The 56718-nt window shown below is 70.0% G+C and carries 50 protein-coding genes (1 of these 50 only partly in view); 31 read left to right on the forward strand and 19 right to left on the reverse strand.

Annotated elements, in window-relative coordinates; translation table 11 throughout:
• Both GPZ80_RS28030 and GPZ80_RS28035 read right to left on the reverse strand, forming a co-directional pair.
• Positions 1-266, reverse strand: a 266-nt coding sequence (locus GPZ80_RS28030) for a hypothetical protein (protein WP_187224107.1), incomplete at its 3' end; no start/stop codon positions are given.
• A gap of 86 nt (positions 267-352) precedes the next feature.
• Complete coding sequence (locus GPZ80_RS28035; protein ID WP_187224108.1) at positions 353-1750, reverse strand: alpha/beta hydrolase family protein; 1398 nt, start codon at positions 1748-1750, stop codon at positions 353-355.
• Positions 1751-1815: 65 nt separating this feature from the next.
• Here GPZ80_RS28035 and GPZ80_RS28040 point away from each other — a divergent pair, with 65 nt between their 5' ends.
• Positions 1816-2775 (forward strand): ArsR/SmtB family transcription factor, encoded by a 960-nt coding sequence (locus tag GPZ80_RS28040; RefSeq protein WP_187224109.1) that lies wholly within the window; start codon positions 1816-1818, stop codon positions 2773-2775.
• A 406-nt stretch (positions 2776-3181) separates the two neighbouring features.
• Here the strand turns inward: GPZ80_RS28040 and GPZ80_RS28045 are convergent, their stop codons facing one another.
• The 4 genes from GPZ80_RS28045 to GPZ80_RS28060 form a co-directional block, all read right to left on the reverse strand.
• A complete protein-coding gene (locus tag GPZ80_RS28045) occupies positions 3182-3883 on the reverse strand; it encodes a GntR family transcriptional regulator (protein WP_187224110.1) in 702 nt (233 codons plus the stop codon).
• A gap of 24 nt (positions 3884-3907) precedes the next feature.
• Positions 3908-4516 (reverse strand): hypothetical protein, encoded by a 609-nt coding sequence (locus GPZ80_RS28050; RefSeq protein ID WP_187224111.1) that lies wholly within the window; start codon positions 4514-4516, stop codon positions 3908-3910.
• Positions 4517-4571: 55 nt separating this feature from the next.
• Positions 4572-5837 carry a glycoside hydrolase family 16 protein gene (locus tag GPZ80_RS28055; RefSeq protein WP_187224112.1) on the reverse strand — a complete coding sequence of 422 codons (1266 nt, stop codon included), beginning with the start codon at positions 5835-5837 and terminating at the stop codon, positions 4572-4574.
• Between the two features lie 151 nt (positions 5838-5988).
• Positions 5989-7125: an ROK family transcriptional regulator gene (locus GPZ80_RS28060; protein ID WP_222719982.1), complete on the reverse strand. Its 1137-nt coding sequence runs from the start codon at positions 7123-7125 to the stop codon at positions 5989-5991.
• 132 nt (positions 7126-7257) lie between these two features.
• Here GPZ80_RS28060 and GPZ80_RS28065 point away from each other — a divergent pair, with 132 nt between their 5' ends.
• The 12 genes from GPZ80_RS28065 (at position 7258) to GPZ80_RS28120 (ending at position 19918) form a co-directional block, all read left to right on the forward strand.
• Complete coding sequence (locus GPZ80_RS28065; RefSeq protein ID WP_187224114.1) at positions 7258-8562, forward strand: ABC transporter substrate-binding protein; 1305 nt, start codon at positions 7258-7260, stop codon at positions 8560-8562.
• Positions 8555-9487, forward strand: a complete 933-nt coding sequence (locus GPZ80_RS28070; protein ID WP_222719983.1) for a carbohydrate ABC transporter permease — start codon at positions 8555-8557, stop codon at positions 9485-9487. Before GPZ80_RS28065 ends, GPZ80_RS28070 begins: the two co-directional genes overlap by 8 nt.
• The gene (locus tag GPZ80_RS28075) at positions 9487-10293 is read left to right on the forward strand and encodes a carbohydrate ABC transporter permease (RefSeq protein ID WP_222719984.1); all 807 of its coding nucleotides are present in this window, start codon (positions 9487-9489) and stop codon (positions 10291-10293) included. Before GPZ80_RS28070 ends, GPZ80_RS28075 begins: the two co-directional genes overlap by 1 nt.
• A gap of 12 nt (positions 10294-10305) precedes the next feature.
• Positions 10306-11595, forward strand: a complete 1290-nt coding sequence (locus GPZ80_RS28080; RefSeq protein WP_187224116.1) for a Gfo/Idh/MocA family protein — start codon at positions 10306-10308, stop codon at positions 11593-11595.
• Positions 11596-11739: 144 nt separating this feature from the next.
• Entirely contained in the window at positions 11740-12330 is a 591-nt protein-coding gene (locus GPZ80_RS28085) for an RNA polymerase sigma factor (protein WP_187224117.1), read from the forward strand.
• 38 nt (positions 12331-12368) lie between these two features.
• Positions 12369-12836 carry a peroxiredoxin family protein gene (locus GPZ80_RS28090; protein ID WP_187224118.1) on the forward strand — a complete coding sequence of 156 codons (468 nt, stop codon included), beginning with the start codon at positions 12369-12371 and terminating at the stop codon, positions 12834-12836.
• A 144-nt stretch (positions 12837-12980) separates the two neighbouring features.
• Positions 12981-15191 (forward strand): RICIN domain-containing protein, encoded by a 2211-nt coding sequence (locus GPZ80_RS28095; RefSeq protein ID WP_187224119.1) that lies wholly within the window; start codon positions 12981-12983, stop codon positions 15189-15191.
• Positions 15192-15873: 682 nt separating this feature from the next.
• Positions 15874-16218 (forward strand): ArsR/SmtB family transcription factor, encoded by a 345-nt coding sequence (locus GPZ80_RS28100; protein WP_187224120.1) that lies wholly within the window; start codon positions 15874-15876, stop codon positions 16216-16218.
• The gene (locus GPZ80_RS28105; protein ID WP_187224121.1) at positions 16215-16679 is read left to right on the forward strand and encodes an SRPBCC family protein; all 465 of its coding nucleotides are present in this window, start codon (positions 16215-16217) and stop codon (positions 16677-16679) included. Before GPZ80_RS28100 ends, GPZ80_RS28105 begins: the two co-directional genes overlap by 4 nt.
• Complete coding sequence (locus tag GPZ80_RS28110; RefSeq protein WP_187224122.1) at positions 16676-17290, forward strand: dihydrofolate reductase family protein; 615 nt, start codon at positions 16676-16678, stop codon at positions 17288-17290. The genes GPZ80_RS28105 and GPZ80_RS28110 overlap by 4 nt, the downstream gene beginning before the upstream one ends.
• 222 nt (positions 17291-17512) lie before the next feature.
• Complete coding sequence (locus GPZ80_RS28115) at positions 17513-18136, forward strand: hypothetical protein (protein WP_187224123.1); 624 nt, start codon at positions 17513-17515, stop codon at positions 18134-18136.
• Positions 18137-18478: 342 nt separating this feature from the next.
• Positions 18479-19918 (forward strand): serine/threonine-protein kinase, encoded by a 1440-nt coding sequence (locus GPZ80_RS28120; RefSeq protein ID WP_187224124.1) that lies wholly within the window; start codon positions 18479-18481, stop codon positions 19916-19918.
• Positions 19919-19956: 38 nt separating this feature from the next.
• On the opposite strand, the gene GPZ80_RS28125 is transcribed toward GPZ80_RS28120, so the two are convergent.
• Positions 19957-20094, reverse strand: coding sequence for a hypothetical protein (locus GPZ80_RS28125; RefSeq protein ID WP_187224125.1), 138 nt, complete (start codon positions 20092-20094; stop codon positions 19957-19959).
• A gap of 315 nt (positions 20095-20409) precedes the next feature.
• On the opposite strand from GPZ80_RS28125, the gene GPZ80_RS28130 reads away from it, so the two are divergent.
• Positions 20410-21222 carry a universal stress protein gene (locus tag GPZ80_RS28130; protein ID WP_187224126.1) on the forward strand — a complete coding sequence of 271 codons (813 nt, stop codon included), beginning with the start codon at positions 20410-20412 and terminating at the stop codon, positions 21220-21222.
• 69 nt (positions 21223-21291) lie between these two features.
• Positions 21292-22182: a PfkB family carbohydrate kinase gene (locus GPZ80_RS28135; protein ID WP_187224127.1), complete on the forward strand. Its 891-nt coding sequence runs from the start codon at positions 21292-21294 to the stop codon at positions 22180-22182.
• A gap of 45 nt (positions 22183-22227) precedes the next feature.
• Here the strand turns inward: GPZ80_RS28135 and GPZ80_RS28140 are convergent, their stop codons facing one another.
• A complete protein-coding gene (locus tag GPZ80_RS28140; RefSeq protein ID WP_187224128.1) occupies positions 22228-24954 on the reverse strand; it encodes an AAA family ATPase in 2727 nt (908 codons plus the stop codon).
• Positions 24955-25149: 195 nt separating this feature from the next.
• Between GPZ80_RS28140 and GPZ80_RS28145 the strand changes: the two genes are divergently transcribed.
• Entirely contained in the window at positions 25150-26748 is a 1599-nt protein-coding gene (locus GPZ80_RS28145; protein ID WP_187224129.1) for a S8 family peptidase, read from the forward strand.
• A 32-nt stretch (positions 26749-26780) separates the two neighbouring features.
• Positions 26781-28574: a trypsin-like serine protease gene (locus tag GPZ80_RS28150; RefSeq protein ID WP_187224130.1), complete on the forward strand. Its 1794-nt coding sequence runs from the start codon at positions 26781-26783 to the stop codon at positions 28572-28574.
• A gap of 494 nt (positions 28575-29068) precedes the next feature.
• Here the strand turns inward: GPZ80_RS28150 and GPZ80_RS28155 are convergent, their stop codons facing one another.
• On the reverse strand, positions 29069-30634 hold the full coding sequence (locus tag GPZ80_RS28155) for a S8 family serine peptidase (protein ID WP_187224131.1): 1566 nt from the start codon (positions 30632-30634) through the stop codon (positions 29069-29071).
• Positions 30635-30807: 173 nt separating this feature from the next.
• Here GPZ80_RS28155 and GPZ80_RS28160 point away from each other — a divergent pair, with 173 nt between their 5' ends.
• Positions 30808-33663 carry an ATP-binding protein gene (locus GPZ80_RS28160; RefSeq protein ID WP_187224132.1) on the forward strand — a complete coding sequence of 952 codons (2856 nt, stop codon included), beginning with the start codon at positions 30808-30810 and terminating at the stop codon, positions 33661-33663.
• 16 nt (positions 33664-33679) lie between these two features.
• On the opposite strand, the gene GPZ80_RS28165 is transcribed toward GPZ80_RS28160, so the two are convergent.
• Positions 33680-34006 (reverse strand): rhodanese-like domain-containing protein, encoded by a 327-nt coding sequence (locus GPZ80_RS28165; RefSeq protein WP_187224133.1) that lies wholly within the window; start codon positions 34004-34006, stop codon positions 33680-33682.
• Positions 34007-34087: 81 nt separating this feature from the next.
• On the opposite strand from GPZ80_RS28165, the gene GPZ80_RS28170 reads away from it, so the two are divergent.
• Positions 34088-34660, forward strand: coding sequence for a TetR/AcrR family transcriptional regulator (locus GPZ80_RS28170; RefSeq protein WP_187224175.1), 573 nt, complete (start codon positions 34088-34090; stop codon positions 34658-34660).
• 27 nt (positions 34661-34687) lie between these two features.
• On the opposite strand, the gene GPZ80_RS28175 is transcribed toward GPZ80_RS28170, so the two are convergent.
• Positions 34688-35131, reverse strand: a complete 444-nt coding sequence (locus tag GPZ80_RS28175; protein ID WP_187224134.1) for an iron chaperone — start codon at positions 35129-35131, stop codon at positions 34688-34690.
• A gap of 28 nt (positions 35132-35159) precedes the next feature.
• Positions 35160-35783 carry a VOC family protein gene (locus GPZ80_RS28180; RefSeq protein WP_187224135.1) on the reverse strand — a complete coding sequence of 208 codons (624 nt, stop codon included), beginning with the start codon at positions 35781-35783 and terminating at the stop codon, positions 35160-35162.
• A 64-nt stretch (positions 35784-35847) separates the two neighbouring features.
• Between GPZ80_RS28180 and GPZ80_RS28185 the strand changes: the two genes are divergently transcribed.
• From GPZ80_RS28185 to GPZ80_RS28195, 3 genes are read left to right on the forward strand one after another with little or no spacing between them, the layout of a single operon-like run.
• On the forward strand, positions 35848-36027 hold the full coding sequence (locus GPZ80_RS28185) for a DUF2867 domain-containing protein (RefSeq protein ID WP_281401502.1): 180 nt from the start codon (positions 35848-35850) through the stop codon (positions 36025-36027).
• A 53-nt stretch (positions 36028-36080) separates the two neighbouring features.
• Positions 36081-37199, forward strand: a complete 1119-nt coding sequence (locus GPZ80_RS28190) for a hypothetical protein (RefSeq protein ID WP_187224137.1) — start codon at positions 36081-36083, stop codon at positions 37197-37199.
• A complete protein-coding gene (locus tag GPZ80_RS28195) occupies positions 37196-37564 on the forward strand; it encodes a hypothetical protein (protein WP_187224138.1) in 369 nt (122 codons plus the stop codon). Before GPZ80_RS28190 ends, GPZ80_RS28195 begins: the two co-directional genes overlap by 4 nt.
• 153 nt (positions 37565-37717) lie before the next feature.
• Here the strand turns inward: GPZ80_RS28195 and GPZ80_RS28200 are convergent, their stop codons facing one another.
• Together GPZ80_RS28200 and GPZ80_RS28205 are read right to left on the reverse strand one after the other, a co-directional pair.
• Complete coding sequence (locus GPZ80_RS28200) at positions 37718-38413, reverse strand: dioxygenase family protein (protein WP_187224139.1); 696 nt, start codon at positions 38411-38413, stop codon at positions 37718-37720.
• Between the two features lie 93 nt (positions 38414-38506).
• Positions 38507-39400, reverse strand: a complete 894-nt coding sequence (locus tag GPZ80_RS28205; RefSeq protein ID WP_187224140.1) for a helix-turn-helix transcriptional regulator — start codon at positions 39398-39400, stop codon at positions 38507-38509.
• Between the two features lie 111 nt (positions 39401-39511).
• On the opposite strand from GPZ80_RS28205, the gene GPZ80_RS28210 reads away from it, so the two are divergent.
• The gene (locus tag GPZ80_RS28210; protein WP_187224141.1) at positions 39512-39877 is read left to right on the forward strand and encodes a VOC family protein; all 366 of its coding nucleotides are present in this window, start codon (positions 39512-39514) and stop codon (positions 39875-39877) included.
• A 1-nt stretch (position 39878) separates the two neighbouring features.
• Here the strand turns inward: GPZ80_RS28210 and GPZ80_RS28215 are convergent, their stop codons facing one another.
• The 3 genes from GPZ80_RS28215 to GPZ80_RS28225 form a co-directional block, all read right to left on the reverse strand.
• On the reverse strand, positions 39879-42713 hold the full coding sequence (locus tag GPZ80_RS28215; RefSeq protein ID WP_187224142.1) for a helix-turn-helix transcriptional regulator: 2835 nt from the start codon (positions 42711-42713) through the stop codon (positions 39879-39881).
• 151 nt (positions 42714-42864) lie between these two features.
• Positions 42865-43848 (reverse strand): M23 family metallopeptidase, encoded by a 984-nt coding sequence (locus GPZ80_RS33045; RefSeq protein WP_187224143.1) that lies wholly within the window; start codon positions 43846-43848, stop codon positions 42865-42867.
• A gap of 278 nt (positions 43849-44126) precedes the next feature.
• On the reverse strand, positions 44127-45839 hold the full coding sequence (locus GPZ80_RS28225) for a fatty acyl-AMP ligase (protein WP_187224144.1): 1713 nt from the start codon (positions 45837-45839) through the stop codon (positions 44127-44129).
• A 263-nt stretch (positions 45840-46102) separates the two neighbouring features.
• Here GPZ80_RS28225 and GPZ80_RS28230 point away from each other — a divergent pair, with 263 nt between their 5' ends.
• On the forward strand, positions 46103-46591 hold the full coding sequence (locus tag GPZ80_RS28230; protein WP_187224145.1) for a MarR family winged helix-turn-helix transcriptional regulator: 489 nt from the start codon (positions 46103-46105) through the stop codon (positions 46589-46591).
• Positions 46592-46725: 134 nt separating this feature from the next.
• Here the strand turns inward: GPZ80_RS28230 and GPZ80_RS28235 are convergent, their stop codons facing one another.
• Together GPZ80_RS28235 and GPZ80_RS28240 are read right to left on the reverse strand one after the other, a co-directional pair.
• Positions 46726-47175, reverse strand: coding sequence for an acyl-CoA thioesterase (locus GPZ80_RS28235; RefSeq protein ID WP_187224146.1), 450 nt, complete (start codon positions 47173-47175; stop codon positions 46726-46728).
• An 11-nt stretch (positions 47176-47186) separates the two neighbouring features.
• A complete protein-coding gene (locus GPZ80_RS28240) occupies positions 47187-47777 on the reverse strand; it encodes a DsbA family protein (protein ID WP_187224147.1) in 591 nt (196 codons plus the stop codon).
• 271 nt (positions 47778-48048) lie between these two features.
• Here GPZ80_RS28240 and GPZ80_RS28245 point away from each other — a divergent pair, with 271 nt between their 5' ends.
• The 7 genes in view from GPZ80_RS28245 to GPZ80_RS28275 are tightly spaced (at most 17 nt apart) and all read left to right on the forward strand, a layout consistent with a single transcriptional unit that may run on beyond the window.
• Complete coding sequence (locus GPZ80_RS28245; RefSeq protein WP_187224148.1) at positions 48049-49374, forward strand: lysine N(6)-hydroxylase/L-ornithine N(5)-oxygenase family protein; 1326 nt, start codon at positions 48049-48051, stop codon at positions 49372-49374.
• Positions 49375-49391: 17 nt separating this feature from the next.
• The gene (locus GPZ80_RS28250) at positions 49392-49754 is read left to right on the forward strand and encodes a cupin domain-containing protein (protein WP_187224149.1); all 363 of its coding nucleotides are present in this window, start codon (positions 49392-49394) and stop codon (positions 49752-49754) included.
• Between the two features lie 4 nt (positions 49755-49758).
• Positions 49759-51339: a class I tRNA ligase family protein gene (locus GPZ80_RS28255; protein ID WP_187224150.1), complete on the forward strand. Its 1581-nt coding sequence runs from the start codon at positions 49759-49761 to the stop codon at positions 51337-51339.
• On the forward strand, positions 51339-52319 hold the full coding sequence (locus tag GPZ80_RS28260) for a TauD/TfdA family dioxygenase (protein ID WP_187224151.1): 981 nt from the start codon (positions 51339-51341) through the stop codon (positions 52317-52319). Before GPZ80_RS28255 ends, GPZ80_RS28260 begins: the two co-directional genes overlap by 1 nt.
• Positions 52320-52335: 16 nt before the next feature.
• On the forward strand, positions 52336-54258 hold the full coding sequence (locus GPZ80_RS28265; protein ID WP_312880628.1) for an FAD/NAD(P)-binding protein: 1923 nt from the start codon (positions 52336-52338) through the stop codon (positions 54256-54258).
• Positions 54255-55550: an ATP-grasp domain-containing protein gene (locus tag GPZ80_RS28270; protein WP_187224152.1), complete on the forward strand. Its 1296-nt coding sequence runs from the start codon at positions 54255-54257 to the stop codon at positions 55548-55550. Before GPZ80_RS28265 ends, GPZ80_RS28270 begins: the two co-directional genes overlap by 4 nt.
• Positions 55547-56718, forward strand: the 5' portion of a protein-coding gene (locus GPZ80_RS28275; protein ID WP_312880629.1) for an MDR family MFS transporter. 34 nt of this gene lie beyond the right edge of the window; 1172 of the gene's 1206 nt are visible here — the first part of the coding sequence; the start codon lies at positions 55547-55549; its stop codon lies off the right edge, out of view. The genes GPZ80_RS28270 and GPZ80_RS28275 overlap by 4 nt, the downstream gene beginning before the upstream one ends.

Here is a 56718-nt window from a genome sequence, read left to right on the forward strand (position 1 = left end):
GTGATCACAGCCTCCATCAAACCCGGTGCTTGACACACGGCGCCGACCCCGGTCTGGGCCCGGGTGCGTTCGGTGTGCTCGTCGACGATCTCGATCCGCCAGACCATGATCTCGGTCACCGCGCGACTCCCGTGGAGGCCGCGGCCCGGCTCGCGAGACCAGAGCACCTTCTGGTGGTACTGCGTCAAGGTCTCGGCGTAGGTACCGGTGATCGCCTCACCGGTGGCGATCGTTTCGACCTCCAGCACGCCCTTGCCGTTCATCATGTCGGAACCCCAGGCGCACGGACTTGATTCCGTTCTCGGTTCAGCTCACCACGAAGTCGACCGGCACGGCCGACGCGCTACCCGCTTCACCAGGGGAACGGACGCGGCAGCTTCGCCGGGCGGAGGTCGACGAACGCGGCGGGCACGGTGGCGGTGCCTTCGGCGTAGTAGCTCCACATGGTGCGGTACTCGTCGCCGTAGCTGTTCGCGACGGTGGTCAGCCCGGCGGCGCTGGTGTCGCCCCACGCTCCGGTGTCGAGCCGGTGTTCCAGGGCGCGGAGCGCGGCGATTTCCTCGGCGGCGGTGAAGAAGCAGTGGTTGGCGCGCTCGACGTAGGCCTGGCGCAGGTTCGCGGACCGGCCGAACCGGGCCGCGCTGTCGGCGTACCACCGCTGCGCCTCGACGACGTCGGTGCCGTCGCCGGTGGAGTGCAGGGTCAGAGTCGGGACGGACACCAGCCCGGTGGTCGCCGACTCGGCGGACAGCTTCGCCACGGCGCGCGGGTCGGCTGCGATCCTCGGCGCGGCGTTCAGCGTCGCCAGGTCGGCGGCCAGGTCCAGCCCGGCGGCCGCGTACAGCTTCTCCACCAGCGCGTGCTGGCTGGACTTCGCGAGCTGGGCGCGGTAGTCGACGCCGGTGTTCCAGCTCGGGTTGCCGCCAAGTTCGTGCTCCAGCTGCGCCCGGCCGTGGCCGAACATCTGGTTGCCGAGCTGGTAGCGCATGAGCAGGTAGAGGTGAATCGCGGATTCGGAGCCGTCGGTCGGCCGCGGCGCGAGGGAGTCGACCCACGCCGGGATGTCGCCGAACGACGCGGCCAGCGCGAGCCGGGCCTGGCTCTCCGGGGTGTTCAGAGCGGCCCGGATCAGGGGGTTCGCCAGGTTCTGGTTGGCCACCGGGTCGGTGATGCCGGTGATCTTCACCGGTTCCCCGGCCCAGAGCAACGTCTTCAGTGCGAACGCCACGTCGAGTAGGCCGTTGTGGTGCGAGACCGACCCGGCGATCGGCGCGCACATCGGCAGCGCGCCGGAGATGCGGGAGGGGTGTCGCTCGGCGAGCACGGTGGTGACCTGCCCGCCGAGCGACTTGCCCCACGCGATGACACGGCGCGGGCGCGCCACTTCCGCCGTGAACCTGTCCAGGACCGCGAGCTGCTCGCGCACGATCGTGGAGCTGGTGTACGGCGTCATGGCGAACTGCGTGCCTGCCATCGCGTACCCCCGGTCGAGGAGCCACGCGCGTAATGCCGGGTGGTCGTTGTCGACCTCCGGCGCGGGTTTCGGGGCGCCGGGCGTGGCGAGGTAGCCGTGGCTCCAGAGCAGCACCGTGCCGTTCCACCTCGACGGCACCTCGATCACGAACGGCGTGGTCCCGACCGTGCCCTCGATCCTCCGGGAGGAGGCGGCGGAAGCGGGACCGGCCAGTCCGGCCACGGCGAGGAGCAGGGTGGCGAACAGCAGGAAGACTCGGCGCATGGCGGCGAGCATGGAGCGCTCCCCGGCACCTCCGCCATCCTTTCGGGCACCGGCGAAACCTGCGAAGATCTCACGCAATGCTCCGGCTGCGGTTCGACCTCGACGAACTGGCCCGCACCACCCTCTCGACGTCCGGTGTCGCGGCCACGATCGAGGCCGTCTGCAGCGGCGCGCTGCTGACCACCCGCCCGCTGCCCGCGTTCGACGGGTGGCGCCGCCGGTTCCGGACCAGGGTGGACGACCGGATGCGGCCGCTGCTCGACCTGGTGCCCCCTGTCTCCCCGGCCCCCGACTTCCTGACCGTCCGCACCGACGACCCGGCCGACGTGGTCGAGCACCTCGCCGCGCTGCCCGCCGCCGAGATCGCCGCCGACTTGATCGCGGCGGGCATCCGCCCGACTCTGTTCACCCGGCTGCTGGCCTCCGGCGACCGCGAGGCGCGGACCGCGGTCGGTGACGCGCTGCGGCGCTACCACCACGCGTTCGCCGATGAGCTGCCCTCGGTGCGCGCGGTGATCTCCGACGACCTGGCCTACCGCGCGTCGGTGCTGGCCGAGCGGGGCATCGGCGGCCTGCTGGAGTCGCTGCACCCGGCGATGCGGTGGCGCAGCCCGGTCCTGGAGATCGACGGCGGACCGGACCGCGAGGCGTCGCCCGCGGGCCGCCAGGTCCGGCTGGTCCCGTCGGTGTTCATGTGGCGGCGCCCGTACGTGCTGATCGAGCCGGACGGACCGTGCTTCATCACCTACCCGGCGCGCGGTGCGCTTCGCCTTGGCACGACCGAGCCGGAGTGCGGTGACCCGCTGGCCGACCTGCTGGGCCGTACCCGGGCGGCGGCGTTGCGCGCGATCAACGGGGGAGCCACGACCAGCGAACTGTCCGAGCGGCTCGCCATCAGCCTGGCCTCGGCGTCGGAACACGCGTCGGTGCTGCGCCGGGCCCGGCTGATCACCACGTCGCGGGAGGGCCGCGCGGTCCGGCACACGCTGACTCCACTGGGGCACAACACACTGGCAGGCGGCGCCGTCCAGATATGAGTCGTCAGGCGACGCGCTGGGGAATCAGTTCGGATTCGCCCGCGTGCGGCGCGAATGGTCCTTGCGGCGTTCTCACTGGGGACATACCTGAGCAAAGTGCGATTCTGATTTCACCGCTAGGCGCGAAGTCGTCCGCGCTTCCGCGCTGTATAAGGTCTACGTCGCCAACAGACCGGCGGAACCGATGCTGTTGATGAGGCCCGGGTGGCGGAGTTGCTCGCCGTCGCATACACCGCGCGGGGCCAGAGCAGCGCGCTACGCAGGGCGTCCTGAAAGCCTACGTGCTCGAATCTCACTGAACCTCGCTACCGAGCCATCGTGCGACGGGTGGATCTTGGGCTGTGTCGCATTCTCGAAAGCGCGTTGCCCACGTTGATGCGTGACGATCTGACCTGACTCGGTGCGGTCAGAGGGCCGGGATGGTGAGCATCGGAGTGGAGTGGTCGGACAAGCCGATGCTGGTTGTTGTCTCGAGGGCCTTGCCGGTCGAGTCGTGGACGACGTTGTCGGTGACGAGTAGCGGCTGTGTGGCCGGGATGTCGAGGGTCGTGCAGTCGACCTGGGCGGGCATCCGGGCCCGCACGGTGACCACGGCGACGACCGGGCTCAGGCCTGCGTGGCGCATCAGGGTGGTCAGGTCGGTGTGGGGTGTGTTCTCGAAGTCGGCGATGTCGTGGCCGGTGTGGTGCGCGATCCGGCCCGCGACTGTCTCCGGAATCCATTGCTCGTCGACCCGAACGACCCGCTGCCCGGTCCGGTGGTGACGGATTCGGTGCACGACAAGGCTTCCCGTCCGCAGACCGAGCCGGGTTGCCACGTCCGCGCCGACGGGGGTCCACCCGCTCAGCACCAGCTGGAGGTGCTCTCGACGCGGCGCCGGTTGTGGCTGTCGGGCCGGTGTCGCGCACACGAGGGTGCCCACGCCCTGTCTGACGACCGCCAAGCCGTCGGTCACGAGCACGGCGATGGCCGCGCGCGCCGTCCCGCGGGCGACGTCGAATCTTCGGGTGAGTTCCCGCAGCGGGGGCAGCGCGCTGCCGATCGGGTACTCGCCCCGGTCGATCGCCGCGATCAGCTGGTCGGCGACCAGGCGGTATTTGGTGTCCATGGTTGCGGCCCCGACTTCGTGTGGTCAACCCGCCGGGGGAGGGGTGTGTCGGGTGAGGGGGTACTTCTCGATGCCGGTGATCTTCCAGGTGCCGTCCACCTTGGCGAGGCTGATGGACCGCCGTTGCAGGTAGGGAGTGTTAAGGGCGAGTTGCTGTCCTGCCAGATATGCGGGTTCCGCCGCGGTGAACTCGATGGTGGACTCCATCTGGACCTTTGCCGAGGTTCGCTCGCGCAGCAGGGTGGACTCGTACCACGCGACGGCGACCTGGCGGGTGCGCAGTCCGTTGGACTGGAACATCCCGGTCACGCTGGACAGGTAGCCCTTGTCCTGTAGTTGCTTGATGAACCCGTTGTCGTAGAAGGAGAACTCGTCGCGGACGGCGGCGGCGACGGACGCGGAGTCGCGGTTGTCCACGACGCCGGAGTGCAGCACGACGGTCTTGCGGACGGCCGCCACGTCGGGGTCGTCGTCAGGGACGGTGGCGACCACCGCGCCCGCGGCGTCCACCAGCTTCCACAGGCTCTGTCCCTGAGGCGGTCCGCCCGCCGCGTGGGTGCCCGGTGCGGCGGGCGTGGGGGAGCAGCCGGAGAACAGCCAGCACAGGGCGACGACGGCGATGGCGAGACGCATGGTGATCCGATCCGCGTGGTGCGGGCGGGTGGGCCCGCCCGCACCACGCTGCTGGTCAGGACGCGGGTTCAGCGGTCCACTGGCTGGTCCAGTACGTGCTGGGCACGGTCCCGTGCTGGACGTCGCCGGTCAGCCCTTCGGTGTGCATGTACTTGCCGCGCCACCGGTCCTTGAACCGCAGGTAGCCACCGACGGCCTCCGCCGTCCACTGGCTGCTCCACGCGGTCGCGGCAAGGTTTCCGTGGTGCACCACGCCGTTGTCCGCCTCCACGTTGAGGTACTCGCCGGTCCACCGGTTGCGGAAACGCTGGTAGCCCTCGCCGTTCGTCTCCCGAGTCCACTGTGAACTCCAGGCGCTGCTGGGCACGGCTCCGTACTGCAGGTTCCCGGTCTTGTTCTCGATGTGCATGTACTGACCGGTCTGGTGGTTCTTCATCCGCTCGTAGGAGTTCGGATACCCGCCGTCCTTCTTGAACACCCGGATGTAGTCGACGCTCCAGGACTTGGGCCACACCTCGTTGTGCTGACCGGATCCAGCGTCGGTGTAGATGCCGAGGATCATGCCCATCGGCATGTTCGGCGCGTCGTTGATCGTCTTGTAGAGCTGGTTGTCGTAGTAGAAGTTCAGTCCCGTCGGGGTCCAGTCCATCCCGTAGACGTGGTATTCCTGCGTCGGCTGTCCGCTCGGAACCGGGCTCTCGTGCAGCACCCACGATGACAGGAAGTTCGGGTCGCCCCAGCCGTACGCGGCGATGCGCCAGGTGTCCGGCTTGCTGAAGAAGGTCTCGATGAAGTCGATCTCGGGGTTGCGCGACGCGCTGCTGGTGTCCTGGGTCCCGACCAGCCAGAACGCCTGGTGGCCGCCACCGCCCACGGCCGATTTCTTCGCGCGGATCTCGAAGTAGCCGTACATCGTGGAGTAGCCGTTGAAGTCGGGCTCGTGCCGGTTTACCGCGGTGGAGTTGAACCGGTGCCAGTAGTCCTTGTTGTAGCTCTGGATGCTCGACACCCGGACGGTCCCGTCGTGTTCGGGACTCCAGGCGGGCGTGTCCGGGTCGATTCGCTCGGTGAGCACGCCGTCGGCGACGGTGTACCTGGCCTTCGCCTTCTCCCGGTCAGCCGTCCAATGTGGAAGGTAGTAGGGAAGCCAGCGGTTGGTGTCGAGCGAGGTTCCCGAGAACTCCTCCTGGAAGTCGAGCGTGTAGCCCGACTTCGTCGTGGGATTGGGTGGGAAGTCCGCCGCCTGGGCGGTGGAACCGACCCCGGGGAGCGCGCAGCCGACAACCGCCACGATGACGGCCGCGCGGAGACGTAAACGCATGCTGCCTGCCTCTCTGCCGGCGAGATGCGCCAGCATCACGCCGTGTGGGAAGGACCCGACGGGACCGCCCTCACGAGAGTCGAGAAGGGCGTCCGGCGTCAGTTACGTAAGAAACCTTCGTTTGAAATGTGACCCACGGCATGCGGCGTTGTCAAGAGGCGGCCGAGTCGGCCTTGGCGACGAGCAGGTGTCGGACCTGGTCGCGCGCCGATTCCAGCGCGCCGATCGCGACCGCGTCCTCGCCGAGTGTCGACAGCGCCAGCGGCGGCACCTCGTAGAGGATGGCCGACAGGTGTTTGCGGATCGGGTCGACGATCACCGCGCCCGCCCTCGCCAGGCCGCCGCCGACCACGATCAGCCGCGGGTCCATGGCCAGCACCATCGCGCCGATTCCGCCCGCCAGCGTCTTGGCGAAGGTGTCCACCGCGGCCACCGGCAGCGGGTCGCCCTGTCGCGCCTTGGAGAAGATCCACTCACTCGCCGCCTCGCTGCCCGCGTCGCGGAGTCCCGCGTCGGCGGCCAGTCGGCCGGGCGCTTCCTCCCAGCCGAAGGCGGGGTGTTTGCCCACCTCGCCCGCCGAGCCCGAACGGCCGGTGAACGGCACGCCGTCGACCAGGAGTCCCACGCCGAGTCGGTGTCCGACGTGCACGTAGAGCGCGTCAGGCACGTTCTGGGCCGCACCGACGCGGTGTTCGGCGAGGACCGCGAGGTTGGTGTCCTTCAGCGCCGTGGTCGGGCAGCCGAGGCGGGAGCCGAGTTCCTCGGCGAGAGCGACCCCGGTCCATTCGGGAATGGCCACGCACAGCCGGACGACGCCGTGCTCGTCCACGATGCCGGGAGTGCCCACCGCCGCCGCCCACAGCGGACTGCTGCCTGCGGGAACGGTGCTGGTCAGCACGTCGATCGCCAGGTCGATCCTGGTCGCGCGGTCCGCGTCGGTGGGAACCGCCCGACGCGCCGACGCCACGAGTGAGCCGCCCAAAGTGGCGACGCGGACGGCGATGGTGTGCGCGCCGATGTCGATGCCGGCGACCAGTCCGGCGTCACCGTTGAAGCGATACCGCTGGGCGGGCCTGCCGCCCCGCTTGGCCGCGTCGTGTCCGTCGAGTCGCAGCAGTTCGGAGTCGACGAGGGAGGTGAGGATGGCCTGGACGGTGGGCCGTGACAGCTCGGTCGCGTTCGCCACCGCGGTCACGGTCATCGCGGGTCCGTTGTAGAGCAACTGAAGCACGCGTCGGGTGTTGAGGTGGCGCAGCGCGCTCTGGTCTCCACCGGGTAGTTCGCTCACCATTGTCGGGTCCCCCTTGACGCCTGCGCACCGGAGTCGCATCATATCAAACAAAACTTCCTTTCTTAACTCGTGCGGACCGCTCCGTCGGCCCACGTCGGGCACGCGCCGCGCATCGCTCAGGAGAGTCGTATGAAGCTCAAGGTGACCATCGCGACCGGAATCGGCGCGTGCCTTCTCGTGGCGGCCTGTGCCCCACCCGGCGCCTCGAACGCGCAAGGCCCCGCCCAGCAGGGCCCGGTCGGGACCGCGGCTCCCACGAGCGAGGTGACCCTGTCGCTGGTGTCCACTCCGGAATCCGGAGCGGCGATCAGGTCGATCATCACCCAGTTCGAGGGCAAGCACCCCACGGTGAAGATCAAGTACCAGGACACGAACTTCGACGACTACAACAAGAGCCTCAACTTGTCGTTGGCTTCGGCGCAGTCGCCCGACATCGTGCTGCTCAACTCGGTCGGCACCACGGTGAAGGACAACCTGGTGCGCAGCCTCGCGGCGTACGAGAAGGCCTACTCGTGGGACAAGGTGTACCCGAGCACCCAGCTCGCGCAGTGGCGCGTCGGCGGTGACGGCAAGACGCTGGGATTCGGCGATCTCTACGCCGCGCCCGCCGGGTTCTCGATCGTCGGGGTCTACTACAACAAGGCCAAGGCCGCCAAGGTCGGGATCGCCAGTCCCCCGAAGACCCTCGAGGAGTTCGACGCGGCCCTGGCCAAGGCCAAGGCGGCGGGGGAGCTGCCGGTGCAGTTGGGCAACGCCGAAGGGCACGCCTCGTTCGCGGTCCAGTTGATCGGCCAGTCCCACGACGGCGCCGAGAAGGCGGCCACCTGGGCGTTCGGTCACAAGGGGTCCACTTTCGACAGTCCGGGGAACAGGCAGGGCGCGGACAAGGTGCGGGAGTGGGCGGGCAAGGGCTACCTGCCCGCCGACGCCAACGGCGTCGACCTGCAGGGCGCGGTGGACAAGTTCACCAAGGGCGAGGGCGTCTTCTTCATCGATGGGAACTGGGACGCGGCCAAGATCGGCGAGCGGATGAACGGCGATGTCGGCTTCTTCGCCTTCCCCGGCGCGAAAGCGACCGCGATCGGCACCTCGGTGGCCTACGGCATCTCGGCCAAGTGCGCCAACCCCGACGCCGCCGCGCTGTTCCTGGACTATCTGCACTCCGAGGCCGCGTCCGCCGCCGAGTTCAAGGCGGGCTTCATGCCCGCCGACGTCGCCGCGGCCAAGCCCGAGCCGGGCACGGTCATGGCCGACATCGTGGCCGCCTGGACGAAGGTCAACGCGGACAACGGGTTGGTCGGCTTCAACAACAACGCGACGGCGACGATGGGCGACACCCTGACCGCGGCGACGCAGGAGCTGATCGCGGGCAAGACCGACGGCGCGGGTTTCATCGGTGCGATCCAGACCGACTGGGCCAAGACCCATGGCTGAGACGGCCTACGCGCCGCGCCGGATGGCGGTGTCCAGAGCGGGCACCGCCACCCGGCGGCGAAGGCGGCAGGCGCACCGGTTGGTGCCGCTGCTCTACGTCGCTCCCGGCTTCCTGTTCTACCTGACGTTCGTGATCGCGCCCTGGCTGCAGAGTGTGTGGATCTCCCTGTGGGAGTGGAACGGCGTCGGCGTCGCCACCTGGGTCGGCTTGGACAACTACGCCGAGATCCTCGCCGAACCCGCCCTGCGCGCGGCGCTGCTCAACGCCTTCGGGTTCATCGTCTTCTACACCGTCATCCCGATCGTGCTGGGACTGGTGCTCGCGGCCGTGGTGGCCGCGACCCCCTGGCGAGCCATGCCGGTGATCCGCACGGTGCTGTTCCTGCCCCAGATCCTGCCGCTGGTGGCCGTCGGCGTGGTGTGGAAATGGATCTACAGCGAGGACGGCCCGCTCAACCAGCTGCTGGGGGCGGTGGGCCTCGGTGACTTCGCCAGAGCCTGGCTCGGCGACTTCACGTGGGCCTTCCCCGCCGTGGGTCTGATCGGGTCGTGGGTGAGCACCGGGTTGTGCTTCCTGCTGCTCCTCTCCGGCATCGGCCGGATCGACCAGTCGCTCTACGAAGCGGCCAAAATGGACGGTTGCGGACCCGTGCGCGAGTTCTGGCACGTCACGGTTCCGAGTCTGCGCCGCGAGATCGGCGTCGCCGCGACGGTCACGATCATCGCCGCGCTCGCGGGCTTCGACATCGTCTACGTGATGACCGGTGGCGGCCCTGGCCATGCCACGACCGTGCCCGGTGTGCAGGTCTACGAACTCGTCTTCACCGCGGGCCGTGTCGGCACCGCGTGCGCGCTGGCCACCGTGCTCAGCGTGCTCACCTGCGCCGTGATGTACGGCATCAACCGCCTGACCAAGGAGCGATGATGACCCGCTTCCTCACCAGAGGCGCACTGGTCCTCGCGGCCGCGACGGTGTTGTTCCCGTTCCTGGCGATCCTTTCCGCCGCACTGCAGCCGCCGTCGACGCTGTCGCCGGGACTCGCCTGGCCGTCGTCGCCGCACTGGGAGAACTTCGCGACCGCGTGGACCACGGCCGGTTTCGGGTCGCTGCTCAGTTCGAGCGCGATCGTCGCCTTCGGCGTCGTGCCCATCGCGCTGGTGATGGCCACCCTCGCGGGCTACGGGCTGGCCATGTGCACCCTGCGGATCAAGGGACCGTTGTTCGCGCTGCTCATGCTCGGCCTGGCGCTGCCGTTCGAGGCGATCGTGATCCCGCTGTACTACGACATGCGCTCGTTCGACCTTCTCAACAGCCACTGGGCGCTGATCCTGCCGCTGATCGGCGCGTTCATGCCGTTCGGGGTGTTCTGGATGCGCGCGCACTTCGAGTCCCTGCCTCGGGAACTCGTCGAGGCCGCCGAGATGGACGGCGCCTCGCACTGGCGGACCCTCGTGTCGGTGCTGCTGCCCACGGCGCGACCCGCGCTCACCACGTTGGGGCTGCTGAACTTCATGTGGGCGTGGAATCACTTCCTGCTCGCCCTGATCCTGATCCAGGACCCGGCGAAGCGCACCGCGCCCGCGGGCCTCGGGAAGTTCGTGCAGCAGTTCGGCAAGAACATCCCGCTGCTGTCGGCGGGAACCATCATCGTGATCACCCCGATCGTGCTGCTCTACCTGTTCTTCCAACGCCACTTCATCAAAGGCATCCTCCAGGGTGCCGTGAAATAGGAGCCTTCACCTGTGACAGTCACGCTGGCCATTGTCGGCGCGGGCGCGCGCGGCGCCGCGTACGCCCGCATCGCCGTCGGCTTGGGGGCCGCGTCCGTCGTCGCCGTCGCCGACCCCGACGACGCACGCAGAACCGCGCTGGCCGCCGAGTTCGACATCCCAGATTCACACGTCTTCGCGGACTGGTCGGACCTCGCCGCGGTGCCCAAGCTCGCCGACGCCGCGATTGTCGCCACCCCGGACCGCCTGCACGCCGACCCCGCCTGCGCGTTGGCCGACCGCGGCTACGGCCTGCTGCTGGAGAAACCGATGGCGCCGACGCAGGCCGACGCGGAGCGGATCGTCCACGCGGTTCAGCGCAACGGCGTGCTTCTCGCTGTGTGCCATGTGTTGCGCTACACCGAATACTCGCGGCGCCTCAAGGAGTTGGTCGACGCGGGCCGGATCGGCGACATCGTCACCGTGGACCATCTGGAGCCGGTCGGGTGGTGGCACCACGCCCACTCCTACGTCCGCGGGCAGTGGGCCGTGGAGGAGACGTCCTCATCGATGCTGCTGGCGAAGTCCTCACATGACATCGACTGGCTCATCCACATCATCGGTCGTCGAGTCGAGCGCGTCTCCTCCTTCGGCGGACTGTTCCAGTTCCGCCCGGAGAACAAGCCCGCGGGCGCGGGTGACCGCTGTTCGGACTGCCCGGTCGAACGGTCATGCGCGTATTCCGCGGTGCGGATCTACGAACGGTTCCTTGGCGATCCGGTGTTCGAGCGGTGGCCACTGGGCGTCCTCACCGACGACGTGTCGGCCGACGGCGTGCGCAAGGCGCTGGAGGAAGGCCCGTACGGCGTGTGTGTCTACTCAGGACACAACGATGTCGTGGACCATCAGGTGGTGAACCTCGAGTTCACCGATGGCGTCACCGCCTCGTTCACCATGACCGCGTTCAGCGCCTTGGATTTCCGCAAGACCCGCGTCTTCGGCACCCAGGGCAGCATCGAGGGCGACGGCAGGCGGATCGTCGTCCACGACTTCCTCACCGACACCCAGGAGAGCATCACCTTCGACACCACCACCGGCAGCGCCTCGGCGGCCGACGGACACGGCGGCGCCGACACGGAACTGGTCAAGGCCTTCCTCGCAGCGCTGTCCACGGACGAGCACCGCCTCGTGACCAGCGGACCGGCCGAAAGCCTTGAATCACACAAGATCGTGTGGGCGGCCGAGCGTGCCCGGCACACTGGAACCGTCGTGACCATCCAGCCGCCCCACCCTTCGGCGGTAGGAAGCCAGTTGGCGTCTTGACCGCGGGGGAGCGGCGCGTCCCGGACGACGGCGCTCAGGTCTGCTGAAATGAGCCGGACTTCGAGGTTTGTCCGGCCGGGGTGAATCCTTTTGCGGTGTCAGGTCCTCTTATGGGCGATGGTTACGTCAAGAGGGACAGGTGCGATGGACTCGCTACGCGCTGGGGAGGTGGATGTGGTCGCTCGTGGTTGGGCAAGTGAGCAGCTCATCAAGGCCGCGCAGGCTGGTGACCTGGAGTCGATAACCGCTGTGGTGCACGGGGCCCATCCGCATGTGCGGCGCTTCGCCAGGCAGCTGTGCGCGTCGTCGCAGGACGCCGAGGACGCGGCGCAGGAGGCGTTGATCGTGCTCTATCGCAAGATCGGGTCCTTGCGTGCCTCGGCGGCGCTTGCCTCCTGGATGTTCCGGATTGTCCGGAATGAGTGCCTGCGCCGGGCCCAACGCCTGCTCGACCACCGCGACGAGGTCCCCGCGGATCCCGTCGCGTCGGCCGAGGACGAAGTGCTCAGGCGGCTGGAAGCCGAGCGCGTGGCGGAGGCCATCCGGGCGTTGCCCGACCTTCAGCGCCGCGTGCTGATCATGCGTGACGTCCTGGGTCACCCGGGACGGACGGTCGCCGAGACGCTAGGGGTGAGCACCGCGGCGATGAAGTCCAACCTGCATCGGGCCAGGACCACGCTCCGGCTCACCCTGCGTGGGCAGACGACGGTCGATGTCGACCCCACAAGCGCCTGACCCGAACGACAAATCCCAACCCGAAGGGAAGCTTCGCCATGCTCGAATCCGGATCGCCCGCACCGCGAATGGTTCTGGAAGACACCGAGGGACAGACCGTCCTCCTCTCCGACTACCAGGGCAGGCACGCGGTGCTGATCTACTTCATGCGATCGACCTCCTGTCCGGTCTGCAATCGGCATGTCCGAGATCTCGTCGACCGTGGCGACGACATGGCGGCCGACGACGTTCAGGTGCTTCTCGCGGTCCCGGACGATCGTGAGACCGCGGCCAGGTGGAAGGCGAAACACCAGGTCCCGTTCCCCGTTCTCACCGGCCGCGACGGCAGTCCACACGAGATGATCGGTCTGGGCAGGAAGGTGTTCGGGTCGATGCGGCAGTCCGGCAGCGTCCTCATCGACCGCCAGGGCGTCGTCCGCCACGCGCACGGCGCCACCATGCCCACGAGCAGCTACGACAAGGCGGGGATCGCCGCGGCCATCGCCTCCCTGCGCACCCCGGCCTGACCCCGCGGCGCTCCGCCGACACCCTTGGTCAGGCCTCGTGTGCGCGGAAGTGACTGCGGAATGATTGAAGCTGATTGAATCTGTTAACTTGTGTTCATCTCCCGTCAATCATGAGAGGTTCCTGCGCTTCCTTCGGGAGTACTCATGAAGACCCTGCTTCGTTCGCGGCCCGCGCGGCTCGCCGCCGCCGTCACTTCGATCTCGGCCGTGGTGGCCACCCTGGCCGTGGTCGGCACGGCGCCGCCGTCCGTGGCGGCCTCGCTCGCGACCTACACCGTCACCGTCGACTCCATTGGCACCTATCCGCATCCCACCGACACCGGGGCGGGCACCTACATCGACAAGGACGGGACGTTCTACTTCCAGCAGTCCGCGTCCCTCTATGGGGCGACCCAGCACCGAGAGTGGGAGTTCTTCACCGGCACCAACTTCGAGACGGCGACCCGTTCGCCAATCAGCGACGCCGTCAACCCGAACAACTGGGCAGACAAGAACAGCGACACCACCTGGCGCTGCAACAACAGCCCCACGGGCGTCGAGTCGACCTACGCGCCATCGACGGGCAGCTACTCGCAGCGCAACTTCTGCACGCTGATCGGCGTCTGGGTGGACCCGGACACCGGTGACTGGTACGGGTTGGTGCACAACGAGTTCACCCCGCAGCCCTTCGGCGACGGCCTGCACTACGACTCGATCGACTACGCCGTGTCCAAGGACCAGGGTCGGACCTGGGTCATCCGCGACCACGCGATCACCTCGCCGTACAGCACGAAGCGCAACGACACCGCCGCCTTCCCAAACCAGACCTACCACTACGGGACGGGCGACCAGCGTCTGTTCGTCGACGCCGCCTCCGGGTACTTCTACGTGTTCTACGGCTCGCGCATCGTCGACAAAGCGGGGACCTGGAGGGCGTTCTACGGCCACGTCGCGCGCTCGCCGATCTCGTCGAAGATGGCGAAGGGCTCCTGGCAGAAGTGGTACGGCGGCTCGTGGTCGCAGGCGGGCGTCGGCGGGCGCGAGAGCAACATGGTTCCGATCAGCACCAACGCCAACGGGTACACCCCGACCACCGCCGAGTACAACCCGGCCAACACCGGCACCGCGAGCCAGCAGATCGCGGCGGGAAAGATGCCGCCGACGTCGCCGCTGTTCGTCATGAACATCGCGTACAACGCACACCTCCGCCTCTACATCGGCACCCCGCAGGCGGTCGACCAGTCCGGCAACGCACCGCAGGAGATCTACGCGACCGACAACCTCGCGACCCAGAAGTGGTTCAAGCTGGGCGACACCGGCGGCTACCGCAATGCGTCGTGGTACCGCTGGTTCCTCGACACCGCTAGCAAGACCGGGTCCACCATCGTCGGCAAGACCTTCCGCAGCTACTGCTCCTTCGGCTGCGCGAACAACACCAGCGGTCAGTACATCAACGCCACCATCACCTCGTCGACCGCCACTGCGTCCCCTGTGGACACAAGCAGGTCGTACACCATCGGCGTGACCGGGGGTCGTGTCCTCGCGCAGGCCGGCGGCAGCACGGCGACGACGTCGGTCAGCTCGGCGACCGGCTCGAACGCGGAGAGGTGGGCCTTCCATCCCACCGGTGACGGCGCCTACCGCATCGTCAACGTCGGCTCCGGCAACGCCCTTGGCGTCACCTCCTCGGCCAACTCCGGCCGGGCCTGGGGCGCCAAGCCCACGGTGACTGCGGGCTCCACCGTCGGCCGGCAGTGGTGGGTGGTGCCCTCCGGCAGCACGTACCGCTTGGTCAACCGCTACAGCGGCCTCGTGATCGCATTGTCCGCCGACAGCACCCGCACCGCGGAGACCACCCCGCTGCGCACGTGGAGCAACGCCACCGGCAACGCTGTCGGCGGCACCCGAACCGCCGCCGAGCAGACGATCGCCCTGACCGCGGTCGGAACCGCCCCGCCGCCCACCACCCTCGATGGCACCCACACCCTTGCCGCATCGGGCAAGGCGCTGGACAACCCCGGCCACTCCACCACCGCGGGCACCCAGCTCATCACCTGGAGCCCCAACGGAGGCGCCAACCAGACGTGGGTCTTCACGTCCAACCCCGACGGCACCTACCAGATCAAGAACGGCGAGTCGAACCTCTGTGTCGACGTGGCCGACTACTCGACCGCCGCGGGCGGCAAGATCGTCCAGTGGACCTGTACGGGAGGCGCCAACCAACGCTGGGCCGCCACCAGACTCGCCGATGGGACCTATGCGCTGAAGTCCCAGAGCAGTGGCCTGCTCCTCACCACCGCGTCCACGACGGACGGTGCGCTGGTCACCCAACAGAGCGACACCGGTTCAGCTTTGCAGCGCTGGATTGTCGGCTGACCTGGACACCGAGAACGGGCCGGGAGCACACGCTCCCGGCCCGTTTCCTGAGTGGGTGCCCGCTGAAGCAGGTTTGAAGCCTCGGTGAGCGGGTTGTCGTCCCGGTGTTGGGGGCGAGTCCAGCGCTGAAAGCGTTTCGAGGCAACGACTTCGGCGTGCCGCCGGTCGGGCCTTCGGACTGGTGGCACTGGCAACAGTGTGGTGGTACTTGGCGCAGAGGCTGCCGCCGGCGTACTTGATGACCTGTGATCCACGCGTTCGGTGGCGGCGATCGTTCTTCGGGATCCTGCTCGTTGCGTTGACGTAGGGATATGCCGCTTGGCTGCGGTGGACCGCGGCCCGTTTGGTGCGTGATCGGTTTCGAAGGGGACCCCGGTCGGGTTTCTCGCCTTGACCGCCGCCTTGGCCATGGCCGCGGCGGTGACGTGGGGATACCCATCCTTGTTCGTCCACGTGTTCGCGGATTCATCTTCGATCACGCAGTGCGGACGGCCTTTCTGGTGGCCGACTTGGTATGACATGTGAGCTCCTTCGGTTCGGCCGGTGTTCGGCGGAACCGAAGGCATCACCAGGGTGCTGCCAGTCGGCTGTCACCGCACGCCACGGTCGATGTGGGGGTTGCGCGGCTGCCCGCGGGTGATATAGTCAACATATCGGTTGATAAAGAAATGAGTTGACCAACATGGCTGTTGACGAGGTGGAGGAGCGGTTGAACCGCGCGTTCACCGCGCTGGGCGACCCCGTTCGACGCGCGATGATCGCGCGGCTTTCCCGTGCCGACGCGACGGTGAACGAGCTGGCCGAACCTTTCTCCATCACCAAGCAGGCGGTCTCGCGGCACATTCAGGTGCTGGAAGCGGCCGGCCTGATCACTCGCAGCCGGGACGCCCAGCGCAGGCCGTGTCACCTCGACGCGGCCGCCCTGGAGGAACTGACCAGCTGGATCGACAAGTACCGGCTGGTCGCCGAGCGGCGCTATCGCCGACTCGACGCGGTGCTGGAAACCATTAAGGAGCAGGAAAAGTGAACGAGACAACGATCACCACCCCATCTGGCACGCCGTTCATCGACATCGTGCGCGAGTTCGACGCGACCCCGGCCCAGGTGTTCCGGGCCTGGACCGACCCCGAGCTTGTCCCGCACTGGCTGGGACCGTCCGGGATGACGGCGACCGTGGTCGAGTACGACGTGACCTCGGGTGGTCGCTACCACTACGTCCACCGTGACGACTCGGGTGAATACAGCTTCCGCGGCGTGTTCCACGCTGTCGTGGCGAACGAGCGGATCGTGCAGACCTTCCAGTACGACGGGTGGCCGGACGACGTCAGCCTCGAGACGCTGACCTTCGAGGACCTCGGTGGGCGCACCCGGGTGCACACCCACTCCGTGTTCCCGTCGGTGCGCAGCCGTGACGCGATGGTCGAGAGCGGCATGGAACACGGTGTCCGCGACTCGATGGCGCGCCTGGAAGAGCTGCTGGCCCGATGACCGGTCAGGTGATCGTGGACATCTCGATGTCCCTCGACGGATATGTGACCGGGCCGGGAGCGGACCAGCAGCATGGGCTCGGTGTCGGCGGGGAACCGTTGCACGACTGGGTGTTCGACCAGGCCCCGCTCAATCGGAAGACGCTGGACGACATGCTCGCCCGAACCGGCGCCGTGATCATGGGCCGCCGCACGTTCGACGTCGTCGACGGCCCCGACGGCTGGAACGACGAGGTCGGCTACGGCGCCGAGCGTGAGCGGACCGTGGCGCCACCGCCGGTGTTCGTGCTGACCCACGCGGCGCCGGAAACCTGGCGCCTCGGCGACCGGTTCACGTTCGTCACCGACGGACCGCACAGCGCGGTGGCCAAAGCCCGCGCCGCGGCAGGCGCGAAGGATGTGGTGATCATGGGCGGCGGCCAGATCTGCCACGCGTTCCTGGCCGCGGGACTGGTGGATCTGCTCGACATCCACCTCGCGCCCATCGTCCTCGGCGCGGGTACCCGACTCTTCCCGGTCGAGGACTCCCCGAGGGTGCGCTTGGAGCTGGTGGAGTCGGTGTCCGCGCCGAGTGCGGAGCACTTGTCCTACAAGGTGATCGCCGAACGCTGACTGCCGTTGGTCGGTGTAGGTCTCGTCGCGGAGGCCGATCATCCGTCGCGGCCACCGCGTGCCCCACGACTTGCCCGACGTCGTGGTTTCGGCTGGCGGAGATTCGCGTTCAGGACCACGACGTTGGTGAGTAGCCAGTTGTGAGTCGAATACGGGTGCGGAGTCGACATCGCGTCAACGCATGGGTTGACACAAAGCTCTGTCAACCAATACGTTGACGGGGTGAATGAATCCCTGAGTGCGCTGCGGATGATGCCGTGGGCCCGTGAAGCGGTGGACCAGGCCGAACGGGTGCTGATCGAGTCGGTCATGGACAGTGGCTGGACGTGGGAGCAGTTGGGCGCGGTCTACGGCGAACGCTCCAAACAGGCTATGCAGCAGCACTACAAGCGCCGTGGAGGACAGCGGTCCTGGCCCGCGGCACGTCGGCCGGATGCGGAGCCGTCCGACGTGGAATCCGTGCGACGCGCTGTCAACGGCCTGTTGTTGAACTTCCGTGCCACCGACGAGGCGTTGACCCGCACCATGGCGGACGCCTCCTGGAACGAACGCGATCCCGAGAAGGAGGCCCGTCGGCGTCTGTCCTGGACCGAGCGCCTCAACGACAGCCTGGACGAGCTGAACGACTTCATCAACAACCGGATCTCGGCGGTGCCCAGGGTGGACCGGCCGCTGGTGCTCGGCGAGCGCAACCAGGTCCACGCCGATCACACGGAGATAGAGCGCGACAGTGTCGAGCAGGTTCGTGCCGAGATCGACAGGGTCATCGGGCGGCTTGAGGAGCACCGCGACACGGTCGAGGGCACCATCGACGAACTGCGGCGCCGCCGAGCCGAACTCGACTGAAACCGAGTTCGCCGAGCACGTTTTGTCCACAATGGATAGCTTGGCCTGCCGTGGTGCGGCCCCAGCTGGACGTTGGCAGCCACCGCGCCTCTGCAGTGGCCTGCCCGCCGCGGGCTCGGTGGACGATCTGCATATGATCGGCCCGGCCTGTGAGGGCACGTCACCGATCGGCCTGCGGCTGCTCGACAACTCACAGCTCGTACTCGCGCGCTACGCCACGGCCGACGAGGCGTGAGCCGCTCCAGGTGAAGGATCCGCACGGCGTTCGTCACCTCCTCGGGTGGTAGGCGCAGTAGCGTGCTTGTGTCGGCAAACCGTGGGGTCGAACGTGGAGGGATACCCGTGCCCGAGGACGGCCGCCTTGTCGCCGGGCGATATCGGCTTCAGCGACGTGTCGGCGTCGGCGGGATGGGTGAGGTGTGGCAGGCGCTCGACGAGCAGTTGGGCCGGGTCGTCGCGGTCAAGCCGCTCGCGTCGCCGCCCGGGTCGTCGGCTGAGGAGGCCGCGCGAGCCAAGGAACGGGCCGTTCGGGAAGGTCGCATCGCCGCGCGGCTGCAGCATCCCGGCGCGGTCACCGTGTACGACGTCGCCGATGATGACGGCAGGCCGGTCCTGGTCATGGAATACGTGCCCGGGCAGAACCTCGCCGAGCTGATCGCCGGGCGTGGCGCGCTGCCCGCGGACGAAGTGGCCCGGATCGGCGCCCAGGTCGCGGCCGCGCTCGCGGCCGCCCACGCGGCCGGAATCGTGCACCGCGACGTCAAACCCGCCAACGTCCTGATCACCGGTGACGGGCAGGCGAAGATCACCGACTTCGGGATCGCCCGCGCCCGCGGCGACGTGACCGTCACCGCGACCGGCCTGCTCGTGGGCACCCCGGCCTTTCTGGCCCCGGAAGTCGCCCGTGGCGCTGAACCGAACCCGGCGAGCGACGTGTTCTCCCTGGGCGCCACTTTGTACACGGCGCTGGAAGGCCGGGCGCCCTTCGGGGACGGCGACAACCCCATGGCCGTGCTGCACGCCGTCGCCGCAGGGCAGAGCGCTCCTCGGGTGACCGACGGATCGGTCGGCGACCTCGTCGAGCACCTGATGGGAGCCGACCCGCCGCTGCGCCCGACCATGGCCGACGCCGCGCAGCGGCTGCACGCCCTCGCCGCGGGGCACCGCCCGCCTGCTCCCACGCGGGTGGACCTGCGGCCACCGCCGACCGCCGACCCGCCGGTCCGCCGCGGCATCGGCCGCGGCGCGGTCGCCCTGATCATCGCGACGGCCGTTGCCGCCGCGCTGACCTTGCTCGTGCTCGTCCTGCCGAACAAACCCGAACAGGCGGCCACACCCTCGAACACACCGAACCCGACAACGGCCGTGATCGGTCCCGATGACCTGAACCGGGCCGTGACCGAGTACTACGGCCTGTTGCCGGAGAACACCGGCGAGGCCTGGACGCGGCTCGGTCCGAGGATGCGGGCCCAGGGCAAGGAGCAGTACGAGCAGACCTGGAAGGACGTCAAGGACCTCACCATCAGCACCGCGCCGCGGACCACCGGTGCGAACACCGTCCGGGTCGCGATCGAGTACACCGCGGAAAGCCGCGGCAGGCTGCGGGAAACCCGCCAACTGGTCCTGCTCGCCCGCGACGGCGCGCTGTTGATCGACGCCGATGAAGTCCTGTCCTCGGAACGGGTCAGCGGCAAGGACGACAAGGGCAGGGACAACGACAAGGGCAAGGGCAAGAAGGAGGACGAGAAGAAGGAGGACGAGAGGAAGGAGGGTGACGGCTGACCGCGGTCAGCGCGGTGGGACCGGCGGGTCGTGCGAGGTCAGCCGCGAGTTCCCACTGGGTGTCCGAACTCGGCGCAGAGGGCGTCGAACAGTGGAGTCCACGACTCGTCCTTCGCGTTCGCCCGCGGTTCGGCGGTGTTCGGCTGCGGACCGGACGGCGTTTCGCTCGAGCTCATTTTCTGCTCCCCTTCACGACGGACGCCCTTGTGGCAGGCCTGGGTGTTACCTCGGGTCTCGCCTGTGGAAGTGCTGAACAACGCGGCTCTGACGTGGAACAGTCGAGTTGCCTCGTCAATTAGACCAAATGGGTTAACACCCGCTTGTTGACGCCGTGCAACGAGCACTATCCGTCTACATGTGACGCCGACGATTCGCGTGCGTCGTTCATGTTCGATCCGTGTGCGACAGGGTATGGCGATCACAGTCGGATTAGGACAAGGTGTAGGCGCGGTATCCCCCGGCAGTCTCGAGTGACGACGTGAGGACCACCGATGCCTCAGACCCTTCCAGACCTCCGCCCACCCATCCTGTCGGAACACAGCCTGCCGGGACCGTCGGTCACCGGGCGATCGCGGGGGCGCGGCGTGGTGGTGGGCACCGACGGCTCGTACCTGGGTGACCGGGCTGTCGCCTGGGCGGCCCGGCACGCCGATCTGCTCGGCGACGCCCTGCACGTCTACCAGTCGGTCGGAGCCCGTGCTGGAGCCGTCGCGCACGGGGTCAACCAGGTGGCCCACGAACACCCGACGATGGCCGTGGTGCGCCATTTCATCGACGAGCCGGACCCGCTGGACACCCTGGTCGACGCGAGTGCCGAGGCGGGGCTGGTGGTGGTCGGCGCGCGCGGTCGACACCATCCTGGGCTCGGCCTGGGCCACCTCGTCCGTCCCCTGGTCGGCACCGCGCAGTGCCCGGTGGCGGTGGTCAAAGGACACCCCGACGCCATCCGGGGCAGACACGCCACCGTGAGCGTCGCCGTCAGCGGCCGTGAGGACGCCGCGCCGGTGCGCTGGGCGACCGACATCGCCGCCCGGACCGGAGCCAGGCTGCGCGTCGTCCACGCCGCCGTGCACGCCAGTGATGTCGTGGACTGGGCCGTCGACCTCGCCGGAGGTCTCGCACCCGGGCTCGCGATCGACATCGACGCCAGGTCATGCCTGCCGCATGAGATCGTCGCGAGCGTCCACGACACGGACCTGCTGGTCGTCGGCACCGGAGCCGCGCATCCCCACGCCGGGATCGGCCCGATCACCAACGAAGCCCTGTTCCACGCCCCGTGTCCGGTGGTCGTCGTCCGAGCGTGATCACCGCCGCGCCACCGTGATGATCGGTGATCGGGGATTGCGGCCTCGACATCCGGGGTAGCCGCCACCGTGGCGCCCCAAGTTGTCGCTCTCGGCCAGATCGCGCGCGACCTTGTCCTGCGCGTCCCGGAGGTGCCGGGCTCCGGTGGGACCGCGACTGTGCGCGGGCGGTGGGAGGTGCTCGGCGGGAAAGGCGCCAACCAGGCCGTGGGTCTGGCCCAACTCGGAGCCGAGGTCGCCCTGGTCGGGGTGGTGGGCGACGACCGCACCGGACACGACCTGCTGGCCCAGGCACGGGCTGACGGCATCGATGTCACCCACGTGGTCCGGCGGACCGGCCTGGCCACCGCGCTCATCGTCGACCTGGTCGACGACACCGGGGAATGGCGTCACCTCGAGGACATCCCCGACGCGGCGCTGCTTGGCGTCGACGACGTGCTCGCCGCGTCGACACTCCTCGCCGAGGCCGAGTGGGTGCTGGTGCGACTCCAGCAGCCGTTCGCGGCAACGCTCGCGGCCGCGCGGCTGGCATCCACCCAGGGAGCGCACGTCGTCCTCGACGGCGCTCCTTCCGTTCCCGGGCCGATCGGCGACCTGCTGAGTTGCGCCGAGGTCGTGCGGGCGGACGCGCGGGAAGCCGAGCGGCTGGCCGGGCGTGCACTCGGCGACGTCGCGGACACCTCGTGCGCGGCGCGCGAGTTGCTGCGTCGCGGACCATCCCTCGTCGTGTTGGAAGCGGCGGGGAAGGGCAACGTCGTCGCGACTCCCGGCGGCTCGGAGTTCCTTCCCCACGCGAGCGTGGACGTGGTGGACAGCACCGGCGCCGGTGACGCGTTGGTGGCGGCCATGACCTCGGCCCTGATGCGGGGAGTGGACCCGCACGAGGCCGCCCACCTCGCCGTGGCCGCGTCCGCGGCTACGACCGAACACGCGGGCGGTCGCCCCCGACTTAACGGCTAGCCGACCTGTGGCATGCCATCTCGCGCTACGACCTTGCCGCGATAGTCAGACCGACCCGGTGACGTCGTGCCGGGATTTCACCCCCAGCTTCCGCAGCACGCTGGCGACGTGTTGTTCGACGGTGCGGCGGGACAGGAACAGGGTGTCGGCGATCTCCTGGTTCGACCGGTGCCGCACGAGCAGTGCGGCGACGTCCTGCTCGCGCGGGGACAGGGCATCGGGGCCGTTGCGCCGCCAGCGGCGGGTGTGCGCGGCGGAGCCGTGGTCGCGCAGCAGGAGCCTGCAGCGGTTGGCGTCCCGGGTCGCGCCCAGGTTCTCGTAGGCGCCGACCAGGGTGATCAACGCGGTGACGGCTTCGGCGTCGCCGAGCTTCAGGCGGGTTCGGACGGCGTTCTCGCCGTGGGCGGCGGCGGCATAGGCGGCGCCGGTTCGGGCGGCGTGGTGGCGGGCGCGCTCGAAATGCCACAGCGCCCGCTCGTGCGCCTCCTCCGCCGCGGCCACCGCGCCCATCGAGGCGTGGGCCGCCGCGAGCACCGCGGGCGCGTCCGAGCCCGCGGCCGCCGCGGTGGTCTCTTCGGCCAGCGTACGGGCCTCGGCCTGGCCGCCCGCTCGCAGCCAGGCCCGCACGACGGCCGGGACCACCTCGCCGGACCAGGCCCAGATTCCCTTGTGGCCGAACAACTCCATCGCCCGGTCGGCCTCCACGACGGCGGCGGCGACCTCGTCGCGGTCCAGCAGCATGCGGATCACGCCCGCGCTCGCGGCGAGAGCCACCGGGCTGACCGCGTCCTCGGGGAGGTCCAGGCCGGTGCGCGCGAACCAGCGCTCCGCGGCCTGCCGGTCACCGGTCGCCGACGCGAGCACCGCCAGTACCAGCGCGGCCTCGGCGCTGTCGGGCAGCGCGTCCGGATCGGCCGACAGGTGCGCCTCGGCCCGCTCGGCCAGCCCGGCCCACTGCCCGGTGTGCAGGTCCAGCCGCAGCCGCAGACCTGTTCCCGCGGTGTCGTCGGACAGCCGCCGCGCGGTTCGCAGGTGGGCGCGGGCGCGTGCGGCCTGGCCGGTCCAGGAGTAGCTGTGGGCCACCGTGAGGTGCGCGCGGGCCAGGTCGAGCCGCTCCTCGGGGTCGCGGACGCCCTCCGGCGGCCTGCGCACGGCCTCCGGAATGGGCCCGTCTTCCATGAGAACCCGGTTCGCGGTGATCGCCGCCAGCAGCGCGGGCCGGTCGCTGCCTGCGGTGCGCACCCCGCGCTGCAGCCACTCCCGGTGGTCGGCCAGGGGCCGCGCCCCCAGGGCCGGGTCGGCCAGCACCGCCATCGCCCGTGCCGCCCGGGCCGGGCGGTCGGCGAGTTCGCCGACGGCGAGCGCGAGTTCGGTCCGCCCGGCCTCGATCCCGTCGCGCCGCCGCACCAGCACCATCCCCAGAGCGAGGCGGGCCTCGGCGCGGGCAGCCGTGCTCAGCACCGGGTCACGGACCAGGTCGTCGAGTCGCGCGTCGCTCCCGTGTTCCGGGTGTGCCGCCACGAGCCGGGCGTAGCGGGTGGCGACGCGCTCGCGGAGGTCCGAGGGCAACCCGGGCTCGTCGAGCACCGCACCGAGCGCCGCGGCGGCGTCGTCACCGTCGGCCGATTCGGTGTAGGCGATCCACTCGGCGAACCGCCCGGCCAGGCGGGCGTGCCTGGCGAGCCGGGTGGGACGGGCCCCGGGGTCGTCGCGCAACGCGCTCAGTGCTCGGGCGTGTGCGCGGCGCCGGTCCGGTCCGGGAAGTCCGTCGTACACGCACCGGCGCATGGCTCCGGGCTCGACCCGGTACCGCGCGGCGCCGGACTCGCTGAGCAGGCAGGCGCGCACCGCTTCGGCGATCGCGGTCGCGGCCTCGCCGGATGTGGTTCCGGCGACCCGGGCGAGGACCCCGCATGGCGCCGGGGCGTCCAGCACCGCCGCCGCCAGCACCACAGCACGGGCGGTCGGGGAGAGGGCGTCCAGGCAGGCGGCCGTGTCCAGCCGCATCTCCCGCGGCAGCGGGGCCTGGGCGAGCGACTGTTCGCCGGTGCGCAGCAAGTACGCCGCCGCGTGCTCCACCAGGTCCGGTCGCCCGCCGGTGTGTTCGGGCAGCTCGGACAGCGCCTGCTCGGTCAGCGTCGGCGCGATGGTGAGCGCCAGCTCCGCCACCGCGGTTGAATCCAGGCCGGACAGCGAGATGACCCGTGCTCCGGGGAAGCCCACCGGCCCCGGCCGCTGGGTGAGCACAATGGACAGACGCTCGGGCGGCTGGACGGCCAGGTAGCGCACCAGCGCCCGGGTCCGGTCGTCGGCCCACTGCAGGTCCTCGACGACGAGCACCACCGGCGACAGCGCGTCGAGCAGGTCGCGGACCGCGCGGAACAGGCGGTGCCACTCCGCCGCTCGGTCGGGCAGCGGTGGCAGCGCGGGCGGCAGGTGCGCGGCGATCTCCGGCAGGTACGGCGCGAGCGCCCCGGTGACCGCGCTCGGCGTCAGCGGCGGCGGCCCGGCCAGCCGCAGCGCCTCGAACACCGCGCCACAGGGGAACGCCTCGCCCGGTGGCGGCTGGCACGTGCCGCGCAGGACGGTGCGCGACCGCACCTGCCGGTCGGCCAGGATCTCCCGCACCAGCCGGGTCTTCCCGACCCCGGCCGGGCCGGTCACGCACAGGACCGACGGCGCGGCGAGCACGGCGCGAATCCCCGCGCCGAGTTCCTCCTGCCGCCCCACAAAGGGAAGCCGCAGACCCTGCCACTCTTCGACCGCTGTCATGCCATCGAGGGTAGGCATCAGATGGGGTGGTATCGGCCCAGCGCAAAAATTGGGTACTACTACTCGATTCACCACGGATGGTTGGGCGCGGGCCGCGGGGGAGGGTGACCCGCAGGCGGCCGCGCGATCTTCCACCCTGCTTGCGGTCGCCTCACCGTGCGGATGTCCGCGTGGTGTGGTGAATGGAGCACATCGATGGGTTTCAAACATCCAGTCCGACTGGCGGTGATGGGTGTTGTCGCTTCGGGCGCGCTCATGGCCGCGGTGGTGCCCGCCTTCGCGGCGCCGTCCGGGCCGCCGGAGGCACAGGTGCGGGGCGCGGGGGCGCCGGGCACGCTGAAGGACAACTACATCGTCGTCCTCAAGGAGGACGCGGGTCTGCGCGCGTCGGCTAACTCGGTCGAGGGGACCGCGCGTGACCTGGCGGCGAAGTACGGCGCCACCCGGAAGCTGACCTACACCGCGTCCATCCTCGGCTTCTCGGCGACCATGCCCGAGCAGCGCGCGCGGCAACTCGCCGCCGACCCGTTGGTCGCCTACGTCGAGCAGGACGGCATCGCCCACGGGTTCGGCGAGCAGCTGAACCCCCCGTCGTACGGTCTCGACCGGATCGACCAGGAGTCGCTGCCGCTGGACAACAAGTACACCTACCCGAACGACGGCGAGGGCGCGACCGTCTACGTCGTGGACACCGGCATCGCCTTCAACCACCCCGACTTCGGCGGGCGGGCCACCTCGGGCAAAGACTTCATCGACAACGACAACGACTCCACCGACTGTCAGGGGCACGGCTCGCACGTCGCCGGGACCGTCGGCGGCACCAGCCACGGCGTGGCCAAGAAGGTCAAGCTGGTCGGCGTCCGGGTGCTGGGCTGCGACAACACCGGTCAGTGGTCGGGCATCATCGGCGGGTTCGACTGGGTGACGCAGAACGCGGGCCCCAACTCGATCCTGCAGGCCAGCCTCGGCGGGTCGACCAACACCTCGGTCGACGACGCGGCCAAGCGCGCCGTCGCCAAGGGCATCACCACCGTGCTCGCGGCGGGCAACAGCGGCACCGACGCCTGCACGTTCAGCCCGGCCCGCGTCCCCGAGGCGATCACCGTCGCGGCGTCGAACGACAAGGACGTGCGGGCCACGTTCCCCAACGGCGCCATGTCGAACTACGGGACCTGTGTGGATCTCTTCGCGCCGGGCAACCTGATCACCTCCGTCAACAAGGATGGTGGGGCCAAGCAGATGAGCGGTACGTCGATGGCGGCCCCGCACGTCTCGGGCGCGGCGGCGATCTACCTGACCGCCAAGCCGGGCGGCAGCCCCGCGACCGTGGCCCAGGCGATCCTGGACGCCTCCGTGGCGGGCAAGATCACCAACATCGGCAGCGGATCCCCGAACAAGCTGCTCAACGTCACGAAGCTTGGTGGCACCAACCCCGGCCCCGGCACCTGCGCGGCGCCGACCAATTCGAACACGACGGCCATCCCCGACGCGGGCGCGGCGGTCGAGTCATCCGTGACGGTCAGCAACTGCACTGGCAACGCCTCGGCCACCACCTCGGTCAAGGTCGACATCACCCACAGCTACAGCGCCGACCTGCTCGTCGAGCTCGTCGGTCCGTCCGGCACGGCCTACACCCTGCAGCGGGCGGGTGGCGTCGGTGACGCGGGTGGCATCCACACCACCTACACCGTCAACGCGTCGTCGGAGACGAAGAACGGCACCTGGAAGCTGCGGGTGACCGACATCTACCGCTACGACACCGGCTCCATCACCTCATGGACGCTCACCCCGTGAGCGCGCGATCCACTGTGGAAGGAAAGAGCACCATGTCGAGATCCAAGCGGATCGCGCTCACGTTGGGCATGGCGCTGGCCGTCGCCAGCGTGGCCACGGTCGCCGTCGCGGCGACCAGTGGGGAGCAGAAGCGCGCTCCCCACGACCCGGGTCTGTCCTATGCGGACAATTCCGTCTCCACTTTCGACGGCGCGAGTGGCCAGTTCTACAACGGCCAGAACGCCACCGTGTCGGAGTTCCCGGCGGTCATCGCCAACCTGCGGTCGGAAGGCTCCCGGCCCAAGGGGCAGTCGTGCACCGGCTCGGTGATCGGCCCGAGGCACATCCTGACCGCGGCGCACTGCTACGACCTGGCGGGCACGAAGACGTTCCTCTACGGCCTCGACGACCTCGTGGTCGGCACCGGGACGACGCTGACCACGAAGTCGTATGTCAAGCACCCCAAGTACGTCAACTGGGACCAAGGCTACGACGTCGCGGTGGTGACGACCAACGAGGACATCCCGGTTCCGCCGGAGAAGTGGGCGAAGTACGCCACCTCCGCCGACGCGGGCATCTGGAAGGTCGGCGACACCGGCCGCGGCTTCGGCTACGGCAAGAAGACGCACGACGACACACCGGCCGACGTCACGCTGGACAAGGCGGACCTCCCGATCGTAGACGGCGTCAACCAGTGCCAGGGTGTGGCCGCGGGCTACAAGCTGGCGACCATGATCTGCGCCGGCTACTCGGACGGGCGCGTGACCGTGCTGCCCGGTGACAGCGGCGGCCCCTTCGTCGTCGGCGGCAAGATTGTCGGCCTGTCGTCGTGGAGCCGGTCCGACTTCAAGTGGTACAGCATCTACGCCCGGCTCGACAACGACATGGGTGACTGGGTCAAGCAGCAGGTCGGCGACACCACACCCGTCGAGTTCGGCGTCAGCGTCGAGCCGGCCTCGGTGACGGTCGCGGCCGGAGCCAGCGGTTCCGTCGGGGTCAAGACCACGTCGGGCGCCACTGTGGAGGATGTGACCCTCTCGGCGACCGGACTGCCCTCCGGTGTGACGGCGGACTTCCAGCCCGCCACGGTGAAGTCCGGCTCGGGCGCGAAACTGTCGCTGTCCGTGGCGTCCGGCACCCCGGACGGCACGCACTCGGTGACGGTGAACGCAAAGTCGGCGTCCGGCGTGACCAAGACGTCCACACTGACGCTGACCGTCGGGGCGGGCAGCCCCGGCGCCGACTTCGGCCTCGGGCTCAGCCCGGCGTCGGTGAAGGTGAACCAGGGCGGCAACATCTCCACCACGGTCACCAGCACGGTGGTCGGCGGCACCTCCGCCGACGTCACCCTGAGCGCCAGCGGACTTCCCTCCGGCGCCCAGGCGGTGTTCCAGCCTGCTTCGATCAAGTCCGGCACGAACGCCAAGCTGACGATCACCACCTCCTCGAGCACGGCCGCGGGCAACTACTCGGTGACGGTGACCGGAACCTCCGGTTCGATCACCCGCAACGCGACGCTGGCCCTCACGGTCGGCAGCGGCGACCCGCAGCCGGGTGGCCTCACGATCGCGCTCTCGCCGTCATCGGCGAGCACGTTCAAGGGCGGCGGGGTTTTCCCCTCGTTGACCATCACGGGCGCGACCACCCCGGTGACCCTGAGCGCGTCCGGCCTGCCGCCGGGCACGACGGCCAACTTCCAGCCGACGACGGTGAGCCCTGGCCAACCGGCATGGGTCCACATCGTCACGTCGTTCGCGACGCCGACGGGGACATACAAGATCACGATTACCGGGACGAGCAGTGACGGCAAGACCGGGAGCGCGGTGTTCACGCTCGCGGTGACCTAGCCGCTGCTGGGCAGGGAGGTAGCTGGGTAAGGGAACCGGGTGGGAGACGCAGGCACCCACCCGGTTCCTGCCGGTTATGGATGAAACCGGGTGGGAGAAGTACAGGCTCCCACCCGGTTTCCTGCTATGCGGTGGAAGCTGGGTGGGAGGTGCGGGCTCCCACCCGGTTGCTTGTTGTGCGGTGGGGAGGCGGGCGGGGGTGACCGGGATTTTCCGTTTGGTTTCCTGCTGTGCGACGAAGTTGGGTGAGGATCGCGCTGACTCTCGCCCGGTGTCCTGCTGTGCGACGAAGTCGGGTGGATGCGTGCGGACTCTTGCCCGGTGTCGTGCTGTGCAACAGAAACGGGATGGGTCCGCGGGCGTCTCGCGGCCTGTTCTGTTCGAAGTCCCAAGGCGAACCACCTAACAGACACCCCCAGTAACGCAGGCCCGAACACACACGAGAGCCCCCAGCACCATGGCGCCGGGGGCTCTCGCAGCAAGGCGTCAGAGCATCAGACCGTCAAGCTCCAACTCTGAACCGAGCCGGTGTCAAAGCGATAGACATCCTGCACCCGCAGCTTCCAGTCGCCGTTCTTCGTCTCCGAAGACAAGTTGACCGAGTACGTGGCCCGCACGTCATCCACGTGGTCAGCCGGGCTGGACTCCTTCAGGCGGTAGGCCGTGCCGTCCGGCGCCACCAGTTCGACCACCAGGTCGCCGCGGTACGAGTGGGTGATGGCCACCTCGACCTGCGCGGTGGCCGAACCCGCGCCGGTGCAGCCGGTCACCGAAATCGTGCTCGTGACCGCGCTGCCCGCGTCCGGAATGGACACTGGGGTGGTGTTGGACTGCTTGGCGCAGCTCGGGTCCGGGGTGGTGCCGAATTTGGTGTAGAGCAGCTTGTTCGGCGAACCGGTGCCCGCGTTGGTGACCTTGCCCGAGGTAGCCGCGTCGATGATCGCCTTGTTCACCTCGGCCTGGTTGGCCGTCGGGTGGCTCTGCAGGTACAGGGCCACCGCGCCGGTGACCAGCGGGGCGGAGAACGACGTGCCCTGGTCGGTACGGGTCGCCGTGTCGCTGCCGTAGCTCGCGCCGACGTTGCTGCCGCCGGGGGCGAACAGGTCGACGCAGGTGCCGATGTTCGAGAAGCCCGAACGGGAGTCGTTCTTCTCGGTCGAGGCGACCGTGAGGCCCTCGGTGACCCGCGCCGGGCTGTAGCCGCACGCGTCCGCGCCGTTGTTGTTGCCCGCGGCGAAGACGTAGATGAAGCCCTTCTGGATCGAGGCCTTGATCTGCGCGTCGCCGATGCCCGCCTCGTACTGGCCGAGGCTCATGTTGACCACCGCGGGCTTCTGCCCGTTCGCGTCGATCCACTCGACCGCGTCGATGACCAGGGAGTCTGGGCCGGAGTTGCTGCAGTCGAACACCCGCAGCGCCACCAGCTTCGCCTTCTTCGCCACGCCATAGGTCTTGCCGACCGACGCGCTCGCGGTGTGCGTGCCGTGGCCGTGGCAGTCCTGGGCGACGGAGTCCTTGTCGAAGAAGTCGTAGCCGTTGGTCGCCCGGCCCTCGAACTCGGCGTGGGAGATCCGGGTTCCGCTGTCCATGTTGTAGACGGTGACACCCTCGCCGGTGGCGTTGTACTCGTACTTGGTGTTCAGCGGCAGGTCCGTCTGGTCCACACGGTCGACGGTCCACGGCGCGTTGTCCTGGACGTCGGCGCCGCGCGCGGTGCCGGTCTCGTAGACCGCCTTGACCGCGGGGTTCGCGGCCAGCCTGCGGGCCGCGCCTTCGGACAGACCGCGCACCGAGAAGCCCTGGATGGTTCGGTTCCAAGTGGACTGAACCGTGCCGCCGTACTCCGAGATCAGCGATTGCGCCTTCGACTGGACGGACTCGGCGCTCGCACCCGCGGCGTCGTGCAGCTGGACGTTGTACCAGCCCGCGGCCCAGTGCTGGCGGGCCTGAACGACCTTGCCCTCCGGCGGAGCCGCGCTGGCGGCCGCGGGCGCGAGCGCGGCCACCGCCGTCGCGACGGCCAGCGCTCCGAGCAGGGCGCGCCTGGTTTTTCTGTTCATCTGGTTGACTCCCTCGTCTGAGCGGCGAGAGCAGGGTCGAGACGTTTGGGGTCGCCGCTCGCACTTACCTTGCGGCCCCAACGGACCTGGGCGCACCGGCCTGGGATTCAACGGGGGTACCCAAACAATGCTCGCCCAAGTGGAACCGCCCGGACTGGGTACCATCGGCGAGCATGACCGCGAGGCTTCTTCCCGCCCGGCAACCCCATTCGGTGTTTGTCGGCCGGGCCGCTGAGCTGGCCGAACTGTCCCGCTTGGTGACCGATCCACCCGCGTTGGTCCTGATCGAGGGCGAAGCCGGGGTCGGCAAGACCAGGCTGGTGCGGGAGTCGCTGCGCGGCCAGGAGATCGCGGCCCGGGCGGTGCTGGTCGGTGGCTGCCAGCCGATGCGGGAGCCGTTCCCGTACGGCCCGGTGGTGGACGTGCTGCGGGAAACCGCGCCCCTGCTGGCCCGGGTGGCCGATTCCCTCTCGCCCATCGCGGGCGCGCTGCGGCCACTGCTGCCCGAGCTGAGCGGACTGCTCCCGCCGGAGCCGCCCAAGGGCGACGCCGCGGTCGAGCGGCACCAGGTGTTCCGCGCGGTGCGCGAGCTGCTGGCCGCCTACGGACCGGCTGTGCTGGTCCTCGAAGACCTGCACTGGGCCGACGAGGGCACGCAGGACCTGTTGCGGTTCCTCATGTTCCCGCGGATCCCCGATCTGGCGCTGGTCGCCACCTACCGCCGCGAGGCGTATCCGGCGGGGGAGAGGTCGCTGCTGGGCGACGTCCCCCACCTGCTCGCCGACGAGCACACCACGCTGCTGCGGCTGCGCCCGCTGGAACCGGCCGATGTCGGTGTGCTGGCCGCGGGACTGCTGGGCGCCCAAGACGTTCCGCACGGATTCGCCGCCGAACTGCACCACCGCACGGCGGGTATCCCGTTCGTCATCGAGGAGGTGCTGCGCGAGTTCCGCGAGATCGGTGGCGAGCCGGGGTCGTGGGCCCTCGACTTGGTCGACATCCCGGTGCTGCTGCGCGACACCATGGCCGACCGACTGGGCAGGCTCGGCCCCACCGTCACCGCGGTCGTGCACGCCGCCGCCGTGCTGGACGCCCCGGCGAGCGAGGAGGACCTGGCCGCGGTGTCCGGCCTGTCCCCGCGCCTGGTGTCGGGCGCGGTGTCCGAGGCGCTGGCCGCCGCCGTGCTGTTCGAGATCGGCACCGCCCGGTACGCCTTGCGGCATCCGCTCGCCCGGCAGGCGGTGGACGTGGCGATCCCCGGGCCGCGCCGCCGTGAGCTGCACGCACGGGCCGCCGATCTGCTGGTGGCCCGCAAGGACCGTGCGCTGGTCCGGCTGGCGCATCACTATCGGCAAGCCGGGGACTTGGCGAACTGGTTGAGCCGCACCGTGGCCGCCGCCGACCACGCGGGCGAGGTCGGCGACACCGCGTTCGCGCTGTGGGTGCTGGAGACCGCGCTGGCCGATGACGCCCTGCCAGCCCGGGCGCTGCGCACGCTCGCCGTGCGCCTGAGCCGGGTCGCCGCGAACGGCCTCGCCCAGGCGGGCACGGTCGCGCGGCTGGGCGCGCTGCTGCGGGACGGGTCGCTCAGCGGGCCCGACCGAGGTGAGGTGCGGATCAACCTGGGCCGGGTGCTGATGAACCAGGCCGGCCGGATCGAGGAGGGCCAGAGCGAGATCGAGATGGCGGTGCACGACCTGGCCGACCGGCCCGCCCTGGCCGCGCGCGGCGCGGCCGCGCTGGTCCTGCCCGCCTTCGGGTGGCGGGCGATCTCCGGTCATACCGGCTGGCTGGCGAAGGCCAGGCAGTTGGCCGCCGCGGCGCGGTGCGACGACGAACTCGAGATGGTCCTGCGGGCGAACCACCTCACCCTGCTCGCCGACACCGGCGACCCGGCGCTGCGCCCGATGGTCGACGAACTGCCCAGATCATCGCGGTCGCCCCGGATCCGGCGCCAACTCGTCCGCGCCTTCAACAATTTGGCCGACTCGCTGTGCTGGATCGGCCGCTACACCGAAGCGCGGGAGATGCTGCGGGTCAGCTCCACCCTGATGGCTGACAGCGACGTGCCCTACCTGTCGATGCTCAGCACCGGAACCGCACTGCGGCTCGACGCCCTCACCGGCAGCTGGGACACGCTGGCGGCGGACGCGACCCACCTTGTCGAGCAGGCAGGCGAGATGCCCTCGCTCGCCATGGACGCGTGGCTGACCCTGGCGTGGGTCGCGACGGCCCGTGGCGAGCGGGACGAGGCGGGACGGCAGCTGAACAGCGCGTACGGGGCCTCCCCGGAAACCGCGCCCTTTCTGCTGGCGATCTCCGCCTGCCGGGTGGCCAACGCGCTTGCCCACGGCGACGTGGCCGCCGCCGCCGTCGGCGCCGACCGGGCGTTGCGTCGGGTCCGGGCGAAGGAGAACTGGCTGTGGGGGGCCGACCTGGTCCCGCAGGCGGTCCGCGCGTTCCAGCGAGTCGGGCGAGGGGAGGACGCGACCCGGCTCGTCGCCGAGTACGAGGAGGGGATCGCGGGGCGCGACGCGCCGCTGGCGGCGGCGGCGGCCGTGTTGGCTCGGGCGCTGGTCACCGCGGACCGGCGGGCCGCCCTCGACGGCCTGCTGCGGGCCGCGGACGCCTATGCCGAACTGCCGCGGCCGCACGCTGCCGCAGTCACCGCCGAGGACGCCGCCGCCGTCGCCGTGGAACTGGGCGACGAATCGCTGGCGCTGGCCCGGTTCGGGGCCGCGGCTGCCGGGTACACCGCACTCGGCAACACCCGCGACGCCGACCGCTGCCGACGGCTCAGCCTCCGGTTCCGGCCTGCCCGCCCCACCGGCCGCAAGGCCTACGGGGATGAGCTCTCCCCGCGTGAGCGCGAGGTCGTGGAGTTCGTGGCGGCCGGGCTGACGAACCGCCAGATCGCCGACGAGCTGTTCCTGTCCCCCCGCACCGTCGAGCACCACGTGTCGCGGGCCATGCGCAAGCTCCGCGTGTCATCCAGGACGGCGTTCGCGTCGGCGGTGAACCCGTCCTGACTGTCCCGGTGCCCGGTCAGGACGACTCGGTGGGCAAGCCCGCGGCCACCCAGTCCTCAATCCCTTCCCCGTACTTGCGGACGTTGGTGTAGCCCAGGCCGGTGAGTCGCTCGGCGACCTGTCCGCTGTTGGGGCACGCGAGGTTGGAGCAGTAGGTGACGACCGCGGCATGGCGGTCGGGCAGCAGGGTGGGCGCCTGCGCGTCGACGTCGGCCAGGACCAGGGGAACGGCGCCAGGCAGGTGTTGCTTGGCGTGGTACTCGCCGCCCAGCGCGTCGACCAGGGTCACGGTGCCCGCGTCGATCGCTGCCTTCAGTTCGTCACGGGTGATGGATGCGGTCATGTCGCTACCTCCAGCTAATCGGACTATAGTCCGGATGTGCCTCACGACCGTAACGGACCGCAGTCCGGTTCCGCAACCCCATTGGAACTGCTTCGCACGCCGCCGCCCAAGGAGCGCACCGACGCCGCCCGCAACCGGGCCGCCATCCTGGACGCGGCCGCGCGGCTCTTCGCCGAACACGGCGTCGAAGCGGTGTCCATGGACCAGGTGGCGGCGGCCGCGGGTGTCGGCAAGGGCACCCTGTTCCGCCGCTTCGGCGACAAGGCCGGGCTGGCCGCCGCGCTGCTGGACGCGCGCGAGCGGGTGCTCCAGGAAGGGATCCTGCACGGACCGCCGCCGCTGGGCCCCGGAGTGCCGCCCACCGACCGCCTCACCGCGTTCGCCGACGCCTACCTCGACTACCTGTTCACGCATCTGCCCCTGGTGCGGATGTCGGAGACCGCGGCGCCCGGCGCCAGGTACCGGATCGGTGCGTACCGGTTCTGGCACCAGCATGTGACGATCCTGCTCGCGGGCACCGCCGACCCCGAGCACACCGCGCACGCCCTGCTCGCTTCCCTTGCCGCCGAACACATCGCGGCGCTCCTTCCCGAACTCGGAGAGGAGCGCATCCGGGCGGGTATCACCCGCCTCTGGCGGCAGGCAGGCTCCTGACTTCGCACGGTCCCTCGATGGTCGGCCTCAGCTCACCGCTTGCCGCACGAGCGCGCCGATCCGCTTCTCGTCGGCCGGGGTCAGCGCGGTCAGCGCGAACGAGGTCGGCCACATCGCGCCGTCGTCGAGCATCGCCTGGTCGCTGAAGCCGAGCGTCGCGTACCTCGCCTTGAACTTCTCCGCGCTCTGGAAGAAGCAGACGACCTTGCCGTCCTTGGCGTACGCGGGCATCCCGTACCAGAGCTTCGGCGCGAGGTCGGGCGCGCTGGACCGGATGATGGTGTGGATCCGCTCGGCCATCACTCGGTCCGGTTCGGACATCTCGGCGATCTTCGCGAGCACGTCCGGCTCCAGGTCGGCCTTGGCGCCGCGCCGGGCGGCCTTCTTCAGTTCCTGGCCGTGCTCCTTCATCGCGGCGAGTTCCTCGTCGCTGAACCCGACGATCTTGGCGGACTTCTTCGCGGCGCTCATCCCGGGTTTCCTTTCTGACGACGACACTTCAGCCATGATTGACGTGCGATGGCTCCCACGCGAATCCATCCGGGTCGGTGAAGGGGCCGCCGTCGGTGCCGAGCGTGAGGCGGTGGGATCCCGTGCCGTCGGGGGAGACACCGGCGTCCTTGGCGAGGGCGCGGCGGCCGTAGAGGGCCAGCTTGACCGGGCTCGACGGGGTGGCGAACTCGACGTACTTGCGGCCGAAGCTCTTGGCCACCGCGAGGCCATGGTCGACGTAGAACCGCTTGCTGGCGGCCACATCCGCGACGCCCAGCAGGAGCACGATGTCGTCGATCTCGCGGGTGTCCGGGCCGGTGTCCTTCTTCGCGGAGGTCGCGACCTTCCAGATGGTCCCGTCCGGGGCCCGCACGACACCGCCGTAGCCCCAGAACGACTTGGCGACCGGCTTGAGCGCGGTGGCCCCCGCGTCGATGGTGGAGCCGACCAGGTTCTTGACGGTGGAAGGCTGGGACACGGTGAGCGACAGGGTGAACGCGCGGAAGCCGGTCGTCGGGGCATCCGAGGCCCGCAACCGCACCTGCGTGTCCACACCGAACGCGGCGGTGTAGAAGTCTTTGGCGGCCTGGGGGTCGGCCACTTCGAGTGTCACGGAGTCGATGGAAGTCATGCAGGCAACGCTAGGCGCGGCCCCTGGGGCCGCGCTTCTTGATTCCTGACCGGTCCGCCGTGCCCTGAGCTGGGTCCAGGACGAGGACGGCGGGTACCGCGGCCAGATGGCCGTGCTGGTCAAGCCGAACGGCCTGCTCGGCAAGGCGTACCTGGCGGGCATAGCGCCGCTGCGTCACCTGATTGTGTACCCGGCGATGATCCGGGGCATCGGACAGAAGTGGCGGGTCGGGATCGGCGGCTAGCGGTCGCCATGCTCGGCGCACCTGTCATAGAGTGCGTCGGGGGGTGCGAACACGTGAACTTCAAGGTGGATCCACCGTCCGTCAGCGCGCTGGCGAAGCTGATGGGACGTGCGGGCGCGGCCGCGTCGATCTTCGCGGCGGCGAACAACGGCGCCGGTCCGAGCGAACTCGGCGAGGGCCTGCTCGGGATGCTCGCCGGGCCGCTCGACAAGTGGCAGGCCCTCGGTCTGTCCAATTGTCAGCGTGCCTCGACTCTTGCCGACCAGTGCGACAGCGCGCTCGTCGCGGCGGCCAAGTTCTATCTGGCCACCGACGCCGCCGAGGAGGCCCGGCTGGACAGCGAGTACCCGGCGGCCACGTCCCAGCGCGTCGGCGGCGCCACCGTGACGGCGCCGGAGACGGCGGGCGGGTTCACCGACTGGGAGGACGCCTGGCGGGACCCGCACAACCCCGAGTTCCCTTACACCGCACCACCAGAGCCCAGGGACAACGACGGCCGCGGCTGGGACTTCGACCTCGACGGCGAGATCGACAAGCTCACCGGCGCGGCGTCCGTGGCGCCGTACGTGCGCGACCTGCTCAAGTGGCTGGTCGGCTGGGACCCGTTCGCCGCCGTCACGACGCTGGTCGCTGGCGACTGGAAAGGGCTGATGCGCCAGGGTTCGGTGTTCGAGGACACCGCGACGGCGTTCGGTCGGATCAAGACCAACGTCGACCGCGGGCGCTACGCGATCCAGGACCGCTGGGACGGCAACGCCGCGGCCGCGCTGGAGAACTGGCTGGCGGCGTACTCGCAGGGGTGCGCCGACCACGCCAAGTTCTGCGCCGAGGCAGGCTGGAAGATCAAGAACTTCGCCCGCTCGGCGTTCCACGCGTTGCAGGCGCTGAACGTCGCCATGGACTCCCTGATCGACTCCGTGCTCGAGGCACTGCTCAAGGTGAAGGGCCTGGGCGCGGTCGTCGGCGGCGCGGTCAACGTCATCCGCGGCGAGAAGCCGGAGCAGGCGTTCGCCGCCGTCGTCTACTCCGTGCTCCCGATCGCGGAACTGCTGGACCAGGTCCGCATGCTGGCCCACGGCATCCAGTCGGCGGCGGAGATGGTGGCGGGCAATGGCGAGGTGGCCGCGGCGGCGTGGCCGGGCGAGCCGTACCGGCACCCGGCGGCCCGATGACTACGCCGGCCACGCCGTGGCGGACCGACGAGGGCCGCAAGGCCATGGACACCCGGATGCGGTTGCTCGCCCGGGAAACCGGCGACCTCGGCGAATTCGCCCGTGACGTGGTCGCGGGCCGCCTGCGGCCGAGGGATCTCCTGTACTCCTCGGTCCTCTCCGAGGACACTGTGGGCGCTTTGCGGTCAGCCGCCGACGCCTGGCACGCAATGCCCGAGGCGGAGCGCGCCGCCGCGATCAGCGCCGCGCCCGCCACCACGGCCGCCGAGATCGCCGCGCTCGCGGCGTACTCGGAACCCGAGCCACCCAAACCACCCGACCACCCGGACAACGACGACCGCGGCTACCTCTCCGACGCCTGGTAATAGGGTCGTGTGACAAGCCCGCCGCGCTGCCCCACCGCCGCCTACGGGGACCGTGACGACGCCTCGTGAGGATCAAACCCGCCGCACGATCCAAACCGCCGCCTAAGGGGACCGTGGCGACGCCTGACCACGGTTACCCACCACGCCGCACCATCACCCGGAAGGTGACCCGAACATAGAATTCCGGGGAGGCGGACTAGCGGTCGATGTGGGCGGATTCCCCGCCACGTTCAGCACGAAGTCGAACGTGCCCTCGCGCGCGCCGCCGACGTTTCGCACTGTCATCAGCAGGCGCGGGTCGAAGATCGGGTCGGTGTTGTTGCGCGGCTCGTTGGGAAAGTAGAGCTGGGTGGTGAGCACCGGCCGGTTCGGGGCCTGTGCCTTGACGTGGATATGCCGGGTGCGGCCCGGGTAGAGGCCGGGCACGATCGTGGTCAGCGTGAACGCGCCGCGGGCGTCGGTGAACTGGTGGCCGCGGAACCGGAACCCGGTGTTGTCGTACGCGCCGTTGGCGTCGGCCTGCCAGAAGTCCAGCAGGACATTGGCCAACGGCTGGCAGGCCAGGCCGAAGACGAAGCCGGTGACGGTCAGCCGGGTCCCCGGCGTGCCCGCCACGACCAGCGAGGTGCGCCTCGGCGAGTTCGGCTTGAAGTACGGGCCTTCGGTCTGCGGCGGGGTCGGGTCGTCCCCGTCGTCGCATTGCGGTGTGAGCGCGGGTGTCTCGCCGGTTGTCGCGGCGGTGCGGGCCAGGGCAGGCAGGCCGACCATGGCGACGGGCATCGCCACCCCGGCGGCCAACGCGGCCCGCAGCACCGTCTTGCGGGTCAGTTGCGGCTGTTCGCCATCCATGCGTGCTCCTCGTGTCGGGATCGAAACCGAACCTACGGAGGCGATCACCGGCCGACGATGGACTGGGCCGGGCGGACGTGGTGAATCCCGGGGTCACGGTTGCCATCGCCCGCGGCGGAACTCGCCGGGGCTGACGCCGGTCTCGCGGCGGAAGAAGCGGCAGAAGTACGCCGGATCGGCGAAGCCGACGCGACCGGCGATCTGCCGCACCGTCAGGTCGGTCTTGACCAGGAGCCGCTTCGCCTCGTGGGTGCGCGCTTCCCGCACCAGCCGCGCGGGGGTCCGACCGGTCGCCGACTTGACCGCCTCGGCCAGGTACCCCGCGGTGACACCGATGCGCTCGGCGTAGGCGCGCACCGACCACAGGCCGGGTTCGGCGACGGCGGTCAGCCGGGCGAACTCCTCGGCCACCGCCCCCGCCCGGCTCGGCGCGGCCCGCGTGGGCGCCGAGGGCTGCCGGGCCATCCGCACGATGAGGACGTGCAGCAGGGCGCGCAGCACCGTCTCGAACCCGCGGGCCGCCCGGCGGAACTCGTCGTGCAGTTCGGCGATCAGCCGGGTGGTGGCGGCGTCCGCGTCGTCGTCCAGCGCGAGCCACGGCCGCTCACTGAGTCCGCGCAGCAGGTCCCGGTCGGCTGGGTGGTCGAGCAGGAAGTCGTCGGTGAACAGGACGACGGAGCCGTCCAGGCCGTCGGCGTCCTCCCAGTGGTGCACCTGCCCGGGGGCGATGGCACCCAGGTTCGGCGGGTGGAGGTCCCAGCGGGCAAGGTCGACCACGTGCGTGCCGGTGCCCGCGGTGACGTGGACGATCTCGTGGAACGTGTGCCGGTGCGGGAAGGTCGCGCGCGACAGCGGGCCGATGGTGTCGAAGCTGCCGATGGCGAAGGGCATGGCGTTGGGGCGCGGCACTTCGAGGCGGTGCATCGGCAGGCCGCCGTCGGCGGGCGCTTGGCAGGGCGTGCCCGGTGGCACTGTGGTGCCGCGCATCCGTCGACTCCTTAGGTCCAGACCAATCGGTGTCTCGGTCACGATGGCACAGACAGGCAGCGGGAACCAGGGGCGGGTTTGGCAGGGCGTGAGTCTGGGAATGCCCTGCCCATGATCGGACGATGGCGCACCGTTGTGTTCGACACGCGTGATCCGCGGGGGCTTGCCGAATTCTACGCCGAACTCCTGGGCGGCACCGTGACCGAGGAAGAGCCGGACTGGGTCGTGGTGGTCGATCCCGACGGCAGGCGTTTGGCGTGTCAGTTGTCGCCTGAGCATGTGGCGCCGCGGTTTCCGGATTCCGCCGCGTCGCAGCAGGTTCATCTGGACGTGCTGGTCGACGACCCCGACGACGCCGAGCGGAGGGTGCTCGCGATCGGGGCCACCCGGGTGACGGAACCACACCATGAGGACAGGTTCCGGGTGTTCCTCGACCCGGCGGGCCACCCGTTCTGCCTCGTGTTCGACGTCGACTGAGTCAATCGAGGACCGCGCCCAGGCTGGTCCGTGACGACACGTCCAGTTTGCGCATGACGTTGGCGACGTGGCACTCGACCGTGCGCCGCGACAAGGTCAGCTTCTCGGCGATCTCCCGGTTGGTGAGCCCGCTCGCGGCGAACTTCGCGATGGCCTTCTCCCGTGGGGACAACGCGTTCCCGTATCCCCGCCTGCCTCGTGTCGGGCGGCCGGGATCGTGTCGCCGCAACGCTTTGCGGCAGCGCAGGGCGTCGGTGGTGGCGGTGAGGGCGCTGAACTCGGCCTCGGCGGTCCGCAGGTCGCGCACGGCGGTGCCCAGGTCGCCCGCATCGGCCGCGCACAGCCCGGCCAGCTCGGTGGCCCGGGCGGCGGCCCGCCGGTGCGGCAGCGCCCCATACCGCTCTGCCGCCTCGGCGAACAAGGCCATGGCTTCGGCGTGCCCCCCGCGGTGCTGCGCGAGCAGCGCGGCGCACACGAGGTCGGCGGCCGCGGCGAGCGGGGCGTCCCGGCCCTGGATGCCCCGGCGGAACTCGGTGAGCAGCGTGCCTGCCTCCCGCGCGCGACCCGACTGCAGGAACACCTCCGTCGCGACCGGCGCCAGCTCGGCCGCCCAGACCCAGTTGTCCTTCTGCCGCACCAGATCCACGCCCGCCTCCGCTGCCGCCCGGGCGGCGGTGGTCTGCCCGCGGGCGGACAGGATCGCCGCCCGGCCCGCGTGCGCGGTGACGACGATGGGTACGTGCCCAGGCGCGGCGTCGGCCGCCGCCTGCAACGTGCGAAGCGCGTCGCTGGTCCGCGAGCGCGAAGTCTGGAGCCACCCGAGGACGAGGAGGGCGTCGGCGGCCAGGTACCCCATCTGCCCGACCGCGGCCACCAGCCGGTCGGCTTTCTCGGCGAGTCCGTCCCACGGCCCGGTCGCGGCGAGCAGCCGCAGTTCGGTGCCCGCCCCGAGTGAGGACAGGTATGGAGCGGACCGGTCGTCGACGAGTTCGGCGGCCGCGTCGAGGTGGTGGCGGGCCGGTCCGAAGTGGCCGTTCCACACTGCGGCGTCGGCCATGTTCAGGTGGGTGCGCCCCAGCTGGCGGCGCAGGCCGGGCGCGGCGGGCGCGGGCGGCAGCAGGTCGATCACTCGCCACGCCCCGGGGTCGGCGATCTGCATCCGCACGGTGAGCCGGTTCGCCCGCATGGCCGCGATGGCCTCGGTGTCGGTGGTGCCCGCGCAGGCCTGCTCGGCCTGGGCCAGCCAGCGCAGGTTCGTGGCCACCGGGACGAACCCGACCTGCGGGAGGGCCAGCGTCGCCATGCCGCGGGCGCGGACCATGCGCCGCGATGGCAGGTCCGTCAGCGCGCGCTCGATCTCGCGCTGCCCGGCCGTGACCTGCCCGACCTGGTTGACCAGCACCAGGCCGAGGTTCATCCGGATCTCGGCGCCGACATCCCTGGGCAGCGGCCAGTCCCGTACGACGGTGCGCAGCCGGTCGATCGTGTCCGGGGTCGCGATGCCCTGCAGCATCTCGCGGCTGAGCCGCAGCGCGATGGCTTCCTTCGCCGAGATGGGCAGTTCGGCGTCATCGAGGGCGTTCTCCAGAATCCTCATCCCCGCGACCGGGACCCCGGAGTCGGCTGCCTCCTGGGCGGCGGCCAGCACGCACTCAACCCAGCGGTCCAGTTCGTCGGCGTGGCGGTAGTGGTGGGCCAGTTGCATCAGGCCGGGTCGGGCGGACCCGATGAGCCGTTTGATCGCGCGCAGGTGCATCTCGCGGCGGCGCGGGCCGGGGATCGCCTCGTACACCGCGCGGGCGGCGAGCGGGTGGCGCAGGTCGTAGTGGCCGCGGGCGGTCTCGTGGAGCATCCGGGCCCGCAGCGCGACCTCCAGCGCGGCCGCCATGCCGCGGTCCGACAGCCCGGACAGCGCCGCGATGTCGGCCTCGCCTGCCGGGTGGCCGAACACCGCGACGGCTCGACACACCGCGGTGGCGGGTCTGCCCAGCCGCGTGAGCCGTTCCACGACGGCGTCGCGGACCCGCGTGGGCACGCCGATCTCGTCGAGCCCCGCGGCCGTCGGCGAGTGGTCGGCGAGTTCGCGCACGAGTTCCTCGACGACGAGCGGCAGCCCGGCGCTGCGGTGGTGCAGTTCGGCGGCGAACTCGGGTGCGGCGCACACACCGGACTCGCGGAGGAACTCGGCGACGCCCGGCACGGTGAGCGGCGCGAGGCTGATCCGGGTGATGGTGTGCCCGCGGCCGCGATAGGCCTCCACCAACTCGTTCGCGTTGATCTCGTCGCCGCGGCAGAGCAGCACGACGGTCACCGTGTCGCGCGGCGACAGCGCCAGAAACCGGACGAGGTCGAGGGTCTCCTCGTCGGCCCACTGCAGGTTGTCGAGCACGACCAGCGGCTGGTCGAGCAGTTCGAGCACCGCCGTCACCGCCCGCAACACCTGGTGCCGGGCGACCGAGGGCGACAGCGCGGGTTCGTGCTCGGGAAGCAGGTCGCGCAGTTCGGGGAGCAGCGGCGCCAACGCCCCGGTGATCGGCGGGAGCGCGGACCCGACCGCGCGTAGTTCGTCCACGGCGCCCGCGAACATCTCGACGATCGCGCCGTACGGATGGGTCGCTTGCACCGGCAGGCAGTGCGCCTCAAGGACCGTGTGCGCCGTGGTCCCGGGGTGGCGCAGCAGTTCGCGCAGCAGCCGGGTCTTGCCGACGCCCGCCTCGCCCTCGACCATCACGAGCCGGTGCCGGTCGGCGACCGCGTCCGCCAGGGTCGTGAGTTCGACGCTCCGCCCGGAGATCGAACCCTCCGGGTGGGTGTGGTCGAGCCTGGCAGCCGTCATCGTGGTTCACCTTCTCATCAGCCGCCCCGAGATACCTACGATGATGTAGCTGCGTAGGGACCACAGCCAGGGTTCGCTGTTAATCAGGTATACCTAGAAATTGCCATCCCAAGCGGTCCGGCCTGCCCGAGGGCAGGCCGGACCGGCTCGATCAGCTCACACCGTAGTTGGTCAGCCTCCCGCCCGGGTAGACCTTGGTGCCGTTGCGCTCGGCGTAACCCCGGTAGGCCTGGGAGCCCTCATAGAAGGTCCAGCCGCCGATGGTCTTGCCGTGCACGCTCACGTACGAGGTGCCCGAGAGCAGGCTGAAGTGCACGTGCGCGCCGTTGGCGGAGCCGCCGCAGGGCAGCGCCGTCCCGGTCGCGCCGAGGTAGGTGCCCGTGTCCACGGACGCCCCGTCGGCCAGGTTGGTCAGGTTGGTCATGTGGTAGTACGACGTGCGGTAGCCGTTGTTGTGCACGACGGTGACCAGCGCGCTGCCGTTCTTGACACACGACTTGTACACCTTGCCCGGCCCCGCGGAGCGCACACTGCCCGAGCCGCCGAAGTCCAGCGAGCTGAACGGCCGGGTGCTCCCGCTGTAGCCGTGCGGGCCGCCGCCCATCGGCCAGATCGATCCCTGCGACCAGGGCAGGGCGAGTCCGGTCGCGGTGGCCGCGGCGGCTGAGTCTGCGGGGGACTGGGTGAACAGGTTCCGCTCGTCCGCCGACAGCACCGACTCCGGCGCCTTCGCTGCCAGCGCCCGGAACTCGGGGCTGCCGTCGAAGGCGACCTGCCACGTGCGGCCGTCGAGCCGGGCCAGGAAGATTCCGGCCTCCGGACTGCCGTGCTTCTGCCGGGCGTCGCCGGGGATCGGGATCACCGCGGTGCCGAACGCCCACTCGCCTGCCGCGTCGGACCGCTTCGGCTCGACCAGCGGCCGCGGGACCGAGTCCGACTGGAAGTACGCCTGGGCGGCACCACCGCGCTCGGCGGTCATGGCCGCGGCGACTGAGCTGTCCAGGGAGGCGTCGAGCGAGTCGCCCGCGGGCCGGGGATCGGCCGAGGCGACCACCGCCGTCGCCGCGCCCAGCGTCAGGGCGAGCGAGGTGACGGAGACCAGGACGGCTTGGGGGACTTTGGAAATCGGGGACATGGGGATGTCCTTCCAATTGCAGGGGTATCCGGCAAGGAAGTTACGCAGCCGAGGCTGGTCCGCGGGGGCGTGGCGAATCGGCTCTTATTCACGCCCAGCTGGGAATTATCGGTCCGAGAGCTCCCACGGAAATGCCGGTAAGCTGGATCATTCGCCGGTATCCCGGAAGCCGGATGGGGTAATGAGAGGTCACCACTCGGCACCGTGGTTCATTGCCGATGCCGGGGGCCCCATCGCTACGTATACCTAACCCATTCCCAGGATTCGGCAGGCCGGTTTCACTCGGCGAGGTAGCGGGCCCGGCAGGTGGACCGGGCGATCTTGCCGCTCGACGTGCGGGCCAGGCTGTCCGGCTCGACGAGCCGCACGTCGTGCAGGGCGAGGCCGTGCCGCCGGGCGACCGCGGCCCGCACCGAGGCGAGGAGCGCGTCGAGGTCGACCGACTCGGCGGGCACCGACCGCGCGCGTTCGGCGAGCACCACCGCGCGCTCGCCGTCCGGCGTCGGCACCGAGAACGCCACCGTGTTGCGCGGCCGGATCGACTCCTGGCCGCGCTCGACGGTCTGCTCGATGTCCTGCGGGTAGTGATTGCGACCGTCGACGATGATCAGGTCCTTGATCCGGCCGGTGACGAACAGGTCGCCCTCGTGGAACGCGCCGAGGTCGCCGGTGCGCAGCCAGGTGTCGTCCTCGTCGCCGTCGGCGAGCACCGCGCCGAAGGTCGCCGTCGACTCCTCGGGGCGGTTCCAGTAGCCCGCCCCGACATTGGAGCCGGTCACCCAGATCTCGCCGACCGTCGCGTCCGGCAGTTCGCGGTGCGTCACGGGGTCCACGATCAGCACGCTCTGGCCCATCGGCCTGCCACAGGCGACCATCTCGATCGCGCCCGTCGACCCGGATGGCAGTTCGGCGAGAAGACCGGTTGCCAGCGCCGAGCGGTCGAACGACCTGGCGAGCGGAAGCGTGCCCGCGACGGTCGTCGTCACCGCGACCGTGCCCTCGGCCAGCCCGTAGGAAGGCCGGTGCGCCGCCTGCCGCAGTCCGCACTCGGCGAACGTGTCGGCGAATCGCGCGATGGCGGCCGACTGCAGCGGCTCGCTGCCGTCGACCATCGCGTGCACCGACTCCAGGCGCAGCCGCGGCTTGTCGGCGTCGGACACTTTGGCCGCGCAGTAGGCGTAGGCGAAGTTCGGCGCGGCGGTGACGGCGCCGGGATTGGCCGAGAGCGCCCGGACCCAGCGCACCGGCCGTTCGAGGAACGCCATCGGCCGCATGAACACCGAGCGGATGCCCGCGACCATCGGCACCGCGACCGACAGCACGAGTCCGAGGTCGTGGAACAGCGGCAGCCAGCCCACGGTCACCGTTGGGCCCCGGAGCATCTCGTAGGCGGCGACGCACTGCCGCGCGTTCGCGACCACGTTGCCGTGGGTGATCATCACGCCGCGGGCCGACCCGGTCGAGCCGGACGTGTACTGCAGGTAGGCCAAGTCCTCGGCGTCCAGTCGCACCTCGTCGAAGCGCTCCGCCCACTCGGTCGGCACGTCGTCCACTGTGGACACCGCGGTTGAGGTGAGTCCGCGCTCGGTGAGGAAGTCCCGCACGGCCTGCTCGCCGTCGCGGGTGGTCAGGACCAGCGGCGGGCGGCAGTCGGCCAGCACGGCGGCCAGTCGGTCGGCGTGTCCTGGCAGGTCGGGGGCGAACAGTGGGACGGCGACCGCGCCCGCCCGCAGCACGGCGAGGAACGCCACGACGTAGTCCAGCGACTGGTCCACGAGGACCGCGACCGGCTCGCCGCGGCTCACCTGGGTGCGCAGCGAGACCGCCACGGCGGCCACTCGCCGGTCGAGTTCCAGCCAGGTCAGCGAGACTTGGCTGCCGTTGGCCGCGGTGTCGTAGTCGAGGAACGCCACCGCCTGGCCTTGTGGGTCGAGCATGGCCCACGTGGTGAGCTGGCTGGTCAGCGTGGTGGCGGTGGCGACAGTGGGCACGACGGCTCCTTCGCGACCGGCGGCGGTGCCGGCCCTCGTTCGCCCGCGATCCAGTCAGCGGAAGAAATGCGATTTCGGAATTGTCCGGCGGACGCTAGGGGTGGCGCGTCGAACGTGGCAATGTCCCGGAAACAGAAAACGCCGCCGTTGTCATCGGACGCGTGGTGCCGCCATTTCTTTTGTCAGTATTCCGTCGGTTATCCGCCGTGCATGACTGATCGCTTGCGGATAATCCGTGACGGTCCCGGTTGTAGGCTGGGGCCATGACGGCTTTGAGCCCTGCCCGCGCCGAACCGGATCTGTCGTTCCTGCTCGACCACGCCAGTCACGTGCTGCGAACCCGGATGGCCGCCGCGCTCGCCGAGATCGGGCTGACCGCACGGATGCACTGCGTGCTCGTCCACGCACTGGACGAGGAGCGCACGCAGATCCAACTCGCCGAGATCGGTGACATGGACAAGACCACGATGGTCGTCACGGTCGACGCCCTGGAGGCGGCCGGGCTCGCCGAGCGCAAACCGTCGGCGACGGACCGGTGGGCGCGGATCATCGCGGTCACGGAGAAGGGCGCCGCGGTGGTCGAGCGGAGCCAACGGATCGTCGACGGCGTGCACAAGGCGGTGCTGGACGCGGTGTCCGCCGCAGACCGCGAGGTGTTCCTGCGAGTGATGAACGGGCTGGTCACGGGCCAGTTGTCCACCCCGGTGCAGACGTCTCAGCCTGCTCGCCGGGCACGACAGGGCAACAGGTAGACCCCAAAGAGATCGTCTGCGACAAAGCTATCTACTACGGTTCTTCTTGTGGTTGCGAACAGGAGACCGGCTGCCGTCACGGTCCCCGGGGGTTCTGATCGGTCGGGCCTTTGCTCCTCCCGGCCGTTGATCCGTCAGGCGGATCGCGTGGCGGGCGTGGCGATCGGTGTCTCGGCGTACGGGAGCAGCGCGTCGCGCAGACAGGCCGGGACGGTGGACACGACCGCCTCGCCTTCGGCCCCGCGGAAGCAGGCGACCCGCTGCCTGCCCCGGGCGGCGAGGGTTTCCTTGCCGTCGCGGGTCTTCACGTAGTCGAAGGTGAACTGGATCTGCGTGCGGGTGATCTCCTCGAGCCGCATCCGCACGGACAGCTCGTCGTGCGCCATGATCTCCGAGAAGTACTCGCACTCCGCTTTCAGCGCGTGCAGCCGCACGTCGTCCTCCAGCAGCGCGGGCACTTCCGTCTTGAGGAACAACTCCCGGCACCGGCCCTGCCAGCGCAAGTAGTCCACGAAGTGCACGTGGCCGACCAAGGTCGCCTCACCGCTGCTGACGGTGAGCTTGTACTCGTAGTACCCGGACATCGGCTTTCCCGCTAAGACAGCGGTTCGCGGGCGCGCTTGACTTCGCTGAACTCCCGCACGCCGGACAGCAGGCGCATCGCGTCGAACAGTTGGTCGGCGGCCTCGGGTCCGGGCACCGAGGACACAACGGGACCGAAGAACCCGGGTCCGTCGTCGATGGCGATCACCGGGCTGCCGGTCTCGGTGCCGACCCGAGCCTGGCCTTCGTCGTGGCTCGCCCGCACGATCCGGTCGAACTCCGCGTCCTCGGCGGCCTCGATGAGGCTCGCGGGAAGTTCGGCTTCGGCCAGTGCCGCGACGAGCACCTCGCGGGTGAGCCGTTCGTCGTCGTCATGCACCCGTTTGCCGATCGCGGCGTAGAGGCGGTCGACCGCGTCCTGCCCGTGGTGCCCGTCGGTGGCGGTGAGGACCCGCAGCGCGGCCCGAGCACGCAGGTGCGCCTGGCGGTAGTTCTCGGGGATCTCCTTGCCCTCATTGAGGATCGCCAGGCTGAGGAACCGCCAGCTCACCTTCTCGCCGCGGCGTCCGGCGACATCCTTGACCCAGCGCGACGTGCGCCAGGTGAACGGGCAGCTGGGGTCGAACCACACGGTGACGGTCACGGCGCCTCCCCTTAGAGCGTCCAATTGCGAGGGCGACAGTACCGGCGCGAATCCACTGTGGATTCTTCGAGAGTGCTGACCTCACGGGTGGTCGCGCACCGCACGGACGAAGATGCGACCGCCCGCTGCGCGCCCTCAGGATGGCGATCACCCGCAAAAGAGAAGAAGTTCGCCGGTGGCCGCGGGCTATCGGTCAACAGCCGTTCGGACAGGGAGAGGGATAAATGGGGAACTTCTCGTGGCTCGCCTTCCCGACGGACGGACCGTCCCGATGAGCGCCGTGATCCGGGAGCACCGGGACGTGGAGCTGCTCGCCATCGGCGCGGGGCCCGCGAACCTGGCACTCGCCGTCGCCCTCGACGAACTCGCCCCCGACGATCTGGCGAAGAACTCGCTGGTGATCGAACAGGCGGACACGGTGTCCTGGCAGCGTGGAATGCTCCTGCCCGGCGCGCAGAGCCAGGTCTCCTTCCTGAAGGACCTGGTGACGCTGCGCGATCCGCGCAGCCGCTTCTCCTTCGTCAACTACCTGCACTCGGTCGGCAGGCTCAGCGAGTTCATCAACATGAGCAGCTTCTGGCCGTACCGCGCCGAGATCTCGAGCTACTTCCAGTGGGCCGCCGACTCACTGGAGAAGGTGCGGCTGGAATACGGCCGCCGATGCGTCGGCGTCGAACCATGCCGGGACGCGGCAGGCACGGTCACCGGGTGGCTGACCCGGCTGGCCGACGGCTCGACCATCCGCAGCCGCTACATCGTCGTCGGCGCGGGCCGCGACCCGTTCGTGCCCGCCGAGTTCGCCACCCTGCCCGCGTCCCGGGTCATCCACAGCACCGACTACCTGCCGGGGATCGACAGGCTCGCCAAGGACGTCCGCTACCGGGTCGCGGTGGTCGGCGGGGCGCAGAGCGCGGCCGAGATGTTCGACGCCGTGCAGAGCGACCTCCCCGGCTGCAAGCCGACGCTGCTGATGCGCTCGATCGGCCTGAAGACCTACGAGAACAGCAAGTTCACCAACGAGTGGTACTACCCGTGCGCGGTGGACGACTTCTTCACCGCCCAGCCGGACGCCCGCGCCCAGATCCTGCGCGAAATGCACATCACCAACTACTCGGGCCTCGCCCCGGAGCTGCTGGACAAGGTGTACCGGTCGCTCTACCTCGACCGGCTCAGCGGCGAGGGCAGGCTGCGGGTACGCACGATGACCGAGGTCACCGCCGCCTTCGAGGAGGGCGACGAGGTCGTGCTGGAGCTGACCGACCGCCGCACCGGCGCGGTCGAGGAGTTCCGCTGCGACCTGGTCCTGCTGGGCACCGGGTTCGTCCGCCAGACCCCGGCGCTCGTCCGCGGCCTGGCCAACGCCCTGGGGCTGAGCCGAACCGAGGTCACCAGGGACTACCGGCTGCGCACCGGCCCGGCGATCGGCGCCTGCTACCTGCAGGGCGTCAACGAGTCCACCCACGGAATCAGCGACTCGCTGCTCAGCGTCCTCGCCGTGCGGGCCGCCGACATCACCGCCGACATCCTCGCCCACCGTGCCGCGCCCGCGCCGGAGCCCGTCTCCCGCAAGGTGTCGGCGCCCGTTCCCGCCAGCTGAGTCCGGAAGGAGACGTCGTGGAGATCCGCAGGCTTGACCGGGACCGGCTCGGCCCCGACAACAACCACTCGCAGCGCCTGATGCCGTGGACCGCTGTCAACGCCCCGTTCGAGGGCGCCTGGTGCGTCATCAACCCGGGTGCCTCCTCCGTTCGCCACGCCCACCACGAGTACGAGATCTTCATCGCCGTGTCGGGGACGGCCGTGCTGGAGTCCGCGGGCGAGCGCACCACTTTCACCGCGGGCGACATCGTCCACTTCCCGCCTTTCGTCGAGCACCAAGTGATCAACGAGACCGCCGAGGAGTTCGAGATGTACACGGTGTGGTGGGACCTGCCGATGTCCGAGACGTTCGCCGGCAGGCACGAGAGCGAGGGCTGAGCCCATGACCGCGGTCCGCGCCCGCCGTGCCCTCGTCATCGACACCCCGCCCACTTCCAACGGCGACCTGCACGTCGGTCACCTCGCGGGCCCGTTCCTCGCCGCCGACGTCCACGCCCGTTACCTGCGTTCCGCCGGCCGTGAGGTCGTGTTCTCCACCGGAACCGACGACAGCCAGACCTATGTGCTCGCCAGCGCCCGCCGCAACGGGCTCACGCCGGAGGAGCTCAGCGGCCGCTCCTGGCACCAGATCCGGCAGACCCTGCTCGACATGGGCATGTCCCTCGACGGCTTCGCGCCCTACGACGACCGCTACCGCGCGTCCGTGCTCGACTTCGTCAACGCCTTGCACGCCAAGGGGAAGTTCCGGCTGCGCACGGTCCGGCTGCCCTACTCCGAGCGGACCGGCGAGTTCCTGGTCGAAGGGCTGGTCCGCGGCGACTGCCCGGTGTGCCTGGTGCGCAGCCGGGGCGGGCTGTGTGAGAGCTGCGGGCACCCGAACAACTTCGACGAGCTGCTCAACCCACAGTCCACTGTGGATCCCGACGATGTCGTCACCGCTCGGGAAGCCGAGATCCTGGTGCTGCCCATGGAGGAGTACCGCGAGGAGCTGACCGAGTACTACCGGCAGCGCGAGTCCCGCCTGCGGCCGCACACGGTGCAATTGGTGCGCGAGGTCCTCTCCCGGCCGCTGCCCGACTTCCCCATCACCTACCCGATCAGCTGGGGAATCCCCGCTCCCTTCCCCGAGACGCCCGGCCAGGTCGTCAACGCCTGGGTGGAGGGCATCCCAGCGGTCATGTACTGCACCGGGTACGCCGCCGAGCAACTGGGGGAGACCCACGCGGCCGACGACGAGCTGTGGCGGGCCGAGCACGACGCCGAGGTCATCTACTTCATCGGTTTCGACAACGTCTACTTCTGGGGACTGACCCACGTGGCGCTGCTCATGGCCCACGAGGGCCGCTACGTCCTGCCGGAGACGATCATCTCCAACGAGTTCTACGAGCTGGAGAACGAGAAGTTCTCCACCAGCCTCGGCCATGTCGTGCACAGCAAGGACTTGCTGAGGGAGGTGTCGCGGGACCTGATCCGGTTCTACCTCGCGATCAGCGCCCCGGAGCACCAGCAGACGAACTTCGGCCGCGACGCGCTGGCCAAGGTGACCGGGGACCGGCTGGTCGACCCCTGGAACCGGCTGGCCTGCCTGCTCCGTGCGTCGGTGGCCGGAGCCGGGCTCGACAGTGTGCCGCTGCCGGTCTCGACGGCGGCCAAGGAGCGGTCGCGGGCCGTGCTCAGCCGGTTCCGCACCTGCTATGAGCTGGAGTCCTACAGCCTGACCCGGGCCGCGGCGTTGATCGTGGACCAGCTCGCCAGGCTGGTGCGCGCCGCCGAGGCGCTGCCGCAGTCCACAGTGGACAAGGAGCGGCTCGGCGACCTCTTCTTCGAAGTGCGAACTCTGCTCACCGGCGCGGCGCCGATCCTGATCGACCTGGCGGGCGGGCTCTCGGACCGATTCGAAGTCGGGGGCGACACGGTCACGGCGTTCGCGCTGCCCTTACTCGAGCGAGCGGTGGTGCGCTGATGTCGCTCACCACGGTCAGTTCCGCGCCCGCACCGCCGCTGGAGCGGGTGGACGCCCGCGAAGTGCGCCGGATCGCCCTGGACCTCTGTGTGTGGGGGACCGAGCAGGTCGACGACCCCGAGTGGATCGCCACGGTCCGGCACGCGGGAGTCACTCTGCCGCAGGCGCTGCGCCGCACCCTGCGGACATTTCGGCGGGACTCCGGTCCGACCGGCACCCTGCTGGTCCGCGGCCTCCCGGTCGACGGAGATTCCCTGCCGTCGACGCCGAACGTGAACGGCTCGGTCCAGCGGATCGTCACCGTGCCGGCGGCCGTGCTGATGCTCGCCGCGTGCGAACTCGGCGAGCCCGCCGCCTTCCGGGCGGAGAAGTCCGGGGCCCTGGTCCAGGACGTCGTTCCGGTGCCAGGTAAGGAGACGTTCCAGGGCAACGCGGGCTCGGTGCTGTTGTCGTTCCACAACGAGAACGCCTTCCACGCGCATCGACCGGACTACGTCATGCTGCTCTGTCTGCGCCCCGACCATGACGGCGTCGCCGGGCTGCGCACGGTCTGCGCCCGGCAGGTGCTTCCCTTGCTGGGGGAGGAAACGCGGCAGGCGCTGTTCAGTCGGGAGTTCGTCACCGACCCGCCGCCGTCGTTCGGGGGCGGTGGTGGCGCGACGGCCCCGCACGCGGTGTTCCGTGGCGCGCCGGAGGATCCCGACATGCGGGTGGACCTGGCCGCGACGACCCCGCTGACCCCGCGTGCCGCCGCCGCGCTGGTGGAACTGGCCCAGGTGTTCGACCGCACCGCGAGTGTCGTCCGCCTGGCCGCAGGCGATCTGGCCATTGTGGACAACCGGGTCGCCGCGCACGGCCGGACCGCGTTCCAGCCGCGCTACGACGGCGCCGACCGCTGGCTGCAGCGCACGTTCGTCGCCACGGACCTGCGCCGCTCCCGTGACCACCGGCCGCGCGACGGCTACGTGCTCGACCGGTAGCGAAGTGGGACGGACAGTGAACCAAGAGCACACCGACCCGTACGTCGTGGTCATCGTGGGCGCTGGACCGCGGGGCACCGGGATCCTCGAACGGCTGCTGGCCAACGTCGGGGAGATCCCGGTGTCCCGACCGCTGCGGATCGACCTGGTCGACCCGTTCCCACCCGGCGGCGGTCGGGTCTGGCGCCAGGAGCAGTCGTCCCTGATGTGGATGAACGCGTTGGCGGGCAACGTCACCATGTTCACCGACGACACCGTGCGCTGCGCGGGTCCGATCCGGCCAGGGCCGTCGCTGAGCGAGTGGGCGGCGGCCGACGGGACGCACTGGGACGTGCTCGGAATGAGCTTCGCCAGCAGGCAGGTGCAGAGCCACTACCTGTCCTGGGTGTTCGACAAGATCGTGGCCGAGTGCCCCGACGGCCTCACGGTGGCCGTCCACGAGACCACCGCCACCCGGCTCACGGGCGGCCCGGACTCGCGCCAACAGGTGTGGCTGGCCGACCGCGCCGAACCGCTTGATGCGGACGTGGTCGTGCTCGCTCTCGGCCACCAGGAGGCCGGTCCGAGCGAGGAAGACCTGCGGGTGGCCGGTTTCGCCGAGCGGCACGGTCTCCGGTACCTGCCCAGCGCGTACACCGCCGACGCCGACCTGTCCGGGTTCCTGGCGGGGGAGAACGTCGTGTTGCGCGGCTTCGGCGCGGCGTTCGTCGACGTGATGGCGCTGCTGACCGAGGGCCGCGGCGGCGAATACCGGGTGGAGCAGGGCAAACTGCGCTATGTCCCGTGCGGCGACGAACCGGTCCTCTACGTCGGGTCGCGCCGCGGCGTCCCATACCGGGCCAAGATCGCGTACCGGCTGGTCGGCAGGCCCGCGCAGCTGCCGTGGTTCTTCGACGCCGCGGCGCTCGACCGGGTGCTGGCCGACCGCGAGCACCTCGACTTCCGGACCGACCTGTGGCCACTGATGGCCAAGGAGATCGGCTGGGGCTACTACCACGAGCTGTTCACCGCCCACCCCAACCGGGTCACCTGTGACTGGGACGAGTTCTTCGCCGGTTTCGCCGCCTACGACTGGGACAGCGCACCGCTGCGCGAACTCGTCGAGGCCGCGGTGCCCGAACCCGCTGACCGGCTGGACCTGGCGGCGGTGGACCGGCCGCTGGCCGGGCTGCGGTTTGCCGGGTTCGACGAGGTGCAGGCGCACGTGCGCGCCGAGATCAAGGCCGATGTGCGGCGCCGCGGCGAGTTCACCCACAGCGCCGACCTCGGCGCGACCGCCGCGATGCTCTCGGTCAACCGGCAGCTGCGCCAGCTGCGGGCCATCGAGAAGCTCTCCGCCCGGTCGATGGTGCAGGACGTGCACGGGTGGTGGCAGGGGTTCTTCGAGTACTACACCAGCGGGCCGCCCGCGCAGCGCAGCCGTCAGCTGCTCGCGTTGTCCGAGGCGGGAGTGGTGCGGTTCCTCGGCGCGGACATGTGGGTCGACACCGATGAGGAGCGCGGCGTGTTCCGTGCGGGTAGCGCGAGCACTCCCGACAGCATTGAGGCGACGGCGCTGGTGGAGGCCCGGCTGCCGCGCGCGGACCTGAGCACCACGACCGACCCGCTGCTGCGCGGGCTCTACGAGAGCGGCGAGGCCACCGACGACGTGCTGGCCGACGAGGACGGCTTCGAGCACAGCTCAGGCCTGCTCCTGGTGTCCACCGAGGACTTCCGGGTCCTCGACAAGGCAGGCCGCCCGCATCCGCGCCGGTACGCCATCGGCCCGTTCACCAACGTGCGCCACTTCGCCGCGTTCGCCACCCCGCGCTCCAACGCCGTGTCGTTCCGACAGAACGACACGCTGGCCCGCGGCGTGCTGGCGGTCCTCGCGGACGGCGACGACCGTTTCGAGTACCCGACCGAGCGGCACACCGTACACAAAGGACTGACACTATGAACGCCACCGCCCGCCCGCCCGCCGTCCTGTTCATGGGCGACCTCGTGATCGTCGCCCGGCAGACCAGGCTCATCGCCGAGGCGCACCGCCGCGGGTTCGCGCCGCTGCTGGTCGTCACCCCGTACACCGACCCGGCCCGGCTCGCCGAACTGCGCGCCGACCCCGAGCACCCGCTGTCGAAGCTGGCCGACGTGGTCGAGGTCGAGGACGCCAAGGTCGACTTCGTCGTGCCCGGCATCCAGCCCTGGCTGCGCCGCTACGACGTGCAGGCCGTGCTGTGCGTCGGCGACTTCTTCGTCGAGCCGGTCGGCGTCGTCGCCGACTGTCTCGGTGTGCCCGGCGCGGGGTCGGCGGCGAGTCGCATCAGCCGCAACAAGATGCTGCAGCGCACCGCGCTTCCTGACTTCTCACCCGCTTTCCAGGTCGTCACGCCTGCCGACCGGACCAGTCCCATCGCGCCGGACATGACGTTCCCGGTCGTGGTCAAGCCGGTGGCGAGGTTCTCCAGCCTCGGGGTTCGGCAGGTGCACAAGGCGGAGGACCTGCCCGGGGTTCTTGCCACGTATCCCGAGGACGAGACCGTGCTGGTCGAGAGTCGCGTCGTGGGGCCGGAGTTCTCCGTGGAGGCCTTGACCCAGAACGGGGAGGTGCTCTGGTCGGGTGTCACCGCCAAGCGCACCAACGAGTCCGGCGGGATCTTCTTCACCGAGATGGGCCACACCTCGCCCGCGGAACTGTCCGACGCCGACGAGCGTGCCCTGGTCGAGGCGAACGCGAAAGTGTTGCGCCGCCTCGGTTTCCGCGACGGTATCTCGCACGCCGAGTTCCGCCTGTCGGCCGACGGCCCGGTGATGATGGAGATCGCCACCCGACTGCCCGGCGACGGGATCACGTTCCTCTGGGAGCTGGCGACGGGCGAACCCCTCGAACCCGTCATGCTCGACCTCGCCCTCGGCGAGCCCACGGCGTATCCGGCGCCGCGCAGGCGGGCCTGCCAGGTCTACCTCGACCACCCCTTCGGCCCGCTGCGCGACGTCACGAGCACCGGCGCCCCCGTTTCCTGGGTGACCCGCGACGACAGTTGGCCCGCGTTCACCCCGCAGGCTCCTGACGCGCCCGCGAAGGACCACGCGGTGCTGGTGACCGTGGTGGAAGGCGAGGTGCTCGGCCCACAGACCGACTCGGAGGCACGGTCGGCCTCGGTCGTGTTCGACCTGCCCCTCGACGAGGCGACCGAACCACTGGCGAAGCTGTACGCCGACACAGTCACCATCACGGTGGACACGCCGTGAGCAGGCTCGGGGTCGCGGTCCACGAGCGGTTCGGGGGGTTGCCCCGGTCCTACTGGGTGCTGTGGGGCGGCACCCTGGTCAACCGCCTGGGCACCATGGTCCAGCCCTTCTTCGCCTTCTATCTGACCGGATCCCGGGGGCTCTCCCTGCCCGAGGTCGGCGCCGTCCTGACCGTCTTCGGCGCGGGCGCCTTCTTCTCGCAGTTGCTCTCGGGGGCGCTGGCCGACCGCTACGGCAGGCGGATCACCCTGACCGGCGGCATGCTGGCCACGGCGGCGATCATGCTGACCCTGGCGTACAGCGAGAGCCTGCCGGTGATCATCGGGTGCATGTTCCTGCTGGGCGTCGCCATGGAGGTCTACCGACCGGCGTCCAGCGCCCTGGTCGGGGACATCATCCCGGTCAAGGACCGCACGCGGGCGTTCGCGCTGCTGTTCTGGGCGGTCAACCTCGGCTTCACCGGCGGCATGCTCACCGGCGGGGCGCTGGCCGGAACCGGCATCCTCTGGCTGTTCTGGATCGACGCGATCACCTGCGTGGCTTTCGGCCTGCTGGTGTGGTTCGCCGTCCCGGCGGCGCATGAGCAGCCCCGCGACAAGACCCGGACCGGATCGTTCCGCGAGGTGCTGAACGACCGGGTGATGGTGGTCTTCACCCTGATCACGCTGGCGTACGCGGTGGTCTATCACCAATCGATGATCACGTTGCCACTGGCGATGAAGGCCGATGGACTGTCACCGGTCGCGTATGGGATCGCGTTGGCGGCCAACGGTGTTGTCGTGGTGCTCGTGCAGCCGGTGGTGGTGAACTGGCTGGGCAAACACGACCACAGCATCGTGGCGGCGGTGGGGATGACCATAGTCGGGATCGGCTTCGGCCTGACCATGTTCGTCTCGTCGACGGCGGGCTACGCGGCGACGGTGGTGGTGTGGTCGCTCGGCGAGATCGTGGTGACCGGTGTCAGTGCGGCGATCGCGACGAACTTGGCTCCTGCGCGTTTGCGGGGGCGGTATATGGGTGTTTATGGGTTCGCGTTCTCGCTGAGCAACCTGATCTCACCGGCGGTCGGCATCTGGTTGCTGAGCTTCGGCCCGGCAGTCCTGTGGTCGGCACTGGCCGTGTTGGCACTGGTCGCATCCGTGGTGCAGTTGGCCATCGCACCAGAGAT

The organism is Actinokineospora xionganensis, assembly GCF_014323725.1.
Classification (GTDB): domain Bacteria; phylum Actinomycetota; class Actinomycetes; order Mycobacteriales; family Pseudonocardiaceae; genus Actinokineospora; species Actinokineospora xionganensis.

What these genes read in the sequence shown, in the direction of transcription:
- GPZ80_RS28245 (WP_187224148.1), top strand. Translation starts at nt 48,049, where the DNA reads ATGAGCGCCGTGATCCGGGAGCACCGGGACGTGGAGCTGCTCGCCATC.
- GPZ80_RS28155 (WP_187224131.1), bottom strand. Translation starts at nt 30,634, where the DNA reads ATGAACAGAAAAACCAGGCGCGCCCTGCTCGGAGCGCTGGCCGTCGCG.
- GPZ80_RS28165 (WP_187224133.1), bottom strand. Translation starts at nt 34,006, where the DNA reads ATGACCGCATCCATCACCCGTGACGAACTGAAGGCAGCGATCGACGCG.
- GPZ80_RS28210 (WP_187224141.1), top strand. Translation starts at nt 39,512, where the DNA reads ATGATCGGACGATGGCGCACCGTTGTGTTCGACACGCGTGATCCGCGG.
- GPZ80_RS33045 (WP_187224143.1), bottom strand. Translation starts at nt 43,848, where the DNA reads ATGTCCCCGATTTCCAAAGTCCCCCAAGCCGTCCTGGTCTCCGTCACC.
- GPZ80_RS28205 (WP_187224140.1), bottom strand. Translation starts at nt 39,400, where the DNA reads ATGCGCGGCACCACAGTGCCACCGGGCACGCCCTGCCAAGCGCCCGCC.
- GPZ80_RS28070 (WP_222719983.1), top strand. Translation starts at nt 8,555, where the DNA reads ATGGCTGAGACGGCCTACGCGCCGCGCCGGATGGCGGTGTCCAGAGCG.
- GPZ80_RS28230 (WP_187224145.1), top strand. Translation starts at nt 46,103, where the DNA reads ATGACGGCTTTGAGCCCTGCCCGCGCCGAACCGGATCTGTCGTTCCTG.
- GPZ80_RS28055 (WP_187224112.1), bottom strand. Translation starts at nt 5,837, where the DNA reads ATGCGTTTACGTCTCCGCGCGGCCGTCATCGTGGCGGTTGTCGGCTGC.
- GPZ80_RS28235 (WP_187224146.1), bottom strand. Translation starts at nt 47,175, where the DNA reads ATGTCCGGGTACTACGAGTACAAGCTCACCGTCAGCAGCGGTGAGGCG.
- GPZ80_RS28140 (WP_187224128.1), bottom strand. Translation starts at nt 24,954, where the DNA reads ATGACAGCGGTCGAAGAGTGGCAGGGTCTGCGGCTTCCCTTTGTGGGG.
- GPZ80_RS28040 (WP_187224109.1), top strand. Translation starts at nt 1,816, where the DNA reads ATGCTCCGGCTGCGGTTCGACCTCGACGAACTGGCCCGCACCACCCTC.
- GPZ80_RS28035 (WP_187224108.1), bottom strand. Translation starts at nt 1,750, where the DNA reads ATGCTCGCCGCCATGCGCCGAGTCTTCCTGCTGTTCGCCACCCTGCTC.
- GPZ80_RS28175 (WP_187224134.1), bottom strand. Translation starts at nt 35,131, where the DNA reads ATGAGCGCCGCGAAGAAGTCCGCCAAGATCGTCGGGTTCAGCGACGAG.
- GPZ80_RS28260 (WP_187224151.1), top strand. Translation starts at nt 51,339, where the DNA reads ATGTCGCTCACCACGGTCAGTTCCGCGCCCGCACCGCCGCTGGAGCGG.
- GPZ80_RS28255 (WP_187224150.1), top strand. Translation starts at nt 49,759, where the DNA reads ATGACCGCGGTCCGCGCCCGCCGTGCCCTCGTCATCGACACCCCGCCC.
- GPZ80_RS28270 (WP_187224152.1), top strand. Translation starts at nt 54,255, where the DNA reads ATGAACGCCACCGCCCGCCCGCCCGCCGTCCTGTTCATGGGCGACCTC.
- GPZ80_RS28125 (WP_187224125.1), bottom strand. Translation starts at nt 20,094, where the DNA reads ATGAGCTCGAGCGAAACGCCGTCCGGTCCGCAGCCGAACACCGCCGAA.
- GPZ80_RS28215 (WP_187224142.1), bottom strand. Translation starts at nt 42,713, where the DNA reads ATGACGGCTGCCAGGCTCGACCACACCCACCCGGAGGGTTCGATCTCC.
- GPZ80_RS28095 (WP_187224119.1), top strand. Translation starts at nt 12,981, where the DNA reads ATGAAGACCCTGCTTCGTTCGCGGCCCGCGCGGCTCGCCGCCGCCGTC.
- GPZ80_RS28195 (WP_187224138.1), top strand. Translation starts at nt 37,196, where the DNA reads ATGACTACGCCGGCCACGCCGTGGCGGACCGACGAGGGCCGCAAGGCC.
- GPZ80_RS28065 (WP_187224114.1), top strand. Translation starts at nt 7,258, where the DNA reads ATGAAGCTCAAGGTGACCATCGCGACCGGAATCGGCGCGTGCCTTCTC.
- GPZ80_RS28145 (WP_187224129.1), top strand. Translation starts at nt 25,150, where the DNA reads ATGGGTTTCAAACATCCAGTCCGACTGGCGGTGATGGGTGTTGTCGCT.
- GPZ80_RS28050 (WP_187224111.1), bottom strand. Translation starts at nt 4,516, where the DNA reads ATGCGTCTCGCCATCGCCGTCGTCGCCCTGTGCTGGCTGTTCTCCGGC.
- GPZ80_RS28110 (WP_187224122.1), top strand. Translation starts at nt 16,676, where the DNA reads ATGACCGGTCAGGTGATCGTGGACATCTCGATGTCCCTCGACGGATAT.
- GPZ80_RS28160 (WP_187224132.1), top strand. Translation starts at nt 30,808, where the DNA reads ATGACCGCGAGGCTTCTTCCCGCCCGGCAACCCCATTCGGTGTTTGTC.
- GPZ80_RS28090 (WP_187224118.1), top strand. Translation starts at nt 12,369, where the DNA reads ATGCTCGAATCCGGATCGCCCGCACCGCGAATGGTTCTGGAAGACACC.
- GPZ80_RS28085 (WP_187224117.1), top strand. Translation starts at nt 11,740, where the DNA reads ATGGACTCGCTACGCGCTGGGGAGGTGGATGTGGTCGCTCGTGGTTGG.
- GPZ80_RS28045 (WP_187224110.1), bottom strand. Translation starts at nt 3,883, where the DNA reads ATGGACACCAAATACCGCCTGGTCGCCGACCAGCTGATCGCGGCGATC.
- GPZ80_RS28180 (WP_187224135.1), bottom strand. Translation starts at nt 35,783, where the DNA reads ATGACTTCCATCGACTCCGTGACACTCGAAGTGGCCGACCCCCAGGCC.
- GPZ80_RS28100 (WP_187224120.1), top strand. Translation starts at nt 15,874, where the DNA reads ATGGCTGTTGACGAGGTGGAGGAGCGGTTGAACCGCGCGTTCACCGCG.
- GPZ80_RS28075 (WP_222719984.1), top strand. Translation starts at nt 9,487, where the DNA reads ATGACCCGCTTCCTCACCAGAGGCGCACTGGTCCTCGCGGCCGCGACG.
- GPZ80_RS28200 (WP_187224139.1), bottom strand. Translation starts at nt 38,413, where the DNA reads ATGGATGGCGAACAGCCGCAACTGACCCGCAAGACGGTGCTGCGGGCC.
- GPZ80_RS28130 (WP_187224126.1), top strand. Translation starts at nt 20,410, where the DNA reads ATGCCTCAGACCCTTCCAGACCTCCGCCCACCCATCCTGTCGGAACAC.
- GPZ80_RS28150 (WP_187224130.1), top strand. Translation starts at nt 26,781, where the DNA reads ATGTCGAGATCCAAGCGGATCGCGCTCACGTTGGGCATGGCGCTGGCC.